Raw genomic sequence first — 41,248 nt, 5'->3', positions numbered from 1 at the left:
AGTCCGCCAGATACCTCTACCTGACTGGCAGCTTCAGTTCACCATCATGCTTTACGCGCACGCGAATGGACGAACGGCCCAGCCGAGGCGCTTACGAGTGATCACGGCTGTCGGCAAACTTATCTTTGTCGGCGACGTCGACAATGCTTCCATCGCCCATGGAAGTTCAATGACGGTCGCAGCTGACAGCGAACTGCAGGTTTTCGGCGCATTGACCGATGATGGCACACTCTCGCTTCATGCCGACAGCGTGGCGTCGCTCGAAGCGGTGGCGTCCGGGCAGACCGTCTCGTTCGACGGCGCGCACGCCCGCCTCGTCCTGCGAAGTCCCGGCGAGTTCGCCGGCTCGATCAGTAACTTCGGGAAGACCCACAAAATTGTGCTGGAAGCCGACGTGACCAGCGTCGCATTCGCTAACGGCGTACTCACCGCGACGGGACCAGGCGGCCCCGTCGCGGAACTCCAGATGATGGGTTCTTACGAGCCTCCCAACTTCCTGTTGGCGCCGGGCTTCCCTGGCGTGATTACGGTTTGACAGCAGGGCCGACAGACCGCCTGCTTCATTTATCGCATCAGTGCCCGTTCGATCGTCGTGGTCGCGGGCACAATGCGTTCTTGCGTCGGCGTTGCTTTCGATCTCATGATTCCAGATTGATGCGCCATTGCAATTGCTTCAACGCGCGCCAGCCTCATACTGCTCATCGGTTACCGGCTCCATCCACTCGACGTTCTTGCACGTAGGAATCTGGCGTAACGTCACACCATTATTGCGGTGCCAGTTCTCCGAACCAGTAAGACGACGTCACGCCACCATCCATCAGGAAATCGCTTCCGGTGATAAATCCTCCGTCAGGCCCCATGAGCAGCGCGGCAACATTTCCAACTTCGTCCGGCGTGCCGGCGCGCTTGGCCGGGCACCCGTCAATCATGCGCCGGTAGCCTGCCCCACGCGGGCCGGATAACTCGTCCTTCGCAAGCGGCGTGATGATGATGCCCGGGCTGATTGTATTGATACGAGCGCCACGCTTGCCCCAGCGGACTGCCTCAAACATCACGCGCAGGGCGTTGCCGCGTTTCGACAACTGATAGGCATGCAACGAATCCTTTACCTGATCAGACTGCAGCATTGGCAGCTTTAACAATTCTTCGACAGGCGTCGTCGCAAGCGCGTGGTTATGTTCCGTGGTCAGCGGCGGTAGACGATGGCCGGACTGAGAGGCGATTACCACTCCCGCTCCGCCCTCGGCCATCACTTCGCCAAATACTTCGAGGATCAACGCGGTGCCGTAGAGATCGACTTTCAGGATCGTCTCCGGTGAGGCCTGCGAAGGCGAAACGCCGGCCGCATGAATAAGGCCATGAATGGCGCCCAATGAAGTCGCCTTAGCGGCCAGGGCCTCAACCGACGCCCGCGATGAAATGTCGACGGCCGCTGTCGTCACCACGAAACCCGCCTCGCTCAGCGTCTTTGCCGCGGCGTCGGCCTGCTCCTGACGCAGGTCGGCGAGTAAAAGGTGTTTGCCTGCGCCCACCCGCCGCGCAATGGCTTGCCCAATTGATCCCGGGCCGATTACAACGATGACTTTTTGCATGATGCTTCTTCCTTGTTTCTGGATTGGCCGATCGCTTAAATTTCCTGACGAGTGGGTCGAAACAGGATTTCATTCACGTCGACTTCCGGAGGCTGACTAATCGCGAAGGCGACGGCGCGTGCGAACGATTCAGCTGGGATCGCGATCTCTTCGTAGAACTTGCCGATGAAGCCGGCTATATCCGGTTCCGTAATGCTGTTCGGAAGCTCCGTCGCAACCGCACCCGGCGAGAGAATCGTCGTGCGAAGACCGTAGGGTTTGACTTCCTGGCGCAAGCCTTCCGAGATCATGAGCACGGCGCTCTTGGTTGCCGCATAGACAGCGCTGCCGGGCCGCACGATCCGCGCCGCCACGGAAGCGACGTTGATGATCTGGCCGCTCTTCTGCTGTTTCATGTGTGGCAAGGCAGCGGCGATCCCGTACAACACACCCTTGATGTTGACGTCGATCGTCTGGTTCCAGTCATCGATCTTCAGGCGCTCAAGCGGTGAATGCGGCATCAATCCGGCGTTGTTGAGCATGACGTCGACGCGCCCGAAGGTCTGCACTGCTGCATCGACCAATGCTTTGACATCGTCGTGACGAGTCACGTCGGTTGCCATAGCCAGTGCCTTGCCGCCTTTGTCGATTAATTCCTGTGCTAGCGACTGAATGCGATCGACCCGCCGCGCGCCCAGTACGACGATCGCGCCCTGCGCGCTCAGATGCCTGGCAGTCGCTTCGCCCAGGCCGCTGCTCGCACCCGTGATAACAACAACTTTGCCTTCAATGTTGTTGCTCAAGCCATTGCGCGTTTCCACAGACCTTCTCCGGTTGAAATCAATGTCCAGATCTTAGGTTGATGCAAATCAATTAACAATAAGGCTATAGTTTCACGGGGTGTTAAATGGAGGTTAATTATGCTGCGCACAGGTCTGTCGGAACTGACGGCGTTCATTGCCGTCGCTGAACATCGAAGTTTCCGCGCGGCGGCGAAAAAACTGGGGGTTTCCGCGCCGGCGTTGAGTCATGCGATCAGGAATCTCGAATCGGGTCTCAACGTGCGCCTCTTTAATCGGACGACCCGCTCGGTAGCGCTAACTGAAGCTGGCGAACTTTTGTTGCAGCGTGCCGGTCCGGCACTTGCCGACCTTGAAGATGGCATTAATGAAGTGATGTCCGCAGGTACCCGGCCGTCCGGACCAATCCGGATCAGTTCGGCCGAGGCCGGCGCGCGACCACTGATCCAGCACGTGCTTCCGGATTTTCTCGCGGCTTATCCGGAGATTCACGTGGAGGTCGTCGTGGACACGCGACTGATCGATATCGTGGCAGACGGATTTGACGCTGGGATACGGGTGCTCGACGATGTTCCGCGCGACATGATTGCGGTCGAATTCGGTCCGGCATTCCGGTTTGCAGCGGTCGCATCGCCGGAATATCTTTCTCGCCACCAGCCGCCGAAAACACCTCAGGACCTGAGGCAGCACAAATGCATCCGCTATCGATTTCTTAGCGGTACGCTATATCACTGGGAGTTTGAACGTCGAAGCAGTGGTCTCAGTGTCGATGTCGATGGCCCCATGACGCTAGGCAACCCAAATCTGATGGTCGATGCTGCGCTGGCCGGCATCGGTGTCGCCTGGGTTCCGGAGTATCTGGTCGTGGAACATCTGGCGACTGGTCGATTGGTTCATCTACTACCGGACTGGAGTCCATCCATGCCAGGCTTGTGTCTCTACTATCCGGCTAACCGGCACCCACCGGAAGCGCTTAGGCTGTTTTCGCAGGCGGTACGCGAATGGGCCAACAAATCGACGAAAGATAAAGGCAACGCAAAGAGCGTGGCTGTCCCGCGGACGGCGAGGTGAAGAGGGCCCTACGAAGTCAGCCCGAACGGTTAACGGGATTTGGCGCTTTGCTTACAAATACCCTCAATCTATTTACGTATCATTTACGAATTTGTAGCCGATATGAAAGGTGCAAAACAACACCGGGAGACACGCCATGGACCTCCTTTATATCGGCGCAACTCTTGCCTTCGGCGGGATTTCGTCAGCAATGTTGATGGGCTTGGACAAGTTGCCCCGCACGTCGCGGGATCGAGGCACACACCAGCTTTGACGCCCGCGCTTCCGATCACGTCAATCATCGCATCACGGCACTGGATTAACCTGAGCCGGCCGTCGTCTGGCGCGGCGCGGCCACTTTCGGCCATTCGATTTCACCCTATGGATTGCTAACAATCGCAACGAAACTCCAGTAAGTGCCTTTGTTCGTATGATGGATTGTCTAGCATTTCTATCCCCGACCTTCTGCCTACGACAACCCGTGAGGCTAAATTTATACACAGCCTCTCAAGTTCGGCGAGCCTGCGCCGAAATATTACTAGAGTGCTTGCGTTGAAAGGCCCTGGACATGAATCGCTATGTCGTAAATCAATTACGCGTAGGATTCCTATTTGTATGATGAACGTGCGCGACGTCTGCTTTCTTCAGACGATCCTGAGGGGCGACGCATTGATCTTCTTACCTGGAGCCGCGTGCGGAATTTTTGCATGCCTGATGCGATAACTTGCAATGGAAAAAGTCCTTCTACTTCAAGGAATGGCAGCATGAAATTCAGCAACATGAAACTTGGCACCAAACTGATCAGCGCTTTTGTACTCGTGTGCCTGATCGGCGCAGTTGTGAGCGGAATCGGTATCCGGAACATGGCCCGGATTAACGATGAAGGTGACAAGGTTTACCACCTTGACCTGATCGGACTATCCCTGACCCAGAGGGCGGACGTTGATCTGCTAACGGCAGGCCGTGCGCTCCGCAATGCCATTCTCGCCTCCAGCTCTGAGCAGCGGGCCGGGTTTCTGGCCGACAGTGAGAAAAGCCTCGCACAGGCGCGGGAAGCACTTGATAAAGCCCGGCCACTGTACTGGAGCGCAAAAGGTAAAGACGTCTTTGCAGAACTGGATCAAGGCTGGCGTGACTATTCCGAAGCTTTCAGGGACATGGAAACAAAAACCGGTACTGCCTCCCTTCAGGATCGCGGAGAACTCACGGAAAAGCTATTTGGCGACTTCCGACAGAAGGTCAACAAGGTTGACGAGCTGATCACCACGTTGGTAGATGTGAAGCAGGAGAACGCGAAGGAGGCTGCGGAATCCAATCAGGATCTGTATGTAGAAAGTCGCAATCTGATGATTGCCCTGGTGATCTTCTCTACCTTGGCCGGAATCGGAATCGGCATGTGGCTCACGCGTAGCCTGACGCGGCAACTCGGGACGGAGCCAGCGATAGCCGCCGACCTTGCGAAAGGAGTCGCGGAAGGGGATCTCAGCGTGAACATCGACCTGCGGCCTGGTGACACGAGTAGTCTGATGGCCTCGCTGAAGAACATGCGTGACGGTTTGTTGCGGGTTGTGTCCGATGTTCGCCAGAACGCTGACGGCGTGGCTACGGCGAGTGCACAAATCGCTCAGGGTAATCTGGATCTGTCGAGTCGCACCGAGGAGCAGGCGAGTGCGCTGGAAGAAACTGCCGCGTCCATGGAGCAACTCACGGCGACCGTCAAACAGAATGCAGAAAATGCCCAGGTGGCCAACGAACTGTCGCTAAGCGCGAGTACGATCGCCCTCAAAGGCGGAAAGGTTGTCGATGAGGTAGTCGAAACGATGACGGGTATCAACGACAGTTCAAAAAAGATTGCCGAGATTATCAGCGTGATTGACGGTATCGCCTTCCAGACAAATATCCTGGCACTGAACGCTGCAGTCGAAGCGGCACGTGCCGGTGACCAGGGTCGCGGTTTTGCTGTGGTTGCTGGCGAGGTGCGCAACCTGGCACAGCGTAGCGCCGCTGCGGCAAAAGAAATCAAGACTCTGATCTCAACCAGCGTCGAACGTGTAAATCAGGGAACTGCCTTGGTAAATCAGGCTGGCACGACGATGTCCGAGATCGTCAGCGCGATCAAACGTGTGACCGAAATCGTTGGTGAGATCAGTGTTGCCAGCAACGAGCAGAGCGTCGGCGTGGGGCAAGTAGGTGAGGCAGTGAGCCAGATGGACCAGGTGACGCAGCAGAACGCTGCGCTGGTAGAAGAGAGCGCTGCAGCCGCGGAAAGCCTGAAGTCCCAAGCCCAACAATTGGTGCAAGCCGTGGCGGTGTTCAAACTGTCGGACAGCGCCCCGTCTGCATTGCTGGCCTGACAGCGCTAGTCAGAATCGCCGCCAAAGTACTTCACGGTATGACTCGGGTTGAAAGTCTGGGGGGAGCCGCAATCCAAGCTCAGCGCCAGGAAGTTTCTGTGCAGTGCAATCGTGAATTGGCATAGCGGCCGAACGGCCGCTTTGGAGAAATTCGAGTGTCTGTATTGGGTCGCGTGCTGTCGATCACCGGCCCGTGAGTTTAGGGCCCTGTTTCCGCGTCAGTGACCTGCTGCAGGATCGCTTCGAGCGTCGACATGACCTCATACGTGTGCTCAATCAGATCGCGTTGCGCGAGCAATAGCCGGTGATAACCGTATGAGGTGGCCGTTGCGACTACGACCAGCGCAAGGACCGGGACGATGCGCCAGTCGACCGCGCGCATGCATCGTTTCCAACGTGGCAGTTCCGCGGCGCTACCCGCATTAAAAGCGCATGACCAACGCAACACCGGCGACCATCAGTAGCGCACCCGCCAGCCTCGGCCAGCTCAGCGCATGTTCCGGCACACCGATCAGCCCGAAGTGGTCAATCGCGACAGAGGCCACCAGGTTGGCGCATATAGTCAGCCCGTTCAGCGTGCCCACCCCTACCTTTTGCACAAGCGTCAGCCCGGCGAATACGGCAACCGCGCCAACGATTCCGCCCAACGGCGCCCACCATTTCATGTTGCGCAGATCGGCCAGAGTCGGTAATGGATGCGGCTGAATGCAGAACAGCGCTATCGCCAGAAAGGTCACCAGCAGAAATGAGACGCTCGATGCGAGCCACGGATTGACGAGCGACCCTTTGAGCTGGCCGTTGATGGGTGCACCGGCCGCCTGCAAAATGCCAGCGATGACGATGAACGGATACAGCCAGATGCCGTTGAGCATGGTCGACCTCCAGTTTCAACCGAAAAAAATGCGCGCCGCGAGCGCACAGGCGAGCGCGGGAAACATCACGACGCTTCCCACCTTCAGAAAATCCAGAAATCCCACGTTCTCTCCTTCACGGCGTATCGCGTTCAGCCAGAGTATGGTCGCAAGCGACCCCGTGACTGACAGGTTCGGACCGAGGTCCACGCCGATGAGCAGTGCATCAACGATTCGTTCTGGGCTGTGCGCCTGCATCAGTGTGGAACTTGCGACCAGGCCCGCTGGCAGGTTGTTCACCAGATTGCATGCGACTGCCAGCGCGGCACCCGCAATTAACCCGGTTGCCGTTTCCCCGGAGCGTGTGGCCGCCGCAAGGGTGCGCGCCAGCATCTCGATCACGCCGGTGTGCTCAAGCATTGCGACCAGGACGAATAGCCCGGCAACAAGCGGCAGTACATCCCATGAGATTTCCTTGACGACCGGCCAGGGTGAACGACGCTCCGTTAGCATCACCGCAAGGGTTGTCAGCACGCCGAGCAGCGCGGTCGGCAGGCCGAGTTGCATATCCAGGGCGGAGACGGTCATCAGGGCCAGGGCCGTCGTCGCAATACCGGCAAGAGAAATACGTCCGCCCGTAGTGAGCGGCACCGGCTCAAGCTCAGACTCGCACGTCCCGTCGAGCGCGCGACGCTGCGTTACGCGCAACATGGCGAACGTGACGATGACCGAAAACACCGAAGGCAACGCGAACCGGGCGAACCATGGCCCGAGCGGCGGCACGTGATTGCCGTACAGTACGAGGTTGGCAGGATTCGAGATTGGCAGTACAAAGCTCGCGGCATTCGCGATGAACGCACACACCAGCAACAGCGGTAACGGCCTGGTTTTTGCCGCACGCGCCGCGGCGAATACAGCAGGAGTGAGCACAACTGCGGTCGCGTCATTCGACAGGAACGTGGTTGTGACAATACCGACACCGTAGACCAGGACGAACAGCCGCTTCGGCGATCCACGCGCGTGGTTCACTGCCTGCACGGCCACCCAGTCAAAGAGGCCTTCGCGCCGCGCCACCTCTGAAAGCAGCATCATGCCAATCAGAAAGAGGTAGACGTCTGTCCCCTTGCCGACGGCCTGCCAGGCGAGATCAAGGGGAAGAAGACCAAGAATGATGAGCAATGCCGCGCCGGCCACGGCCCAGATAGCCTCAGGCCAGCGGAACGGACGTGCTATGACGCCGAATGTGGCTGCGGCGGCAATACCCCATGATGCCCAGATTGAATTCATGAATCTCCCGGATTGAGTGAATCAGGTCGCCGCGGCAGGCTGGGAAGGTTCTGGCGCAACTTCTGCGTCGCCGTCTTTGCAGGCCTGCCGCACTTCGGCGCCGAACAACACCCAGACCGCGACCGATCCCACTGCGATACCGCCAAGTGCCAGAAACGCTGCTGGGTAACCGAATGCGTGCGCAAGATATCCGCCAAGCGCCGGACTCAGGCCTGCCCCGACACCCTGAACAGTCATGACGAGTCCCTGTCCTACGTTGACGCGTCCCGTTCCCTGCAAGAGGCGGACAACGAGTGCCGGCACGGCGACGCTTTGTAAACCGGCACCGATCCCGTCAAGCATCTGCACCGGCCAGATGCCCCATAGGCTGACTACATGGGCGGCGATCAGCCCGCGCAATGGCAAAGCCAGGAACGACAGCAGCATGACCCACCAGTAGCCGCGCCACCGGAACAGACGATTCGCCGCAAGCGCCGCCACAACCATGACCGACTGGGCAATGACGATTGTCTCGGCCGTTGCAACACTGCCATTGGCCCGATGGCCGGCAACGAGGGCGAGGCCATATAGCGGCAGCATCGCGGCGTTACCCAGGTGGAACAGTCCCAACGACAACGCGAGCGCAAGCAGTGGCCGGTGCCGCAGGAGCATCTTCCAGCGCTCCGCTGTATCGGGATCGTGCGTTTTGTCAAGGTGGACGAGCCCGCGCGCCGCGTCGTGGTCAATAGAGTGGGCCGGGATCGCAAGGACTGACGCGAGCGAGAGTAGCGCGAACGCGATGCTGAGTAAAAAGACCGCTCCATAACCGAAGCGCCAGCCCAGCCAGCCCGACAACGCGGCGGCGATTACGTTGCCCGCGTGGTTTGCAACCTGGTTGCGGCTGAACTGGCGATCGAATCCGGCACGATGGACGAGGCCAAGACAGATGCCCGCCAGGGCCGGCCCGATGGCCGCTCCCGTCACAGCGGTTGCGACCTGCGACAGCGCGACGACCGGCCACGAATTCGAGACCCATAGCAATGCAGAGGCAAACATCGTCATCACGCAGGCAATGACCACCACCGCGCGCTTGTATCGGGTTGCGTCGACGATCGCACCTGCGGGTGTCGTCGCCAGCATCCCGGCGATGCCGCCCACCGTCATCACTGCGCCGATCAGGCCAGGACCCCAACCCCGCGCTTGCAGAAAGACTCCGACGAATGGACCGATTCCGGCCTGCACGTCAGCCATGAAGAAGTTGGTTGCATCCAGCGCGTGGAGTGTGGAGCGGGCGGCCTTGCTCACCACTTTCTCCCGTTACGGTTCGGTCCGAGCTGGGTACCCAGGATGTGCTTTTCTTCCCACGCACCAATCGCATCGCGGTCACTGCCATCGGCCCGTGGTTCATCCGTTTCGTCGAATGTCGTCGTGGCTTCGATGCGGTCGAACCCTGTGGAGCCGGCCTGGTCGGTTGCGCGAACGGTGACCTTGAATGTTCCCTCGGGGATTTTGCAATCCAGCGTCCAGATTTCTTTCGACGCGACGAAATTCATCGGTTGCCAATCGCTGTCGTCAATCCTGCAGTCGACCTGCGTGACACCTCGTGCGCTCCATGCCTTTGTCCTGACCGTGGTTTGACCTGAGGGCACGTGATTGGGTAAATGAGGTCGGGTGATCAGTCGCCTGTCGGCTGGCGAGGTAATCATCGCGACAGGCCATGGCTCATCCAGGGGTTTGAAGCGCCAGCTCACTACGCCTTCATCCACCGCGAGGAGTGAGAAGCCGACCGGTCCTTCCTCTATCTGACCGGTTGAGCGTGTGGATGCGTAGATGGTCCTGCCGTCGTTCGCGAGTTCGTTGTAGTGCGTGTGTCCCATATCAACCACCGCGACGCGAAACTCCTGCAGCATCCCGTGGAAAGCTTTGGCTTCCATAGAGTCGGCGAGGTCTGCCGGATACGCATGCGCGAAGACCACCGACTCTCTGCCTTCTGCCGCAGCACTTTGTAGCACCGCCCGGAGCCAGGCGAGTTGTGACTCCCCCAGTCTGAAGTCGGGGCCGCCTGTACCGGCCGAAACGTAGTCCAGGAAGATGCAGCGGTAGCCACCCACCGTGATTACCTTCGGGACATGCTCTGCACCAAGCACGTCGTGAAATGCATGCAGGTTGCCCGACTTGAAGTCGTGGTCGCCCGGGATGATGTGAATTGGGAGCTCGAGCTGGTCCAGTTCGCTGCGCAGAATTTCGTATTGCCGGGCTGTTCCGTCGTCGGTGTTGTCGCCGGGTAGCACGACAAAGTCGATCTGCTCCGCGAGATGCGCGTTAGCCTGCAGGACAATGTCGCGTAGCGCGAGATGGTTGGGCAGTCCGGCATTGGTCAGATGCAGGTCCCCAATATGCATCCACACAAGCGGCCCGCCGCGTGTTGGCATCTTCGATGCCTGTCCTGCGCTTTTCTCCTGTGCCATCTCGCGTTTCTCCTTCGATGAACTCTTCGGTATCAGGTCGAGTTCGGGTGCACTATTCCGTCGACGCCGGAAGACTGTCAGCGTCGACCAGTTCGGCGATGTCATCGACCTCTATGGTTTTGCCGTACCGGTTCTTTACCCCGTGCCCCCAGACCTGGATATGGACGCCGGGTGCGAGGTAGCTGGCCAGCTCCGCGGCAGCGTGCGGGGGCATACGAATTGCCGTTCCGTCGGTCAGCAGCGCGCCGCGAAGTTCACCTTTTGGTCCATATAACGAGAGCCTGATTTCGCCCATCGCCTCCATGGGGCGCTTCTCAACGTGCGGCTTCTCATGTTTCTCACCATCGTGATGCGGTCCTTCGTCAACAATCGTGACGCCCGTGCCAGACGTCAACTGAACGGCAGCCACGATGTCGGCCTCGCGGGGCTTCACACCGCGCACGCGCACCTTGTCGCCAATGCCAATCAGTTTTGCGACCTGTCTGGACAGATGTGGTGGGAAATGCACCTGTCTGTCGTTACCGAGGATGAATCCGTCCAGTTCTCCGTGTGGATTCAAAAGGAACTGGGTGACGGTGCCGCGCGTCTCCTGCAGGCATTCCGGGTCAATCCAATGCATGGTGTAACTCCGATAAAAATGAAAATCAGTTGGGAATGTCGTTGTACAACGGGGTGACATTGCCCGGCGTCCCGAAGGCTATCGCTTGCAGCGCCTCGCCGTATTGGTTGCGCGTACCGTATCCGGTGGCGGCGACGACGACGTCTGGTCGCAGGAGGTTCGCAAACTGCTGTGCGACCGGTGGCGGCATCTTGATGATCGTTCCATCACGGAGCATCACGCCGTCAGGCTCTCCCCGTGGCGCGGTCGTGACGCGTGCAACGGTGCCTTTGGCACTTAGCCTGACCAGTCCTGCGCCGCGCAATGCTGGCGGAGCACGCAGTGCATCGACTGGCGGCGGCTGGTCGACGACCTGCTGTGACGTTCGTTCATTTGCGATTTGCTGCGCAGTGATGTTGCCCGCACCGTCCCGAAAGCCCGAGATCCGGACCGCGTCCCCTTGATGTATGGCGCTTACCAGCTGCGTGCCCATATGTGGCGGGAAGTGGACGAGCGAACCATCGGCCAGAAGAAATCCGTCGACGTCGCCTTCCGGGTTGATCACGAAGCGGCTTACGGTTCCGGTTGCGACGGCAGACTGCTGCTGCGCCGCTATGGGAGCGGGTGCAGGCGGTGGGGGCGGCGAGGGCATGGTTTGCGCCGCGCCGCCCGGCCCGCCAGCAACCGGCGGAGGGACTGGTAGACCAGGCTCCGGAGCGGGAGGGGTTTGCGCGACGCAAGCGATTGTGACGAAGCAAAGCGATAGGGCAGCACCCCGCGCAATTTTGGAAGCCGAATTAGTACGGCTCACAGGCTCACGCTGGCGGCACCCCCGGATGAACTGTTTTGAGGACATGATGCTCTCCGTTGAACGACACGGAGACATTTGCAAGCGCTATGCCATGTTACTCAAGCCCTGAAGGACAGGGCCCTGCGGACAACCCAGCGACGCAAGTGTCGAGCGGCCCGACACCTCGCGTCGGATTGCTTGACACTTCATTCGATCCCGAGTGCCGAGAGCCTTGGCATAGGGCGTTTGGCGGCTAATGTCCAACTGGCGAGCAGCATCGGCGCGGTTGTTGTCCGCTGCGGCCAACGCGTGGGAAATCATCGTCTTCGCGAAAACACGCCGAAGCCGATAGGGCGGAGACGAACAACTACATGAAGAAGGGGGCACCTGATGAGATTCGAACCGATCGAACCGACTTTCGGACAAGCTTCCGCTGTTGATGTCACCCGCATTGTGACCGTGCGACGCGTCAAAAAGCTGACCTTGATGGGCGCTGAGTGCAATGTCGGGGAAGTATCTGTTTTATTCGATCCAGCGCACAGGGGCAGAGTTTATGGTTGAATCGATTATTCGGGCTTACACCCCCTGAATCGTTCATCGATGACATTTCTGTTTTCGGGCTGAGTGGTCACGCACTCGACTCACTGAAGCGCGATATGGAATTCGTGAAAGCCGTAGATATATTGCTGAGCATGGGGACGCGACTGGAGTTACAGGACAGTCGATTGACCCTCACCGTCGGCGAATCAGTAACCCGTTTGGAGCGATGGCAGAACGACGAAAGACCGCATCGACAGAACCTCGATACCCGGTCGGATGGCTGTTGTCGGCGAACGTGAAGGACCGCTATGGGGCGCGTGCTATCGATCGCCGACCTTTGAGTTTCGGGTGTCGCATGCCGATTGCATCGGGCAGTCATCGGCCAGGCTCGGACGGTCGACACGGTGGCCTGGATTGCTAACAATCATTCAATCGCACTTTTTGAGTCTGTATGATCTTGTGGGTCTCACAACATTCTTCTGGAAAAATTCGATGCGAGTCAGGACCATTTATTTCAAAGTGACGGACATGGAGCAGTCGGTGACGTTCTGGGAAAAGCTGTTAGAACTCTCGCCGAATCGCAAGTCGGGGAAGTGGACGGAATTTTCAGTAGGCGACGTTCGGCTAGGGATGCTGCTGAATGATTTTGGTGATGAGTTGGTCGGTAGCGCATGCGTACCCGTGTTCGAGTTCGATGTATCTTCCTCGCATACTTTTGTAAATCGCGCCAAGGCCCTCGGGGCGACAGTGGTTCTCGAATTAAATGACGATATGAACAGCATTGTTTTGGCCAGCCCCGATGGTCAAGAGTTCGAAGTTTGCACTTGCCACGACTAGTCCTTTATTTCAACGCGAAAGTATGAACTCAATTCACAGGCGCGAGGGAGGCTAGGTCAACATCGGGAGGCCGCTGTCAAGAGTGCCGACGGTCCGTTCCGTGGCGATGCATGCCTATCGCATACCTGTCGTGATCAGCCATCGGTCGACGTCTGCGTCGGACCGGGTTCGGCCAGGAGTCGTCGTTCGCTCACACCATCGCTCAGACATTCTGGCGTCGGTTCCGCTCTGGAACCGGCCATTCAATTCGCAATGTTGAAGTATTGCTTTTCGGCCATTGCTGCCGTTGGGGCGGCGCTGCCGCTACGTCAGCAATGGGGCGGATTGCCGCCGACGATTTGACTTGCCAACCAACGACAGCTTTCTCGATCGGCGAACTCACCCTCCCGACCCTTCTCGGACGTCCGATTGCCCAATATGAACGACCGGAACCCGATCTCAAGCAGACTTTGAGATCGGACCCGCCGCAGGTCGTTGACTCTGGCAGTTTATTAGCTGCCTCGCAACGCTCTGCGGTTTCGCACAAGGACCTCAAATGAGTGAATCGCATTGCGACCAGTTCTTGCATGAGGTGCGCGCTCAAGTTTTTCGCAAACGCTCCGATAAGACACAAGCTGGCTGAATAACCGGTTAATAACGTTCATCTTCGATGGAGAAACTTATGCGCTTCATGTCGAAACTCTCGGCCCTTGGCGTAGCCGCGACCTTGGCGGGTTGCGCAGCAGGTCCGAGCCCAGAAGTAGATGCCGGGAAATTTAGTACCGTTCATACGGTAACGGTCGTTTATCCCGGGAAGGCGGTCTACGCTGGCGGGGCTGCATCAATGCCACTTCTGGTTCCTGGCGGCGGCTTACTCGGCGCGGCAATTGCGGGCGCTGTAACGGGCGCCGCCAACGCTAGCGTCAGCAAAGCCCCAGCCACCTTTGACGACCTGGTGACGGCAAAACTTGGGGACACAAAACTCAATCGCCAATTCACTGACGGCATTGAAGCAGCACTGCGAACCCATGGTTACGTTGTTAGCGAGGTCGACGCATCTGCGCCGGGATTGCCAAAATTTACCCGGGACGACCATAACCTGCTGCATGCAAGTGGCCCCGCGTATCGAGATAGCGATGCCGTACTTGTCATTAGCGTTTCGCCACAGTACGTCGCACCGGGGCCGTTAAATTCGTATGCACGTATGGTGGTCGGCGAAATCGTCATGTTCAAGGGAGATACGCACGAATCTGTCCTTCGGCAACGAGTCTATTGGCAGAAGTTCTCGGATCCATATAGCTATGGCACGTTTGCTTCGCTCTTGAACGACCTTCCGCACGCGATCAGCGGCCTCGACGAGAGTGTGATGGCGCAAGTCGGCCTCTTTGACAAGTCGTTAGACGCCACTCAACGTTGATGCAGACGGCTGCCCCGGAGATTGCGGATGCTGTGAGACAAGCAGTCTACGGCCGAGCAAATCGTGTTTCCTTATGCTCTCAATTTCTCCGGATTCCGTTCATCGATGCGTGTTCCAAGTCCTCTCGCGGGCCGCGTCATTCCACGAATCGGACATTGGGCGGTGCGTTGGCATGGTCTGCTCCTGGCCGTTCGTCGCCTCCGACGCGACGACTGATATCCCGGTTCCATTCACATCATGTGATTCCTGCTTCTGCAGGCCGGTCGTGCATATGCCGAACGGTATATTGCGTGGAGTACCGTCGCGTCTAGACTCAAAGTGCTCCCACAACGTGGTCCCGACCTTTCCCTTTCCGCATTTTCACGTGTCGGGATTCCGCGGGCATAGTTGCTCGACTTGACGAATCAATAGCCCCATCGTTTGTGATTCCGCTGATCGGTGCTGTCCGTGATGGAGGTTCTCATGCAACGTCATCTAACTACTTTGCTCTCTGCCGCTGCGTTTTGGGCTGTGACACTGCTCTCGTTTCAGAGCGCCTTCGCACAAACAGCGGCGAGCCTGGTTGGCACCTGGAAGTTGATCTCTCTGACCGTCTTGAAAAGCGGTAGCCCAGTGGAGATCCTGGGCCTTCATCCAGAAGGTCAGCTCGTTTTTGGCGACGATGGGCGCTATACGCTGATCGCGGTCCGCTCCAACTTGCCGAAGCTCGCATCAGGCGATCGTCTTTCAGCGACGGCGGACGAAAACAAACAGATTGTGCAGGGAAGCGTCGCACATTTCGGAACATACGTAGTGGACCCGACTACGCACACGATCAAATTGCACATTCGGAAGGGAACGTTCCCGAACTGGGATGGCGAAATACAGGCGAGACCATTCGTCATTGAAGGGGACCGCCTCACGTATATCACGCCGGGCAGCTTTGGATACGGCGCATCGACCGCTGTCTGGCAGCGGGATAAAGGCAGGTGAGCCTGCCTCTTAAGGTCCCGGTACCGGACGTCGTCTTACAGTTCGATGCCGGACGTCCAGTGCACACCTCGTCATGCAATAGAATTCGATTCCTGACCCCGTACCGTGGCTCGCCCTAGTCTATGTCCAATACCCCGACGCTGCCCGACTTGATTACAGCGCTAAGCAAACGAGGAATCGATCTCGCCGGGGCCAATGTTCGATTTGGCAGCTATGGCGACTCGGAGCAATCTTCTGCAATGCTCATTTCCTTGATAGCGGCCAACATAAAGCGCGCCACATGTAGCTTGCTGTGGTCATGGAAATTTGACGACGAACGCCTGCCGCAGGAAGGGGACATCGAAATTGTTCTGGATTTTTTCGATAACCCCGTTCTGCTGCTTCGGACGACGAGAGTCGAGATAGTTTCTTTTGAGAATATTTCTAGCGAGTTTGCGGCCGCCGAAGGAGAAGGTGACCTTTCACTCGAATTCTGGCGCGCGGAGCACTGGAAGTTCTTTGACAGAGAGTGCCAGCGGATAGGGCGACAGCCCGTAGCGTCAATGCCGCTCGTTTGCGAGACGTTCGATTTGATGGCTGATTTGGGTTGGTAATCTCAATTCGACTGCTGTCTGGCTGCAAGCAGTCGTTCCTTGAGCGACTCCCGAAGACCGCTCATGGCCGACAGCACCAGTTCGATCAGCATTCCGCGGATTGGACGTGGAATTCTCAGCGGCGGCTTTCGGACGATCTGTGTGAACGCGTACTACCGGCCACAACCCGCCATTCAGCTAGCGGGGATACCTGCCGTTTGAACGGCTGCAGTACTCTCCGTTTGCGGTCATTCCGGTAAGTCAACGTCTCGCCTTCTCGCAGAAGATATTGCTATTTGGCCCATAGCCTGGGATGCGGGATACAAGACGCCAAGTAACTGAAGCATGTCATTGACGATGATTACAGCGTCACTCTCCATCGACGTTAGACGGCGATGAACGACACGAGGAATTCGGTGCAAGCGATGCAAAGGATTCTGACATGTAATATAGTTCGTATCCCTCACAGCACCCCAGTGAGAGTGTACGAAGGTAGATGACCAAGAATAATACTTGTCGTAAATGTCCTTGGCGCCGCACTGGTCCGCCAAGGTCCGAAGATTTGCTCTCGCCCAGTGGCCGATATCAATGTCAAGATATTCTTGCCACCTGTCTTCGTTCGCAATCTGATACAAAGCATCTTCGTCAATAAAACTCGGTAGATCGCCTACTACCTCTTGCACTTTTAGGAAAGCGAGCTTTGCTTGGCCGGCGCCGAATACGCGCCATCCAGACCAGAGTTTTTCATCGTCTTTTTGGCAAAGGTAACGGAGTGTGACATACGCCTCTACCAGCGCACGCAAGCCAAGCCTTCCGAGTATGCCTTCATGACACTGACCGCCGCCGATCTCGTCAAGGATTGACAGCGCGTAAAACACTAGTCCGAAGGAAGAATCGAGTCGACTGTCAGTTCTGACACTCGTTCGACATTCCATGAATCGATTGAGCACGTCTTGGCGGGCCGATAATACGTTAGTGCGCTCAAGGGCAGTAGGTGCCAATTTTTCTTGTGCCGGATCGGTCGGATCGAGACAGATTGTCTTATCTGAGCACTCTTGCCAGAAATCACTAACCCACTTCGCACCCGATTTGCGACGGAAGGTCATTTCCATGGACCGGATGGAGGGCCGAACCGAGCGCATGTCACCTCTGTTCGGAAATTCAAAGAACTCTCGAATGCGTTCTTCGAAGGCTGGTCCGAATCGAACTCGATCAGCCAAAATTGCAAGCATTACCTTGAACCATCGGATATCTGTCGAAGCCTCCGACTGGTGGTCGATGGTTTGACCGATCGCTCTAGCGACTGTCTCCCAGTCGGCTGATTCAGGCTTAACGTCTAGCAAATGACGCCATCGATCGATTCCCGGGATCGAATCCAGCAGAGCGAGAGGTCTTAGTGCCGCGTACCCCAAAGGATGTCGAAGTGGAATCCGGAGGAAAATCTCAAACTGCTCGTCGGGTAGCTTTGCCAGCGCCTCATGATCGAGGATAGTGGAAAAATACACCGCATCTTCTGGGTTTGGATTCTGCGGCGGTGACTCAAAGGCGACTCCGCCCTCGGCGAACCACTCCGCGGCGTTTTCCAAGATCGCACGAAAGCAGCCTAGATATTGCTCGCGTGGTAAAACTGCGCATATCAGTGCAGCCCACAGCATCGGCGGCAGATGATCATCCGCCCACGATGACATTTGTACTTTGTCCATTTGCATAAACGGTGGACGAAGCTTAGTCCCTTCCCGTTTATGCCCGCTTAGGCCACTGTAGTTGTAGTCGCGATATTTGGATTTTCGCTTCGCGCTCTTCTTTTTATTCATCTAGCGTCCCTCGCGCTCAAGCTTGATACTCGTGGTCGGGTTTCTTCGCATAGCGATAGTACACGTTATCCAGCCGTAAACAAGGGGCGAGGACCCACAGACCGACGCGATTACTCGAACGGTGCCTGTACTTGGAAGCTACCGCAAGCGGGAATCGAAGAGTATCCGCTGCAATTCGGCCGCGAGGCGGCATGTGAGTGAAGCGGCCGAGAAAATCCGGAAAGGTCAGGTCATAGGACGCCCCCCTGGACGAAAACACATGTCCACTGCAACCGATGCTGATCATAGAACTGCCGTCAATGCTAAAGTTGAGTCGGTGACCGAGGCTTGCCGAAGACCATCGGCTCAAACAGCCGGTTCGGTGCCAACGGCATAGTGTTTTGAATTTCTTGGATAAAAGACCTCACGTTTTCCTTTCGACGAAACTTGCCAAACATAAACCTGGTACTGGTTATTTTTGCATTCAAAAGGGAAAGGATCCGTCCGGCGTGCAATAATCTTGTGGGGAAAAGCGACGTTCTGGTATTTTGCAAATAGCGTCTTCATCATTAGGATACGATGCGGCACAGTGGCCGCGAGCGTCACCTCTTGCTTGAAGTTCTTGTACGCGTGCAGAACGGGGCCGTGGGGATGTTTAGCCACAAATATGTCCTGACGAAAATAAGCGTCAAGCGAGCGCTTCATACCTCCAAGCACGAAGAAACAATCAGCTCCTTCTGCATGTGAAATCATCTCGAGCCTGATCAGGTCCCACATAACTGAGCTAACGCTCGGTTTTGTCTGGCCTAACCATTTTGATTCGACCGCGACACGTATTTTTGGATACGGTTCCTGAACGACAAAGTCCACTGAGGGCTTTGCGCCCCTTCCCGTCGCGAGCGGTGCAAATACTGGATGTGGATACTCTGCAATCACTCGTTCCGTCGTGGTGGAAGCGAGGATGCGCCCAATCGGTTCAGCTAAGAAACGTTCACTGAAAAGACCACTATTGTGGCAGGCGTACTGATACTGTAACCAAGCACCGGTGCCTTCGGCGAGTCTACGAGCGAGTTCCATTAATGCCTAATAGAATTTATGTAGACAGTTGTATGCGTATTGATGACAGGATTTATAATACAAAAACGCCTGACATGTAAAGACATCTTCATGCTAAGGCGCTCATAGCAGCGGTCAACCTCGCTCACGAACAGACCTGTAGCCCTTCTAAGGTCCAGCCAAGGGCAGTAACAAGTTGTGAAGCGGACTTTCTTTAATCGAAGCAGCCAACGGCTGCTAAGGGTCGAGTACGGAAGTTCGCCGTCGGCTGGCTTCAGCCATAGCGGTCGATCGACAACGATTGGCATTTCGCCGACAATCTTCGCGAAAACACGCCGAAGCGGATAGGGCGGAGACAAACAACTACATGAAGAAGGGGGCACCTGATGAGATTTGAGCCGATCGAACCGACTTTCGGACAAGCTTCCGCTGCTGATGTCACCCGCGTTGTGACCGTGCGACGCGTCAAAAAGCTGACCTTGATGGGCGCTGAGTGCAATGTCGGCGGAAGTATCTGCTTTATTCGATCCAGCGCACAGGGGCAGAGTTTATGGTTGAATCGATTATTCGGGCTTACACCCCCTGAATCGTTCATTAATGACATTTCTGTTTTCGGGCTGAGTGGTCACGCACTCGACTCACTGAAGCGCGATATGGAATTCGTGAAAGCCGTAGATATATTGCTGAGCATGGGGACGCGACTGGAGTTACAGGACAGTCGATTGACCCTCACCGTCGGCAATGCACACGTCGAAAAGTCGCAGTCCCAGCTGTCTTCCAACGTTGGCATAGCGGCGACACGAATTGAGGCGTTGGGCGCACAGTCCCTGAATGACAGCGATGCTCCCGCCCGCCTGCTTCGCCCGTATCAGGTTTATTCATTTGCAGCGGCTGTGTTGTTCGGTCTTTGTTTTGGCCTGATTCCACCGTCGCTTGCACCCGTGTATATGGCCATATGGGGGATGATCCTCGGCGGTCTATTGGCAACTGTTGTGGCGGGTTTTCTGCTGCCTTGGCATCTGCGTCAGTCCCTGGTCGCAGGGGCCATTGTTTCCAAGGCAGTTATCTCGACCGTGACGGCGTCATTTTTTCTGGCGTCGAGCGTGGTGATGATCGCGAATACCTATCTGGGAGAAAGGTTCCGCGCGCCCGAGGATGTGCATATTGAGGGTACCGTCGGCGTTACGCATGGACGACACACGAGCTGCTGGCTGTACCCTGAGCATCCCATGCTGGATCTGGTACCAGGCCTATCGCTGGGACGGTTACCGTTGAGATGTGGCGAGGTGCATTATCGCGCCGTTCCGGAATCTCACCTCTACGACGTCGAGGTCAATCCCGGCCTGCTGAACGTACCTTTCGTTCAGTCAGTGCGTGAACTGGACGACAAGCCGCCGATGCCAGCTGCGCCGGCTTACCCGGTTCCGTTCAACGCCTCGGCCCTCCACCCTGAACCGGCATCGATGCCGTACATCGCGAAGCTCGCTCAACGCATCAACCCGCAGATCGTATGGCATGGGGCGGGGAGCGGCTGGCGGACTACGGTTGCCGTCCATTGCGCCTCAGACGGCAAACTTCTGTCGGCAACTATCATTCGATCCAGCGGCAATCCCTCATGGGATACGGCGGTGCTTGAGGCGGTCAGGAATTCTGATCCATTGCCCTTGGACGCTAGCGGGAAAGCGCGGGAACACTTCAATCTTACGATTCAATCTAAGAATCAGTGACCCGATTGGAGCGATGGCAGAACGACGAAAGACCGCATCGACAGAACCTCGATACCCGGTCGGATGGCTGTTGTCGCCGGACGTGAAGGACCGCTCCGGGTCGCGTGCTACCGATCGCGGGCCGGTGCGTTTCGGGTGTCGCATGCCGATTGCATCGGGCAGTCATTGGCTAACAGCGGACGGTCGACATCGTGGGCTGCTTCGTTGACAACTCGTCACGATAGGGACGATCCAGAGTCCAGGCGTAGAACCAGGAATTGAACAATCGGGTAATGCAAGAATGACATCTCAAACAGAAATCTATTTAAAAGATTTTCATCGGCGCCGGGCAGGAGCAACGCGCCGAGCTTATGGCAACCACCCTGCGCGATCCGCGCATGCGGAATACCCGTCTTCCTATCATGCGCTGGCGAAGCGGGTGCCAAATGATGGGATGCCGCGCACAGTGCTCGATCTGGCGTGCGGTGACGGGCCACTGCTGCAAATTCTGAATGACAGGGGCAACTCAGCAACGAAGTTGATTGGCCTCGACATGAGCGACGGCGAGTTGAGCGCTGCCCGGACAGTGCTGCCGCAGGATGTTCGCTTGATCAATGAGCGCGCACAAGACTTGTCGCTTGATACCGGCTCGATCGATTACGTTCTGTCGCACATGGCTTTGATGTTGATGGACGACATAGAGCAAGTGATCCGTGAAATTCGTCGGGTATTGCGTGAAGGCGGTAGTCTTTCGGCTGTCGTCGGGCGGGCCTTTCTGACCGGGTCAGTTGGTGAAGTCTTTTTAGACATATTCAGACCGATCGCGAAGGCAAACCTGGCACACCTACCACTCGGTGATGCACGCACACGCAGCGAATCCGGTTGGAGCGAACTACTCCAGCATGGTTTCGCTAATGTCGTCTTCGAAGACATCGAAGTTGACTGGACGCCTACGCCAGAGCAGTTATGGTCGGACATGCTGGACACCTATGATGCAGACAGGATGTCGGAAACAGCGCGGGCACAGTTCAAGAGCGAACTATTGTCGGCGTTTGCGCCCATGCAACGCGAAGACGGAACGTTAAAGACGGGATGGGGCCTGCGTCTTATCCAGGCTAGTGCTGCCTAACGGCCGGCCAACAACAGCCACTCGACACCATCGCATTGATCGCTAACAATCGACGGCGTACCGCAATCGAGAGAGAACAATGGACCACAAAGAACTCCTTCAGCTTTCTCGGCAGCTTTCACCAGCGGATGTATGTGCGCAGTTGCTCGCCCTATGCGTTGTCGAATATAGCTATACGCCGGATTTAAGCATTGCCCTTGAACTCAATGACGCTGAAGGAACGCTCGCGGATACGGGCCGGGGAATGAGATTGACGCCGGATAAGGGCGACACGCTCGCACACGCCGAGCGGGCGCTTACCGGCTTCTACCCATGTCTTTCTTCAAGTCCAGATTTTGACGCAATTCTTCGCGAACTGGTCTGGGGTGAACACGGTTCACCAGGCCCGTCGGTCGCCAACTTTGCTTGCCGGTCATTGAAGTTCACCAGCATGAGAGACGGCGAGGTTTGGTCGCAAAGTTACAGCTATGGGGCACCTTCTGGCCCTGCGGTGATGCTCGGCTCGACGGAAACGACCGGTACTGTCATTGATTTCAAAACCGCCGCGCCCATCAATCATGCCGTTGTCGCGACGCTCGTGGAGGCACTGCGTTCTCGCATCCACGGGCTTTCCATAGCGTTTCGATCTCACGGCAGGAGTCAGTAGCCGACAACGTTGCATTCGACAGCACCAGGAAGACCGTGAGTCCAGAAACACATCGCAGCCTGAGACTTGGCTTCGTGTGGTCACACGATATCGGCCAATTCCAGTCACACAATCCGTGAGCCGAGAGCGCTCACAATCGGGCCGGGAGTGTACTCCGGTAGACTTCGATTATTGCCAACCTCGCGGCGACAACATGGACACCCAGCTTTTGGTCATATGCGGGCTCACTTTTGTAATCCATGTGATCGCGACGCTTGCGTATGCGGTACGGATTGCTGGTGTTCGCACGCGCCGTATCGCCGTGTCATTTTCTCTATTCGGGATCATCGCCCTGGTTTCCAGGACGGCAAATTCCTTTCAAGGACCATTCATAGCGAAGCGGGTTGAGCTAGATATTGCTCATCACATGGAGCATGGCCTACTCGGCGACTTTCGGCTTTTCCTGCTGACCGCCACGGTGGCAAGCACTGTCGGTGCATTTCTAATTCCCACGTTCCAGCGGTATTTCAGCCGTGCTATCGATCACTTTCAAGCAAATCGCTCGATCCCTCGCCTGCTACTCCATATCTTCAGCCGAGGGGGCGTCAGCTACATTCGGCTTGGAGCACGGCTTCCGTCCCGGCATAACGTCAGCCAACTGGCCACTGGCGCAGGCGTTTCCTGGAAAGTCATAGGACTGAACGTTATCGCGATGGCGATCTGGACGGTCGGCGTTTTCGCATCGCTTTATGCTGGATACCTGAAGCCCGATTTGCGGGTCACTTGCGCGAATCTGTCGTCAGTTATCAATGGCTTTGCGACCGTGGTATTGGCGGTCGTCATCGATCCGCAAGTTTCAGTGATGACGGACGACGTAATCGAAGGCCGGATTCCGGAAAACAGCCTCCGGCGGGCAATTACAACTCTCGCGGGCGCACGCGTTCTCGGGACACTATGTGCGCAGGCGGTACTCGTTCCAGCGGCATTGGTCATTGTTCGCATCGCTGAACTCATTTAGCGAGCCGACCAATACTGGGAATCGCGAACCTCTCTTGCGCATCGCACTGAACCGAACGTGTCGGGCAGCGCGCGCTCTGATGCGCTTCGCGCAGTCGCTTAACGTGGTACGCATCGCTGACATGCGCTGCCAATATCGGCGACACAGAACGCGGGTGCCGAACACACCTGCCACTCCAACGAACGAGGACGCATATCACTGCCCAAGCGTCCGCTCAAAAAACGCCACTACATCGCGATTCATTTCGCTGTGAAACGCCGCACGATCAAAGCCCGATCGGGACGTGCAGATCTCCGGAATTTCGCGCGCGGCCGATGCGCTACACGCGGGCAGAAAATCGTAGTGGTCAGCATTCTCCACAAGGTGAAAATCCGGCGCGGCGGGCAGCGCGGCACGCACGACGTCCGCGTAGTCGGGAGCGGGCTCCACGTGGTCGAACCGTGCGCTCCATAGCTGAACGGGGACGTGAACATCGACGAGTCCTCCCCGACCAAAGACGAAGCCGACAGCCGGAGCCGCGACGACGACTGCACGAACGCGCGTGTCGTGCACCCAGGCCGATGCTGGCAGCGTCGCGAAACGATCCATTAGCCCAGGCGTGCCGCGCACGACGGCACAGGTGTCGGTGTCCGGGTGCTCAACGCAGTATGGTCCAATCAGACCGAGATCCGGCACGCCGCCTGCAGCGACGAGCGCGGTCAAGCCGCCGGCGGAAAAGCCGAACACGCCGATCCGGCTTGCATCGATCGACGCATGTTGTGGCCAACTGGCGACCATGTAATCCGTAAGCCGCTTGAGTTGCTCGGGACGAACCCAGAGCTGCGCGGTACGGCTGTGATCGTCGAAACTGTCGCCGCGGTGTGTCACAGCCGCGACGACGAATCCGGCCTGTACGAGCGCAAGCGCCGTGTCGTAATGACCGCCGTACCACCCGCCAGAGCCATGCGATATGAGAATCAACGTCAGGTCCCGCCCAGCGATGGGCGCATTCAACGCGACTGTTTGGGTCGCCCCGCCGATCCGATGCGGCGACGCCTGCGCATCGGTCGGATACCAGACGCCGGCATCTAGCGGCTTTTCGTCGCCATCGGGAATCTCGATCGCCTGAAAACCGACATCGGCAGCGCACGCAGTTTGCAGCGTGGTTAGAAGGAACGCCACAAGAAGCAGGGTCGTGACGGGGCGCACGGTAGAGCTCCATGGAGGAGTGGGAGCTTAAAGTGCCCTAGGACGCAGAGGATTGTCAACCCGACGCGCCCCGGTGGCTGTTGCCCCGACGAAGCTCTTTGGTGAAGACGACGAATCATCGAACACAGCCCGCCCCATCTTCGATAACCACGCGCCCACGCCGTCGCCCGTGTCAGGCCTTGTTAGTCGTCACGACGTAGCGCGGTGCCGCCTTGGCGTTGGCGAACTTCGGCGTCAGCGCACGGCGATCCGCTTCCCAGCGCGTCCAGTCGTTTCCATCCTGCAGTGTCGGGATCGTCACGAGTTCGCCCTGATCCAGGCCGGCCAGCGCCGCGTCGACCAGGTCTTCAGCCGTCATTGTGCTGGCAGCCTCTTTCTGACTGGAATAGCCAGCCACGTCCCAGAACTCGGTGGCGGTCGCTGCCGGCAGCACCGTCTGGATGCGCACGCCCTTATCAGCGAGGTCGCGCTGCAGCGCGTGACCGAAGCTCAGGACGTAGGACTTCGAGGCGCTGTAGACGCCGTTCAGCAGTTCCACGGCGATGCCCACAGCCGAGCTGATGTTGATGATCGTGCCGGACGCCTTGCTGACGAACCCTGGCGCCACGGCATAGGTCAGGCGCGTCAGCGCGGTGATGTTCAGGTCGATCATCGCTTCCATCTCGTCGACGTCTCCCTTGAGAATCGACGCAACCGAGCCAACGCCAGCGTTGTTCACCAGCATCGTGATGCTCTTGTCGTCGCGCAGCACGTTCTCGATCTTCGAAAGCCCGGCCTTGTCGTTGAGGTCAGCGGCGATGGTGTTCACCGAGCGTCCAGTTTCCGCCTGCAGGCGGGAGGCCAGCGCGTTCAGGCGCTCGGCGTTGCGGGCCACCAGGATGAGGTCGTAGCCGCGCCTGGCCAGGCGGTCGGCGTACACGGCGCCGATGCCGGCGGATGCACCCGTGATCAGCGCGGTGCCTTTCGGAGAGGTGTTAGAGGTAGAAGAGGTCATGGTCGTTTCTCTTTCGGAATGTTTGCCCGACGGGATGTCAGGGGTTGGAGGCCATTCTGACTGTGACATCACACATCCTCAATGACATAGATGCAATGATTTACGCCATGACGTTCTGGCCTTCATCTCTCGCACAAATGTCTGCTTTATGGTATATGCAATTTATTGTGACAACTGCGTGCGAGGCGATCATGCACACTGTCGGACTCGTCGTTTATCCCAACTTCCAGGCGCTAGGGCTTGCCGTTGCCAGCGTCTTCGAATACGCGAATCTCCTGCGCGGAGAGAGGGGGTATCAATTCCGCCTCGTATCTGAAGAGGGCGGCCCCGTGATGACGTCGCAGAGCTTTTCCGTCAATACGGATCGGCTTCGGGACTCGACATACGACACGCTCATTGTTGCCGGTGACAATGAGTGCCGTCTCCCGCCCGCCAGCCTGCTGGACTACATCCACAACGCGCCGAGCCAGAGCCGGCGCGTCGCAGCGATATGCACCGGGACGTTCGTACTGGCCGCGGCCGGCTTGCTCGAAGGGAAGCACGCCACGACGCACTGGTTTCATGCTCAGGACTTCAAAAAGCAATACCCCGACGTGCTGCTCGATGAAGACCGGATCTTCGTGGTGGACGGACAAATCTGGACGTCGGCAGGCATGAGCGCCGGAGTCGACCTTGCGCTCGCGATCGTTGAAAAGGATTTCGGGTTGAAGACGGCCCGCATGGTTGCACGCAAGCTCGTGTTGCATCAGCGGCGCGGTGGCGGGCAGTCGCAGTTCTCGGCGCTGCTGGAGCTGGATGCAAAGTCCGACCGCGTGCAGATGGCGCTTACCTATGCAACGGAGAATCTTGGCCGCGACCTGTCGGTCGAGGCCCTGGCTGAAGTCGCGCGGCTGAGTCCACGTCAATTCAGCCGGGTGTTTCGTGATGAAACCGGCCAGTCGCCCGCCAAGGCCGTTGAGCGTCTACGCGTGGAGGCGGCGCGGCTGATGATGGAGACGACGCGGCACCCGATCGAAATCATTGCCCGCGAGACTGGATTCGGCGACCGGGAACGCATGCGGCAGGCGTTTCTCCGCGCATTTGGGCAGCCGCCCCAAGCCATCCAGCGAACCTCGGCGGGAGCAGCGCTAGCGCTGTAAAGCCTGACAATGCTTCAAGGCGGATTGCAGTCCGCCAGCCCCGATCCGCAGGCAAAGCATTGAGGGAAATCCATCAAATTTCGTCGTGCCGACCGGCCGTCGATCAAGTACTGTTTGTTCCAACCCAGCGGCGTTCACCGCTGGGTCATAACCGCAGCGGCCCTCCGGCCAGCAGGCAGACAGGAGACAAGCATGTCATCGACGCCCCCGCCCGGCACGTCCAAGCCCGGCCTGACCGACGAGACGTTCGACGATCGCATCAGCGAGCAGTGGTATCAGCCGCGTATTCCGCGCGCTGTCCTCAAAGATCTGATGAAACGCAGCGACGCAGCAGGCCTGCGCAATTTCGGACTGTGGCTCGTGCTGCTGATTGTCTCGGGCGTGGTGGCCGGCTTGACCTGGGGCACCTGGTGGGCGGTGCCGGCGTTCTTCGTGTACGGCACGATCTATTCGTCGAGCGACGCCCGCTGGCATGAGCTCGCGCACGGCACGCCGTTCAAGACGCGCTGGCTCAATGATGCGTTCTATCACCTGTCGTCGTTCATGACGATCCGCGAAGCCTACTGGTGGCGCTGGAGTCATGCACGGCACCACACGCATACTTATTTCGTCGAGCGCGACCCGGAAATTCAGGTGACGCGTCCGACCAAGGTGCTGCCGATAGTGCTCGACTTCCTGGCGTTGATCGGCGGCGTCGCTGAAATTCGCAAGACCGTTCGCCATGCGTTTGGGCGCGTCGACGCCGTCACTGAAGCGTTTCTGCCTGCCAGCGAAAAACCCAAAATGATCTGGTCGTCACGGATCTATCTTGCGGTGATCGCGGCGACGATCGTGCTAGCAATTGCATTGCGCAGCTTCCTGCCGCTGATGTTTATCTGGACCCCGCGTTTCTACGGCGGCTGGCTGCATCAACTGCTCGGCCTCACCCAGCACGCCGGGCTTGGTGTCAACGTCAAGGATCATCGGCTCAACACCCGCACGGTGTATATCAATCCGGTGTTCCGCTTCCTGTATCTGAACATGAACTATCACCTCGAGCATCACCTGTTGCCGATGGTGCCTTTTCATGCACTGCCGCGCCTGCACGACGTGATCAAGGAGCAGTTGCCACCGGCCTATCCGAGCCTCTATGCGACTTATCGCGAGATGGTGCCGGCATTGTGGAGGCAACGGCGCGATCCGACCCACGTCATCAAGCGCACATTGCCCGATCAGGGTTCCGGCGCACAGTCGAATTTCACTGCTCAACCGAGTGCATAAAACCCGTTCAGATTTCGGTAGCAGTCCGTATTCAATCTAGTTCTGGCATCCCGGAGGCATCGTGGCAGTCGATACCGGCAACACGAAGTGGGTCGTTGCGTGCGCAACCGACGACATCGATGAAGAGGACGTGCTGCGCTTCGATCACGAAGGCGCGAGCTACGCGGTATATCGGCTGGCGAAGGGCTTTCATGCATCGGACGGCTGGTGCACGCACGAGCAGGCTCATCTGGCCGACGGCTTCGTCGTAAATGGCGAGATCGAATGTCCGTTGCATCAGGGACGTTTCGACATCGTCAGCGGTAAGCCCCTGAGCCCGCCGGTCTGCGTGAAGCTGCAGACTTATCCGGTCCGCGTCGATGGGCATAACGTGCTGATTGGCCTGCCTGCCACAGCCGTCACAGATGTCGCAAAGGACGCCTCATGAAAACCGCTGAGCGTGGCGCGATGGTTATCGTCGGCGCGGGCCAGTGCGGCGCGCGTACCGCGCAGGCGCTGCGCGCTAACGGCTGGGAAGGCGACATCACGCTGCTCGGCAACGAGGGGCTTGCGCCCTACGACCGCCCGCCATTGTCGAAGGGCGTGTTGCTGGGACAAAAGACGGTGGCGCAGTGCGCGCTTTACGACGATGCGTTCTATCGCGACAACCGAATCGATCTGCGGGTCGACGCGCAGGTCACAGCCATCGACCGTGTAGAACGGCGTGTCGTGCTGGGCGAGGGCCGCTCGGTGTCGTACCGGCGGCTGCTGATCGCCACCGGTGCACAGCCGCGCCGCTTGCCGGTGCCGGGGGCGACGCTGGCCGGCGTGCATGTGCTGAGATCCATGCCCGATGCGTTGTCGATCGTCGGCGAACTTGCACCAGGGCAGAGGATTGCCGTGGTGGGCGCAGGTTTCATCGGTCTGGAGGTCGCGGCGACAGCCATTGCGCGAGGTTGTGAAGTGGTGGTGATCGAAGCGGCCTCGCGTGCGTTGATGCGGGCCGTGCCGGAAGTCGTCGCTGGCTTTCTGGTTGAAAGGCATCGGCAGATGGGCGTCGAGGTGCGCTTCGCGGTGCAAGTAGATCAGGTTTTGGGTAGCACGCGCGTGTCGGGACTCAAACTGTCCGACGGCACCACGGTGGAATGCGATGCGGTCGTCGTCGGGATTGGTGTAACGCCCCGCACCGCATTAGCAGAGGCGGCGGGCATCGATGTCGCGGACGGCATCGCTGTCGACGACACATTGCGGACCAACGATCCTTATATTTTCGCGGCCGGCGACGTATGTTCGTTCCCACACCGGTTGTTTCGCCGACGCATCCGGCTGGAATGCTGGAAGAACGCCGAAGACCATGCGCGAGTCGTGGCGCGCAACATGCTCGAATACGGTGAGACTTATTCGGCCGTGCCGTGGTTCTGGTCGGATCAGTACGACATGACAATCCAGATTGCAGGCATGCCTGCATTCGGGACGACCAGCGTGGTGCGCGAAACCGGTTCGGCATCCAGAGTATTTTTCGCTCTTGATGGAGATGGCATCCTGGTGGGCGCGAGCGGTGTTGGCAAGGTGAGTGAGATTTCCCGCGAAGTGCGCGTTGCACAGGAGTTGATAGCACGCCGTGCACGCGTCGAACCCGCCATGCTCGCCGATCATTCGACGAAACTGAAGTCGCTGCTGACGGTGGAGGCGTGATGACACAACGCTTGCTGGTATTCCAGTCGATGTGGGCGATGGAACGGCGTCATACCGACGGCTTTGAACGCTCGCTTGAGGCAAATCTGCAGATGATCGCCGAGGCTGGATTCGACGGCATCAGCGCGGACTATACACACCGCGAGGATGTGCAGCGACTGGCCGCGTTGCGCAAGACGCACGGTCTCGACGCCGAAGGCCAGTGTTTTCCGCGCACCGTCGACGATCTGCAACCCGTGCTCGAAAACGCCGCTGAATTCGGCGTGCATCACATCGACCTGCAGCCGGATGTCCGTCCGCGCAGTCTCGGGGAAGCACTGACGCTGCTCGACGGCTGGACGCGTCTTGCGGAACAGGTGGACTTTCCGGTCTACATCGAGACGCACCGCGATCGGATGACAACAGACCTGTTTTTCACACTGGATCTGCTCGATGCGCGACCGCACCTGAAACTGCTTGGCGACATTTCGCATTACCTCGTCGGACGCGAGTTCGCATGGCCGGTCTCCGACGAGAACCATGCGCTGATGCATCGCATTCTCGATAGTTCTTGGGCCTTTCACGGCCGCGTGGCGAGCCGCGAGCAGGTGCAGATCGAGCTGTCGTTCGAGCCGCACCGGATGTGGGTGGACCTGTTTCTCGACTGGTGGCGTTATGGCTTCGAATCATGGTGTGAGCGTGCCGGCGCCGACGACACCTTGTCGTTCACCTGTGAGCTCGGGCCAAAGCCCTATGCAATCATCGGCCGCGACGGCAACGATACGACTGACCGTTGGCAAGAATCATTGATGCTACGCGACTGGATCCGTGACGTTTGGCGCGACGTGCAGCAGCAACGTGCTCACGGTATGCGCGCACACGAAAACGGAGCGGCACGAACCGCCCTCAATCTTCAGGCGGCAGATTCTCGCGCAAGATGACGGTGACCGGAATCTGTTGAAGCGGTGCAACCCCGGGCTCACGATGATAGTGGCGAAGAATAAGTTGGACCGCACGCGTGGCCTCGGCAACCGGATTCTGGTCGATCACCGCATCGAGCGTACCTTCCATTAAAAGACGGCGCGAAGCCTGATTGAGTTCGTGACCGATCAGGACCGTGGAGCGCGCGCGGTTGAGCGCATGCAGCGCGGCACTGATGCCCTCGTCACCGGCCGAAATGTTGTAGATGCCGCGCAGATCCGGATAGCGGGCGAACGTGTCGCGTGTCAGGCGTTCGGTGCGCTCCGGCCGCTCGAAGCTTTCGACTGTTTCAACGATATCGCAGCGCGGAAACCAGCGCCGCAGTACTGAACGAAAGCCGTTTTCGCGCTCTTCATGCGCCAGGAAATCATGCATGCCTGTGATGACGAGAACCTGGCCGCCGGCATCGCCGAGAAATCGCCCCATCAGTTCGCCGGCGACCCGGCCCGCACCGCGATTGTCGATGCCGACGTAAGCGAGGCGCCCGGTGCCGGGCAGGTCGCTGGCGAGCGTCACGACGGGAATGACCGGGCTCAGCTTGCGAACCGCTGCGCTAATGTCCGGATGCTCGTAGGCGACCATCACCAGTGCGTCTGCTTTTTGCGTTGCGCGGTGGATGGTGTCGACAATACAGGCGGGGTCGAGACTATCGAAGTAGGTGACCGCGCAGATGGCGCGCTGCGCCTCGAAGGATTGCTGCGCGAGTTCGAAGCCGCGCTTCAGGCTGACGAAATAGGGCGCCGCGGGTTGCTGCATGAGGATGGCGATGCGCAGCCAGCGCGCCGGCACCGCGCCGAGCGCTCGGTCGAGTTTCAGCTTGCGCGCCCATTCCAGCACCCGCGCTTCCTTGTCGCGCGCCACGCCGCCGCGGCCGTTGAGGACGCGATCCACGGTGGCCTCGCTGACGCCGGCTGCCTTGGCGACATCCGCCATGCTGGTTTTGCGGTGCGGATTCGAGGGCATCGATACGGAGGACTCGCGCAGTTGGGGTCGGCGATGGGTTGCGTCGATGCATGATCGCATCAAGACCGGCGCGATATCAAGTGACCGATCCGCCGTCGCCCGACGCGAGCATGTAGTTCGTTACGCTCATGGCGAGTAAGATGCCTTTTGTCGGGCGTCGACCTGAAGGACGCATTCAACAAAGGAGGCGGCATGGGTGTGGGCGACAAGGAAAAGCAGGGGATGTCGTGTGAACGGCTGGAACGGATCGAGCGTTTCGTCGACGACAACTATATTGCCACCGGCAAGTTGGCAGGTGCCCTTGTCCAGGTGTGGCGGGGTGGCGGACTTGCGTTGAACTCGGTGCTTGGCCTCGCCGACCGCGAGCGGCAGGTGCCGCTGGCTGAGGATTCGATCTTCCGTATCTACTCGATGACCAAGCCCATCACGTCGGTGGCTGTCATGATGCTGGTCGAGGAGTGCAAGATTGCTCTGGACGATCCTGTCAGCAAGTACATCCCGTCATGGGACAAGCTCGGCGTTCACGCGGGGGGCTTCATGGAAAGCTTCCAGACGCGTCCGACGAGCCGCCCGATGCTCGTGGTCGATCTGCTGCGCCATACCTCCGGTTTGACGTATGGCTTTCAACAGAATACCAATGTCGACGCGGCCTATCGCAAGCTGAAGATCGGCGAGCTCGCGACTGCGGGCACGCTGGAGGAGATGATCGAGAAGCTGGCTACGTTGCCGCTCGAATTTTCGCCGGGCGAAGCGTGGAACTATTCCGTTGCCACGGACGTACTCGGTTATATCGTGGGCAAGGTCAGCGGAACGCCGTTCGAGGTCTTTCTGAAAGAACGGATCTTCGATCCGTTGGGTATGGTCGACACGGCCTTCTACGTGCCGGAAGAAAAGGTGTCCCGTTTCTGCGCGTGCTATGCCATCGGCGCACTCGGCTCGAAGATCGCCTCCGCGCAAGCGCCGACGTTGCAGGATGATCCTCACGTCAGCCCGTATCTCAAGCCGCCCACTTTTGTTTCCGGCGGCGGTGGCCTCGTATCCACGGCGACCGATTACATGCGCTTTGCGCGCATGCTGCTCCAGGGTGGCGAGCTGGATGGCGTGCGTCTGCTCGGCCCCAGGACGCTGGCACTGATGACCAGCAATCATCTGCCGGGTGGTGTTGATCTGCCTCGCCTGTCGCGCTCGATGTTCAGCGAGGCCATCTACGAAGGGATCGGTTTTGGACTCGGCTTTGCCACTACTATTACGTCCGCGGCCACTCTGATTCCGGGCAGCGCGGGTGACTTCTTCTGGGGCGGTGCGGCCAGTACGTTCTTCTGGGTCGATCCGCGCGAGGACCTGATTGTGCTGTTCCTCACTCAACTCCTGCCGTCGTCCGCGCACCCGGTGCGTCGTCAGTTGCGGACGATGGTTTATAGCGCGATTACGGACTCTGGATCCTGAGGTCCGCACCTTTGGCAGTAGCTGCTCGCAGCAAATCCTGAGGCGCTTAGCCAGTTTTTAGTCAGAGCACACGATGAAGTTTGCGTTTTCAATAAGGCCAGGCGGGGCGGAAGACTCGGCGCGCATCGCGGTACTTGGTGCTCACGTGTGGGTGCATACCTATGCCACAGCCGGCGTTTCCGATGTCATTGCCCAATATGTCCTGACGACATTTACATCCGAAAAAATTCTGGTGCTGATGAACGATCCGGGCATCGTCGTGTTGGTTGCCGAGGCAGAAGGCGGCCTTGCAGGCTATATCGTCATGCGCTTCGGCTCGTACCATGCAGATGTCCCCATCGAGATTGAAACGCTCTACATCCAGGACTCGTTTGCCGGTCGCGGAGTCGGATCCGCATTATTGACCCAAGCCAGAGACACTGCGGCGGCGAGAACCGGAAATCGAGCAGTCTGGCTAATCGTCAACTCGCAAAACGAGAAGGCGATTTCTTTCTATCGTTCACGTGGAATGACGCAGGAGGGGATCGCATACTTTGAGCTTGGTGGTGTCAAACACGAGAACAAGGTAATGGTCGCAAGGGACTGACGAGGCCCTTCCGGTTGTACCCAATCCACGATTGATCAGACCCGGCTGCCCATGAGAAGTACTTTGCGCTTTTGATGCTAAGGCAACCCCACCCACGCGATTCTGTCCGACCTCATCTTCACGTACTCTGGATCGGCGGCTAACGCTGGAGAGACTTGACTCCAGGTCAACTCCGACGGTCGTCCATAGTAAAGAATGGCGTCGAACTGCTCCTGCATGACAGGAGAGCGGATCGGATCAATAGAAATTTCTTCCGCGACACCATTGTGCATCGTGATCGCGATGTGCGGATAATATGAGCGAAAGCTCATTGCTCCAAGCGGAGTGTCATGAATCGGCACGAGACTTGGCACCTTCCAGGAAGTGACGTCGGGATGTAACGCTGCCAGATCGATGAGTACCGTGGACCAGACTGAATAGACTTTGACACCCTGACTTTCCAGCAACGAAACGATTGAATTCGCCGGCTTGTTGAATCGTTGCTCTGCTTTCGCCTGGTCTTTCATTTGCCAGTACGGGCTCTTACGCAAAAAGTGCATCGCGCCGTAGACGACCAAAGCGCGGCGCTGCCTGGCTAGCACTTCACGCTGGATAATTTCCACGGGACAACTATCCCGGTTAGCCATGACGGTGGTGGCTTTGTACTCGTCGGCATTGTTGATCTTCGACCAGTCTACCGGCGGGTCTCCGAGCAGGACGCGAATCTGCCGGTCCTTTGGCAACGAAGCATTCACAGCGCGTACTTCGCGGAAAAACCCCTCAAAAACAGGGCGATCCCACACATCGTGAGGTTGCGTGGTGTTCTGCCAAGCCTGGCGCAGTTCTTTTTCCGGCACATCTTCGCCCGCAACGAAGCGGTCCATCATCCCCTGGTAAAGGGAATTGCCGCATTCAACGACGATATCGCTCACGATGTCAGCAAACCGCGGGTCCCGTATCAGCGCGACTCTTAAGGCATAGGCTTGTTCGCAGCCGTGGCCGCCGTCGCAGAGTGCCACGACGTTATGCGTTTTGAAGGCTTCAAGAATGCCGTTGATCGGATCGATGGGAATTGCAGCTGTTGTCATCGGGTGTGCTCCGTCTCAGTTAGCGGAAGGATTACTTTACGTCACTTCCGACGCAGAACGCAGCGCTTGTCGAAGAGGCCGCTGCAGCGGCCGGCTCGCTCGAGGTACAGGCACGTCAGCTGGAAAACGCGGTTTCCTCGTTCCGGCTTGTCGCGCAGACGTAAGCATCGGATATGCGGGTTTCATATTGGGGACGGGGCCATTTGAGGTAATTCCAGAAATCGAAATTCACCCTTGCGGACAACGCGCTTAATCATTATCGATCACTTTCCTAAACTGAGAGTCTAGGCCTTTCGCAGGCATAGATTGTTGCCAGGAATGAAACGTATCTCGTGCCAGCCCTGAGCGGCGATCTCCGGTGTGCTTCACGTATGTCACTGCGAATGGTCGCGCGAGTTTGTTTGGATCGCCACGAGACAAGCGCACAACGACCGCCGTGGATAAAGCGAATGGATCGTTTGCGCTGACATTCCAGTCCAATCAAGGAGAACGGGTCATGAACAAGGCAACCAGCACATTAATCGCGGCGTTCGCCGCACTTACGCTGTCGGCCGGCGCCTATGCACAGAACAACACGCTGGCGACCCCGAGCACCGTGTCGCCGGCCGCTGCAACGAGCGGATACGGCACCCCTGGTGCGACTAACTCGGACAGTGGTACGGGCTCCGGGGCTACGAGCTCAAGCATGCCGAATAGCGTCAGCAATAGCTCGACGTCTCTCGTCAATGCGCCCGGGAGTCACAATACGCTGGCGACTCCGAGCACTGTGTCGCCGGCTGGTCAGTAACGGTATCAAGCCTGGTCATTCACCAACTATCCTAAGAAAGACCGCTGTCCTCACGGGCAGCGGTCTTTTGTCTTTTTGGGCCTCTTTCTGGGAGAGGCGTGCGGCATACCAACTGGTTGCCTGTCCTTAGGATGACCGCTTCGCACAGGCCCGCTATGATGCATTCCGCATTAACCTTTGCTCAGCCATCTGCAGACTTTGATCCCTCGTAGCAGATCGACGACAATCTGTTAGCCTGCACTCAACCAACGCAGTCCAGATTCAAGGCAATTGATTCAAATCCAACCAATCGCCCACACATTTTTTTCGGCCGCATTTAAAAACACCGCGATGATAAAGAAGGAAACACACCATGGCGAACCCGCGCACGCTTGACGAACAAATCGCCGAAAGCATCCGTCGTAGTCAGGAGAGCGGCGAACTGCAAACAGCAAAGGATTGGGGAAAACGCACGACTTACGCGGACGGCTACGAAGAAACGCCGGAAGAGTATCGTATGGCGTTCAAGGCCTTGAAAGATTCCGGATACGTGCCAGCCGAGGTCGAGATGATGAAAGCCCTCGCGGATAAGCGAGCCCGGCTATCCACAATCGATGCGTCGAGTAGCGAGGCCCTGGCGTTGAAGCGGGAAATCAGCGAGCTGCAACTAAAGGTATCTGTACGCCTCGAGAACATTGCTCGTGGCGGCTAGCGCCCTCTTATGGATACAGCGGACATGAGAAAACCGATTCACCGCAAGCTGGAAGTGGCTTCGGATCACTGGACGCTAATCAGTGGGCGCAACCCTACCGATGAGCTGTCATTTCAGTCGGAGCGACTGCAAGTCATTTTCAACCATACCTCCACGTCTTGGCAGGATACTGTGGCCCACGCTCATCGGGAGAGCGACGAGATTTACATTGTCCTCGAAGGGCTAATGGTAATCGCTGTCAGCGGAGAGTTATTCAATGTCGCCGCGGGCGAAGTTTTGTGCGTCCCATCGGGAACGGTACATCAGCTCATGCGCGTGGAAGTGCCGCATCGGTCGTTGGTGCTGCGTTCACCTTCGGTGAACGACAAGATAGGGGAGCCGTCATCCGGCATGTCGTAGGATCCAGAAGATCCAGATCCTGATTTTGAAGCAACACCGATCACCTTCGCGAGCTGCGCGAACAGCCCGTCTACCTTTTTAGCCAGCACACCGGCATAGCCAAGCACGAATCCGCCGTAGCGGCTCGCATCCTCGGTTGCGCCGGCACGACCATGAAGCCAAGCCGCAGCGCGGGGAACATCGTCTTGCTAAAGATCCCGACAAGGCAGCAACGACTGGCGAGCAGCGATCATTTTTCACGCGTCCAAAGAATAGCGTGCAACGTGGAGTTACCCGCGATCTGGCCGCTCTCGTTGATTCCGACAGCTTCGCTGAAGTTGTCGCCGGGGAGCGTGCCCAGGTTGGTCATCGCGCCGTGTTCAAACAGGAAGGCGTTAGGCAAGTACGGACTGGTTCCGGTATCCGACTCGCCGACCACCTGGCCGCGATTATTGATCCCAAAAGCGTTACTGTCGCTGCGACCGGGAAGCGTGCCCAGGTCGGTCATCACCCCGTGTTCGTACAGAAAGCCGTGCACGTCCCCGCTTGCGGTAGACGATATGCCGATCACCTGACCGCGATCGTTGATTCCCTGAGCATGGCTGAGGCCGCTATCCTGAAGCGTGCCCAGGTCGGTCATCACGCCGTGCTCATACAGAAAGGCGTGTGCGAACCCGCCTGCGGTGGACGAATAGCCGACCACCTGGCCGCGATTGTTGATTCCCAAAGCTCCGCTATCGGTGCCACCGGGGAGCGTGCCCAGGTCGGTCACTGCCCCGTTTTCAAACAGGGCAGCGTGCACATAGCCGCGCAGGTTGGAGGCGGAACCGGCCACCTGGCCGCGCTCGTTGATCGCGGCAGCTGAGCTGAAGTCGCCACCGGGGAGCGTACCTAGGTCGGTCATCACGCCGTGTTCATATAGAAAGGCGTGGTCGTTCCCGCGTGCGGTGCTCGAGGAACCGACCACCTGGCCACGATTGTTGATGGCGGTAGCTGTGCTGATGCTACCGCCTGGGAACGTGCCCAGGTCGGTCACCACCCCGTTTTCAAACAGACATGCGTGCGTGCTCCCGCTCGCGGTGATCGAATAGCCGACCACCTGGGCGCGCTCATTGATCCCAAGAGCGCTGCTGGAGTTGAAGCTACCGGGGAGCGCGCCGAGATCCTTGATGACGAGACTTTCGGCTGAGGCAAGCTGGAATGGGGCGACCGCGAGCAGGGTGGTGAAAACAATCAGAACGCGGCGTACATAGTACACACTACTAACTACCTTGATTGCGGATCGCATGGCAAACCCCTTTCCTGAGCCGTAACCTGGATCGCGATCGGCCGCCTGGCTGTCAGCGTACCGAATGCATTTTGACAACGACGCAGCCAATACCAGGAATGCAGTGCTATTTCGGAATTCGTGAGAACTGTGGGCAGCGAGCGTCACGGCATACACCGCCGGGCGATCACGAAAAGCAATCCTAACCATTCAGAGGCATATGCACCAACATCGACATCAACGTCAGAACGACTGCGATTTATGTGCGGCACAGCGGGGTAGAAGTTACGGTCCACTCTAGTCTATGGAATGCCTTTTTTCAACTGATTAAATAGCGAGGCAAATTAATGACAATGCGAAATTGCCATTGCGTGGCTTTGCTCGATAGCGGACTAAACGACCGCCTGGATTAGGGCACTCGACTCGCTGGACTTCTCACGCCGAATGCGCGAAAGTCAGCAGCAAGGCGAGCCATGTAGCGAAGCGTAGCCTTCACGCGGGGCGTCGGTCAAAATCTCCACGTGCCTTCTCTACTGCATCCAGATTGTTGGCCGCCCAGACCCAGACTCCACAGAACGCAGCGCCCAATGTGATCCCGAGGTCCGTGAGTTTGTATTCGACCTTCGGCGGCACGACCGGATACACCGTGCGTGTCACCAGACCATCGCGCTCCATCGCGCGCAAGGTCTGGGTGAGCATTTTCTGACTGATTCCCTCAACCAGTTCGGCAAGCCGGCTGAACCGCAGCGGTGACTTCTCAGCAAGCACGTCGAGAATCAACATCGTCCATTTGTCTGCCACTCGGCCGATGAGATCCGTGACTAACGAAGCAATTCGAGGATCAAGATCGATCGGCGGTGTCAGGGTGGCGTAGTACTGCGCGGCCGCGATCTGTTCCTTGGTGAAATCTGGGACTCGCTTCATTTTCACGCTCTCCTTTTGGTGCGTATATAACCGTCAGGTGCCTTCTTCCCTTTAGAGAGTATGCCGGTCAAACTAGGCTCGTGCTTAACAAAACAGAGAGTGAATGATGAAGATGACCGGAAGAACCATATTGATTACGGGAGGGACCAGCGGGATTGGTCTGGAGTTGGCAAGGCAATTGACCGCTCGGGGTAACACGGTGATCGTCACCGGCCGGGATCTCGACAGGCTGGAGGCGGCGCGGCAAGCCGTGCCGGGACTCCATGCTTTTCAAAGTGACGTTAGCGATCCGACGAGTGTCGAGTCGTTGTACGAAACCGTGTCTGGCCAGTTTCCAGCGTTGAACACATTGATGAACAACGCGGGAACGATGCGCAATATCAAACTGGGGCAGCAGCATCGTTTGAGTGATCTGACCGCTGAAGTCGACGGAAATCTGAAGGGACCCATGTGGATGATTCAGGCTTTCCTTCCTCTGCTCTTGAAGCAGAACGACAGCCTGATTGTGAACGTGTCATCAGGTTTGGCGTTTATTCCCTTTCCTGCGGCCCCGATATACAGTGCGTCAAAAGCGGCGCTTCATGCCTACACGCAGTGCCTGAGGGCGCAGTTGACCGACACCTGCGTGTCCGTAGTCGAATTGGCCCCTCCGGGCACCGAAACACCGCTATTTCGGGGCGAGTTTGCCGAGGAAATGAAGGGCGAAAAAGGCATGAATGTGAGCGTGCTCGCCAAGCGTGCCATTGAGGGTATCGAGGCTGGAAAACTCGAAATTCGCCCAGGCGTGAGCAATATATTGAAGATCGCCAGCCGCGTTGCACCGCACTTCATGTTCCGGCAAATGGTAAAACTCGGCCGTCCGAAGCCGGCCAGCGTCTGAGAGAAGTTGCGTCAGCAGTCGATATCCATGGGCGTCTATCAATGCGCGAGCATCAGGTCTAGGTTCTGAACCGCAGCACCCGACGCCCCTTTGCCCAGATTATCGAAAACGGCGGATAGCAGCACGTGTCCGTGTTCCTGGTTGAGAAACACACTCAAGTTCATGTCGTTCGTACCGTTTAGCACTTGCGGATCGAGGTGCTTTACGGCGCGCGATTCCTCCAGCGGCGAGACGCGCACGTGGGCCATGCCGTCATAGTGGCGCGCGAGGCATGCGTGTAACGCGGCGCCGTCGACGCCAGGCGCCAGCAGCCGCAGTTCCAGGGGCACCGTCAGCACGATGCCCTGGCGAAACGCACCATACGCAGGGACGAACAAGGGCCGCTGCGTGAGCTCCGCGTGCCGCTGGATTTCCGGGGTGTGCTTGTGCGCGAGTTCCAGACCATATACCTGGTAGGCGCGCGCGTTGACGGAGCCCGGCCCCTCATGTTCCTCCACGCCAGCTCGCCCGCGTCCGGAGTAGCCGGACACCGCATGAATGCTGACCGGATAACTGCCGGGCATGAGTCCGGCTTGCAACAGAGGCCGCAGCAGACCTATCGCGCCCGTCGGATAGCAACCAGGATTGGTGACCCGGTGTGCGTTCGCGATCCGCTCCGGCTGTCCCGGGGTCATTTCCGGAAAGCCGTATGTCCAGTCCGGGTGCGTGCGGTGCGCGGAACTTGCGTCGATAACTCTGACGGCGGGATTGACGATGGCGTCTACCGCCTTGCGCGCGGCGTCGTCGGGCAGGCAGAGAATGGCAATATCACAGGCATTGATGGCCTCGGCGCGGCGCCGGGGGTCCTTGCGCTCCGCAGCGGGAAGCGTAAAGAGTCTCAGGTCGGTCCGGTCGCGCAGCCGTTCGTGAATCTGCAACCCGGTGGTGCCTTGGTCACCGTCGATGAAAACAAGGGGAGAGCTCATGCGTGAATACTCCGGTGGCTGGGCTGTAACAAAGTAGAGTGAGCCATCATTTTCTACGCGCGGCTACAATAGCAAAAGTTGAATTTCATAACGTACACATTCAGATTTACTGAATCAGGACGCCGCTATGCGAGAGATCAGCCTGGACCGTTTGCGCACCTTGGTTGCCATTGCCGACCGCGGCTCGTTTGCTGATGCGGCGCGTGCGTTGCACCTGGCGCCTCCGACCGTCAGCTTGCATATCGCAGAACTCGAAGACCGCATTGGCGCGCCGCTCCTGTCACGCAAGCGCGGAAACGTAAGGCCGTCGGCGATCGGCGAGGTGCTGGTAGAGCGCGCGCGTCGACTGCTGGCCGATACGGAGCAGGCATTGGACGATGTTCAACGCCAGGTGCAGGGCCTTGCAGGACGCGTGCGACTCGGTGCGTCGACCGGTGCAATCGCGCATCTGTTGCCGCAAGCCCTGGATGTGCTGCGGCAGGACCATCCCGCTATCGACATTCAGGTTGCGGTCCTCACTTCGCAGGAAACGCTAACCCGACTGGCGGGAGGGACACTGGATGTTGGGCTGGTCGCGCTGCCTCAGCCTCCGGCGGCTGGACTCGTGATAAAGCCATGGCGTCGCGACCCCGTCATGGCTTTCGTGCCGGCGCATTGGCGGTGTCCGGCTCGGGTCACGCCGGAATG

General features: G+C 58.2%; 42 protein-coding genes (1 of these 42 only partly in view). 23 read left to right on the top strand and 19 right to left on the bottom strand.

The window, feature by feature from the left end:
• Positions 1–535, top strand: a 535-nt coding sequence (locus P3T24_RS25010; RefSeq protein ID WP_429438818.1) for a hypothetical protein, incomplete at its 5' end; no start/stop codon positions are given.
• Positions 536–764: 229 nt separating this feature from the next.
• Here P3T24_RS25010 and P3T24_RS25005 read toward each other — a convergent pair.
• Both P3T24_RS25005 and P3T24_RS25000 read right to left on the bottom strand, forming a co-directional pair.
• The gene (locus P3T24_RS25005; RefSeq protein ID WP_429438816.1) at positions 765–1,592 is read right to left on the bottom strand and encodes an SDR family oxidoreductase; all 828 of its coding nucleotides are present in this window, start codon (positions 1,590–1,592) and stop codon (positions 765–767) included.
• Between the two features lie 35 nt (positions 1,593–1,627).
• A complete protein-coding gene (locus P3T24_RS25000; protein ID WP_429438852.1) occupies positions 1,628–2,374 on the bottom strand; it encodes an SDR family oxidoreductase in 747 nt (248 codons plus the stop codon).
• Between the two features lie 117 nt (positions 2,375–2,491).
• Here P3T24_RS25000 and P3T24_RS24995 point away from each other — a divergent pair, with 117 nt between their 5' ends.
• Entirely contained in the window at positions 2,492–3,442 is a 951-nt protein-coding gene (locus P3T24_RS24995; RefSeq protein WP_429438813.1) for a LysR family transcriptional regulator, read from the top strand.
• Between the two features lie 743 nt (positions 3,443–4,185).
• On the top strand, positions 4,186–5,775 hold the full coding sequence (locus tag P3T24_RS24990) for a methyl-accepting chemotaxis protein (RefSeq protein ID WP_429287840.1): 1,590 nt from the start codon (positions 4,186–4,188) through the stop codon (positions 5,773–5,775).
• A 199-nt stretch (positions 5,776–5,974) separates the two neighbouring features.
• On the opposite strand, the gene P3T24_RS24985 is transcribed toward P3T24_RS24990, so the two are convergent.
• The 8 genes from P3T24_RS24985 to P3T24_RS24950 form a co-directional block, all read right to left on the bottom strand.
• Complete coding sequence (locus P3T24_RS24985) at positions 5,975–6,157, bottom strand: hypothetical protein (protein WP_429438811.1); 183 nt, start codon at positions 6,155–6,157, stop codon at positions 5,975–5,977.
• A 40-nt stretch (positions 6,158–6,197) separates the two neighbouring features.
• Complete coding sequence (locus P3T24_RS24980) at positions 6,198–6,647, bottom strand: DMT family transporter (RefSeq protein ID WP_074267921.1); 450 nt, start codon at positions 6,645–6,647, stop codon at positions 6,198–6,200.
• Between the two features lie 15 nt (positions 6,648–6,662).
• A complete protein-coding gene (locus P3T24_RS24975) occupies positions 6,663–7,913 on the bottom strand; it encodes an arsenic transporter (RefSeq protein WP_429409942.1) in 1,251 nt (416 codons plus the stop codon).
• 21 nt (positions 7,914–7,934) lie between these two features.
• Positions 7,935–9,197: an MFS transporter gene (locus P3T24_RS24970; protein ID WP_429438808.1), complete on the bottom strand. Its 1,263-nt coding sequence runs from the start codon at positions 9,195–9,197 to the stop codon at positions 7,935–7,937.
• Complete coding sequence (locus tag P3T24_RS24965) at positions 9,194–10,324, bottom strand: metallophosphoesterase family protein (protein WP_429438806.1); 1,131 nt, start codon at positions 10,322–10,324, stop codon at positions 9,194–9,196. Before P3T24_RS24965 ends, P3T24_RS24970 begins: the two co-directional genes overlap by 4 nt.
• Positions 10,325–10,412: 88 nt before the next feature.
• Entirely contained in the window at positions 10,413–10,979 is a 567-nt protein-coding gene (locus tag P3T24_RS24960; protein ID WP_429438803.1) for a hypothetical protein, read from the bottom strand.
• 25 nt (positions 10,980–11,004) lie between these two features.
• Positions 11,005–11,523, bottom strand: coding sequence for a hypothetical protein (locus P3T24_RS24955; protein WP_429438800.1), 519 nt, complete (start codon positions 11,521–11,523; stop codon positions 11,005–11,007).
• Positions 11,524–11,853: 330 nt separating this feature from the next.
• Positions 11,854–12,069 carry a helix-turn-helix domain-containing protein gene (locus P3T24_RS24950; RefSeq protein ID WP_429438797.1) on the bottom strand — a complete coding sequence of 72 codons (216 nt, stop codon included), beginning with the start codon at positions 12,067–12,069 and terminating at the stop codon, positions 11,854–11,856.
• Between the two features lie 711 nt (positions 12,070–12,780).
• Here P3T24_RS24950 and P3T24_RS24945 point away from each other — a divergent pair.
• From P3T24_RS24945 to P3T24_RS24930, 4 genes are all read left to right on the top strand, one after another.
• Complete coding sequence (locus P3T24_RS24945) at positions 12,781–13,125, top strand: VOC family protein (RefSeq protein ID WP_429438794.1); 345 nt, start codon at positions 12,781–12,783, stop codon at positions 13,123–13,125.
• Positions 13,126–13,786: 661 nt separating this feature from the next.
• A complete protein-coding gene (locus tag P3T24_RS24940) occupies positions 13,787–14,521 on the top strand; it encodes a hypothetical protein (protein ID WP_429438791.1) in 735 nt (244 codons plus the stop codon).
• Positions 14,522–14,983: 462 nt separating this feature from the next.
• Positions 14,984–15,493: a lipocalin-like domain-containing protein gene (locus tag P3T24_RS24935; protein ID WP_429408546.1), complete on the top strand. Its 510-nt coding sequence runs from the start codon at positions 14,984–14,986 to the stop codon at positions 15,491–15,493.
• A 122-nt stretch (positions 15,494–15,615) separates the two neighbouring features.
• Positions 15,616–16,086, top strand: a complete 471-nt coding sequence (locus P3T24_RS24930) for an ASCH domain-containing protein (RefSeq protein WP_144157949.1) — start codon at positions 15,616–15,618, stop codon at positions 16,084–16,086.
• Between the two features lie 227 nt (positions 16,087–16,313).
• Here the strand turns inward: P3T24_RS24930 and P3T24_RS24925 are convergent, their stop codons facing one another.
• Both P3T24_RS24925 and P3T24_RS24920 read right to left on the bottom strand, forming a co-directional pair.
• Positions 16,314–17,879, bottom strand: coding sequence for a DUF5677 domain-containing protein (locus P3T24_RS24925; protein WP_429438788.1), 1,566 nt, complete (start codon positions 17,877–17,879; stop codon positions 16,314–16,316).
• Between the two features lie 345 nt (positions 17,880–18,224).
• On the bottom strand, positions 18,225–18,935 hold the full coding sequence (locus tag P3T24_RS24920; RefSeq protein ID WP_429438785.1) for a hypothetical protein: 711 nt from the start codon (positions 18,933–18,935) through the stop codon (positions 18,225–18,227).
• A gap of 365 nt (positions 18,936–19,300) precedes the next feature.
• On the opposite strand from P3T24_RS24920, the gene P3T24_RS24915 reads away from it, so the two are divergent.
• The 4 genes from P3T24_RS24915 to P3T24_RS24900 all read left to right on the top strand — a co-directional run bounded on the left by P3T24_RS24915 (position 19,301) and on the right by P3T24_RS24900 (position 23,392).
• The gene (locus tag P3T24_RS24915) at positions 19,301–20,641 is read left to right on the top strand and encodes an energy transducer TonB (RefSeq protein ID WP_429438782.1); all 1,341 of its coding nucleotides are present in this window, start codon (positions 19,301–19,303) and stop codon (positions 20,639–20,641) included.
• Positions 20,642–20,921: 280 nt separating this feature from the next.
• On the top strand, positions 20,922–21,749 hold the full coding sequence (locus P3T24_RS24910; RefSeq protein ID WP_429438779.1) for a class I SAM-dependent methyltransferase: 828 nt from the start codon (positions 20,922–20,924) through the stop codon (positions 21,747–21,749).
• Positions 21,750–21,828: 79 nt separating this feature from the next.
• Positions 21,829–22,395 carry a hypothetical protein gene (locus P3T24_RS24905; RefSeq protein WP_429438776.1) on the top strand — a complete coding sequence of 189 codons (567 nt, stop codon included), beginning with the start codon at positions 21,829–21,831 and terminating at the stop codon, positions 22,393–22,395.
• 193 nt (positions 22,396–22,588) lie between these two features.
• A complete protein-coding gene (locus tag P3T24_RS24900; protein ID WP_429438773.1) occupies positions 22,589–23,392 on the top strand; it encodes a lipid II flippase Amj family protein in 804 nt (267 codons plus the stop codon).
• Between the two features lie 195 nt (positions 23,393–23,587).
• On the opposite strand, the gene P3T24_RS24895 is transcribed toward P3T24_RS24900, so the two are convergent.
• Together P3T24_RS24895 and P3T24_RS24890 are read right to left on the bottom strand one after the other, a co-directional pair.
• Positions 23,588–24,580, bottom strand: coding sequence for an alpha/beta hydrolase family protein (locus P3T24_RS24895; RefSeq protein WP_429438771.1), 993 nt, complete (start codon positions 24,578–24,580; stop codon positions 23,588–23,590).
• A 172-nt stretch (positions 24,581–24,752) separates the two neighbouring features.
• Positions 24,753–25,574 carry an SDR family NAD(P)-dependent oxidoreductase gene (locus P3T24_RS24890; protein WP_429438768.1) on the bottom strand — a complete coding sequence of 274 codons (822 nt, stop codon included), beginning with the start codon at positions 25,572–25,574 and terminating at the stop codon, positions 24,753–24,755.
• A 191-nt stretch (positions 25,575–25,765) separates the two neighbouring features.
• On the opposite strand from P3T24_RS24890, the gene P3T24_RS24885 reads away from it, so the two are divergent.
• The 5 genes from P3T24_RS24885 (at position 25,766) to P3T24_RS24865 (ending at position 30,567) form a co-directional block, all read left to right on the top strand.
• Complete coding sequence (locus tag P3T24_RS24885; RefSeq protein WP_074267943.1) at positions 25,766–26,713, top strand: GlxA family transcriptional regulator; 948 nt, start codon at positions 25,766–25,768, stop codon at positions 26,711–26,713.
• A 192-nt stretch (positions 26,714–26,905) separates the two neighbouring features.
• Entirely contained in the window at positions 26,906–27,973 is a 1,068-nt protein-coding gene (locus P3T24_RS24880; RefSeq protein ID WP_429438765.1) for a fatty acid desaturase family protein, read from the top strand.
• Between the two features lie 61 nt (positions 27,974–28,034).
• Positions 28,035–28,400 (top strand): non-heme iron oxygenase ferredoxin subunit, encoded by a 366-nt coding sequence (locus P3T24_RS24875; protein WP_429438762.1) that lies wholly within the window; start codon positions 28,035–28,037, stop codon positions 28,398–28,400.
• The gene (locus P3T24_RS24870; protein ID WP_429438759.1) at positions 28,397–29,647 is read left to right on the top strand and encodes an NAD(P)/FAD-dependent oxidoreductase; all 1,251 of its coding nucleotides are present in this window, start codon (positions 28,397–28,399) and stop codon (positions 29,645–29,647) included. Before P3T24_RS24875 ends, P3T24_RS24870 begins: the two co-directional genes overlap by 4 nt.
• Positions 29,647–30,567: a sugar phosphate isomerase/epimerase family protein gene (locus P3T24_RS24865; protein WP_429438754.1), complete on the top strand. Its 921-nt coding sequence runs from the start codon at positions 29,647–29,649 to the stop codon at positions 30,565–30,567. The genes P3T24_RS24870 and P3T24_RS24865 overlap by 1 nt, the downstream gene beginning before the upstream one ends.
• On the opposite strand, the gene P3T24_RS24860 is transcribed toward P3T24_RS24865, so the two are convergent.
• Positions 30,533–31,540, bottom strand: a complete 1,008-nt coding sequence (locus P3T24_RS24860) for a LacI family DNA-binding transcriptional regulator (RefSeq protein WP_429288522.1) — start codon at positions 31,538–31,540, stop codon at positions 30,533–30,535. The two genes, P3T24_RS24865 and P3T24_RS24860, sit on opposite strands and share 35 nt — an antisense overlap.
• 222 nt (positions 31,541–31,762) lie before the next feature.
• Here P3T24_RS24860 and P3T24_RS24855 point away from each other — a divergent pair, with 222 nt between their 5' ends.
• Both P3T24_RS24855 and P3T24_RS24850 read left to right on the top strand, forming a co-directional pair.
• Positions 31,763–33,016 (top strand): serine hydrolase domain-containing protein, encoded by a 1,254-nt coding sequence (locus P3T24_RS24855; RefSeq protein WP_429438751.1) that lies wholly within the window; start codon positions 31,763–31,765, stop codon positions 33,014–33,016.
• Positions 33,017–33,089: 73 nt separating this feature from the next.
• On the top strand, positions 33,090–33,602 hold the full coding sequence (locus P3T24_RS24850) for an N-acetyltransferase family protein (protein WP_429438749.1): 513 nt from the start codon (positions 33,090–33,092) through the stop codon (positions 33,600–33,602).
• A gap of 77 nt (positions 33,603–33,679) precedes the next feature.
• Here the strand turns inward: P3T24_RS24850 and P3T24_RS24845 are convergent, their stop codons facing one another.
• Positions 33,680–34,669 (bottom strand): hypothetical protein, encoded by a 990-nt coding sequence (locus tag P3T24_RS24845; protein ID WP_429438746.1) that lies wholly within the window; start codon positions 34,667–34,669, stop codon positions 33,680–33,682.
• A 496-nt stretch (positions 34,670–35,165) separates the two neighbouring features.
• Between P3T24_RS24845 and P3T24_RS24840 the strand changes: the two genes are divergently transcribed.
• The 3 genes from P3T24_RS24840 to P3T24_RS24830 all read left to right on the top strand — a co-directional run bounded on the left by P3T24_RS24840 (position 35,166) and on the right by P3T24_RS24830 (position 36,546).
• Complete coding sequence (locus P3T24_RS24840) at positions 35,166–35,456, top strand: hypothetical protein (RefSeq protein WP_429438743.1); 291 nt, start codon at positions 35,166–35,168, stop codon at positions 35,454–35,456.
• Positions 35,457–35,808: 352 nt separating this feature from the next.
• Positions 35,809–36,147 carry a DnaJ family domain-containing protein gene (locus P3T24_RS24835; RefSeq protein WP_429438740.1) on the top strand — a complete coding sequence of 113 codons (339 nt, stop codon included), beginning with the start codon at positions 35,809–35,811 and terminating at the stop codon, positions 36,145–36,147.
• Between the two features lie 24 nt (positions 36,148–36,171).
• Positions 36,172–36,546, top strand: coding sequence for a cupin domain-containing protein (locus P3T24_RS24830; RefSeq protein WP_429438738.1), 375 nt, complete (start codon positions 36,172–36,174; stop codon positions 36,544–36,546).
• Positions 36,547–36,775: 229 nt separating this feature from the next.
• Here P3T24_RS24830 and P3T24_RS24825 read toward each other — a convergent pair whose 3' ends face one another.
• Both P3T24_RS24825 and P3T24_RS24820 read right to left on the bottom strand, forming a co-directional pair.
• Complete coding sequence (locus P3T24_RS24825; RefSeq protein ID WP_429438735.1) at positions 36,776–37,960, bottom strand: DUF3466 family protein; 1,185 nt, start codon at positions 37,958–37,960, stop codon at positions 36,776–36,778.
• 324 nt (positions 37,961–38,284) lie between these two features.
• On the bottom strand, positions 38,285–38,716 hold the full coding sequence (locus tag P3T24_RS24820) for a winged helix-turn-helix transcriptional regulator (protein WP_429438849.1): 432 nt from the start codon (positions 38,714–38,716) through the stop codon (positions 38,285–38,287).
• 103 nt (positions 38,717–38,819) lie between these two features.
• Between P3T24_RS24820 and P3T24_RS24815 the strand changes: the two genes are divergently transcribed.
• Positions 38,820–39,596: an SDR family oxidoreductase gene (locus tag P3T24_RS24815; RefSeq protein WP_429438730.1), complete on the top strand. Its 777-nt coding sequence runs from the start codon at positions 38,820–38,822 to the stop codon at positions 39,594–39,596.
• Between the two features lie 38 nt (positions 39,597–39,634).
• Here P3T24_RS24815 and argC read toward each other — a convergent pair whose 3' ends face one another.
• On the bottom strand, positions 39,635–40,561 hold the full coding sequence (gene argC / locus P3T24_RS24810) for an N-acetyl-gamma-glutamyl-phosphate reductase (protein WP_429438727.1): 927 nt from the start codon (positions 40,559–40,561) through the stop codon (positions 39,635–39,637).
• Positions 40,562–40,688: 127 nt separating this feature from the next.
• Between argC and P3T24_RS24805 the strand changes: the two genes are divergently transcribed.
• A protein-coding gene (locus tag P3T24_RS24805; protein ID WP_074267954.1) for a LysR family transcriptional regulator crosses the window boundary here: on the top strand, positions 40,689–41,248 show its 5' portion. Its footprint extends 325 nt past the window's final position; the window shows 560 of its 885 coding nt (coding positions 1–560); it begins with the start codon at positions 40,689–40,691; its stop codon lies beyond the right edge, outside the window.

The organism is Paraburkholderia sp. GAS33, from assembly GCF_050436645.1.
Lineage (GTDB): Bacteria > Pseudomonadota > Gammaproteobacteria > Burkholderiales > Burkholderiaceae > Paraburkholderia > Paraburkholderia phenazinium_B.
Note: the sequence above shows the minus strand (reverse complement) of the source record. Positions and strands in the feature narration are given on the sequence as shown.

Coding starts and splice junctions, on each gene's coding strand:
- P3T24_RS24960 (WP_429438803.1), bottom strand. CDS start 10,979: ATGCATTGGATTGACCCGGAATGCCTGCAGGAGACGCGCGGCACCGTC.
- P3T24_RS24890 (WP_429438768.1), bottom strand. CDS start 25,574: ATGACCTCTTCTACCTCTAACACCTCTCCGAAAGGCACCGCGCTGATC.
- P3T24_RS24985 (WP_429438811.1), bottom strand. CDS start 6,157: ATGCGCGCGGTCGACTGGCGCATCGTCCCGGTCCTTGCGCTGGTCGTA.
- P3T24_RS24995 (WP_429438813.1), top strand. CDS start 2,492: ATGCTGCGCACAGGTCTGTCGGAACTGACGGCGTTCATTGCCGTCGCT.
- argC (WP_429438727.1), bottom strand. CDS start 40,561: ATGAGCTCTCCCCTTGTTTTCATCGACGGTGACCAAGGCACCACCGGG.
- P3T24_RS24855 (WP_429438751.1), top strand. CDS start 31,763: ATGGGTGTGGGCGACAAGGAAAAGCAGGGGATGTCGTGTGAACGGCTG.
- P3T24_RS24820 (WP_429438849.1), bottom strand. CDS start 38,716: ATGAAGCGAGTCCCAGATTTCACCAAGGAACAGATCGCGGCCGCGCAG.
- P3T24_RS24940 (WP_429438791.1), top strand. CDS start 13,787: ATGCGCTTCATGTCGAAACTCTCGGCCCTTGGCGTAGCCGCGACCTTG.
- P3T24_RS24835 (WP_429438740.1), top strand. CDS start 35,809: ATGGCGAACCCGCGCACGCTTGACGAACAAATCGCCGAAAGCATCCGT.
- P3T24_RS24880 (WP_429438765.1), top strand. CDS start 26,906: ATGTCATCGACGCCCCCGCCCGGCACGTCCAAGCCCGGCCTGACCGAC.
- P3T24_RS24900 (WP_429438773.1), top strand. CDS start 22,589: ATGGACACCCAGCTTTTGGTCATATGCGGGCTCACTTTTGTAATCCAT.
- P3T24_RS24885 (WP_074267943.1), top strand. CDS start 25,766: ATGCACACTGTCGGACTCGTCGTTTATCCCAACTTCCAGGCGCTAGGG.
- P3T24_RS24965 (WP_429438806.1), bottom strand. CDS start 10,324: ATGCCAACACGCGGCGGGCCGCTTGTGTGGATGCATATTGGGGACCTG.
- P3T24_RS24850 (WP_429438749.1), top strand. CDS start 33,090: ATGAAGTTTGCGTTTTCAATAAGGCCAGGCGGGGCGGAAGACTCGGCG.
- P3T24_RS24930 (WP_144157949.1), top strand. CDS start 15,616: ATGTCCAATACCCCGACGCTGCCCGACTTGATTACAGCGCTAAGCAAA.
- P3T24_RS24980 (WP_074267921.1), bottom strand. CDS start 6,647: ATGCTCAACGGCATCTGGCTGTATCCGTTCATCGTCATCGCTGGCATT.
- P3T24_RS24870 (WP_429438759.1), top strand. CDS start 28,397: ATGAAAACCGCTGAGCGTGGCGCGATGGTTATCGTCGGCGCGGGCCAG.
- P3T24_RS24945 (WP_429438794.1), top strand. CDS start 12,781: ATGCGAGTCAGGACCATTTATTTCAAAGTGACGGACATGGAGCAGTCG.
- P3T24_RS24860 (WP_429288522.1), bottom strand. CDS start 31,540: ATGGCGGATGTCGCCAAGGCAGCCGGCGTCAGCGAGGCCACCGTGGAT.
- P3T24_RS24840 (WP_429438743.1), top strand. CDS start 35,166: ATGAACAAGGCAACCAGCACATTAATCGCGGCGTTCGCCGCACTTACG.
- P3T24_RS24990 (WP_429287840.1), top strand. CDS start 4,186: ATGAAATTCAGCAACATGAAACTTGGCACCAAACTGATCAGCGCTTTT.
- P3T24_RS24815 (WP_429438730.1), top strand. CDS start 38,820: ATGATGAAGATGACCGGAAGAACCATATTGATTACGGGAGGGACCAGC.
- P3T24_RS24915 (WP_429438782.1), top strand. CDS start 19,301: ATGAGATTTGAGCCGATCGAACCGACTTTCGGACAAGCTTCCGCTGCT.
- P3T24_RS24935 (WP_429408546.1), top strand. CDS start 14,984: ATGCAACGTCATCTAACTACTTTGCTCTCTGCCGCTGCGTTTTGGGCT.
- P3T24_RS24830 (WP_429438738.1), top strand. CDS start 36,172: ATGAGAAAACCGATTCACCGCAAGCTGGAAGTGGCTTCGGATCACTGG.
- P3T24_RS24865 (WP_429438754.1), top strand. CDS start 29,647: ATGACACAACGCTTGCTGGTATTCCAGTCGATGTGGGCGATGGAACGG.
- P3T24_RS24950 (WP_429438797.1), bottom strand. CDS start 12,069: ATGATTTCCCACGCGTTGGCCGCAGCGGACAACAACCGCGCCGATGCT.
- P3T24_RS24845 (WP_429438746.1), bottom strand. CDS start 34,669: ATGACAACAGCTGCAATTCCCATCGATCCGATCAACGGCATTCTTGAA.
- P3T24_RS24925 (WP_429438788.1), bottom strand. CDS start 17,879: ATGAATAAAAAGAAGAGCGCGAAGCGAAAATCCAAATATCGCGACTAC.
- P3T24_RS25005 (WP_429438816.1), bottom strand. CDS start 1,592: ATGCAAAAAGTCATCGTTGTAATCGGCCCGGGATCAATTGGGCAAGCC.
- P3T24_RS24975 (WP_429409942.1), bottom strand. CDS start 7,913: ATGAATTCAATCTGGGCATCATGGGGTATTGCCGCCGCAGCCACATTC.
- P3T24_RS24905 (WP_429438776.1), top strand. CDS start 21,829: ATGGACCACAAAGAACTCCTTCAGCTTTCTCGGCAGCTTTCACCAGCG.
- P3T24_RS24910 (WP_429438779.1), top strand. CDS start 20,922: ATGACATCTCAAACAGAAATCTATTTAAAAGATTTTCATCGGCGCCGG.
- P3T24_RS24920 (WP_429438785.1), bottom strand. CDS start 18,935: ATGGAACTCGCTCGTAGACTCGCCGAAGGCACCGGTGCTTGGTTACAG.